At 73.4% G+C, this 57,671-nt stretch carries 45 protein-coding genes (1 of these 45 running past the window's edge); 32 read left to right on the top strand and 13 right to left on the bottom strand.

Annotated elements, in window-relative coordinates; all coding sequences use genetic code 11:
• Positions 1-1,153, bottom strand: the 5' portion of a protein-coding gene (gabT, locus tag AB0953_RS25730; RefSeq protein WP_361905532.1) for a 4-aminobutyrate--2-oxoglutarate transaminase. It extends 182 nt beyond the left edge of the window; only the first 1,153 of its 1,335 coding nucleotides appear in the window; the start codon lies at positions 1,151-1,153; its stop codon lies beyond the left edge, outside the window.
• Positions 1,154-1,409: 256 nt separating this feature from the next.
• Here gabT and AB0953_RS25725 point away from each other — a divergent pair, with 256 nt between their 5' ends.
• The 11 genes from AB0953_RS25725 (at position 1,410) to AB0953_RS25675 (ending at position 18,199) form a co-directional block, all read left to right on the top strand.
• The gene (locus AB0953_RS25725; RefSeq protein ID WP_366861937.1) at positions 1,410-3,887 is read left to right on the top strand and encodes an ATP/GTP-binding protein; all 2,478 of its coding nucleotides are present in this window, start codon (positions 1,410-1,412) and stop codon (positions 3,885-3,887) included.
• A gap of 129 nt (positions 3,888-4,016) precedes the next feature.
• The gene (locus tag AB0953_RS25720; RefSeq protein ID WP_366861936.1) at positions 4,017-5,597 is read left to right on the top strand and encodes a PucR family transcriptional regulator; all 1,581 of its coding nucleotides are present in this window, start codon (positions 4,017-4,019) and stop codon (positions 5,595-5,597) included.
• Positions 5,598-5,877: 280 nt separating this feature from the next.
• Positions 5,878-7,323 (top strand): aldehyde dehydrogenase family protein, encoded by a 1,446-nt coding sequence (locus AB0953_RS25715; protein WP_366861935.1) that lies wholly within the window; start codon positions 5,878-5,880, stop codon positions 7,321-7,323.
• 189 nt (positions 7,324-7,512) lie between these two features.
• A complete protein-coding gene (locus AB0953_RS25710) occupies positions 7,513-9,456 on the top strand; it encodes an acyl-CoA dehydrogenase family protein (protein ID WP_366861934.1) in 1,944 nt (647 codons plus the stop codon).
• Positions 9,457-9,519: 63 nt separating this feature from the next.
• The gene (locus AB0953_RS25705) at positions 9,520-10,851 is read left to right on the top strand and encodes a hypothetical protein (protein ID WP_366861933.1); all 1,332 of its coding nucleotides are present in this window, start codon (positions 9,520-9,522) and stop codon (positions 10,849-10,851) included.
• 17 nt (positions 10,852-10,868) lie between these two features.
• On the top strand, positions 10,869-12,122 hold the full coding sequence (dxr, locus tag AB0953_RS25700; RefSeq protein ID WP_366861932.1) for a 1-deoxy-D-xylulose-5-phosphate reductoisomerase: 1,254 nt from the start codon (positions 10,869-10,871) through the stop codon (positions 12,120-12,122).
• Positions 12,119-13,420 (top strand): site-2 protease family protein, encoded by a 1,302-nt coding sequence (locus AB0953_RS25695; RefSeq protein WP_366861931.1) that lies wholly within the window; start codon positions 12,119-12,121, stop codon positions 13,418-13,420. The genes dxr and AB0953_RS25695 overlap by 4 nt, the downstream gene beginning before the upstream one ends.
• 172 nt (positions 13,421-13,592) lie before the next feature.
• Positions 13,593-14,750: a flavodoxin-dependent (E)-4-hydroxy-3-methylbut-2-enyl-diphosphate synthase gene (gene ispG, locus AB0953_RS25690; RefSeq protein ID WP_366861930.1), complete on the top strand. Its 1,158-nt coding sequence runs from the start codon at positions 13,593-13,595 to the stop codon at positions 14,748-14,750.
• A 152-nt stretch (positions 14,751-14,902) separates the two neighbouring features.
• A complete protein-coding gene (locus tag AB0953_RS25685) occupies positions 14,903-15,745 on the top strand; it encodes a GNAT family N-acetyltransferase (protein WP_366862021.1) in 843 nt (280 codons plus the stop codon).
• Between the two features lie 132 nt (positions 15,746-15,877).
• Positions 15,878-16,450: a GNAT family N-acetyltransferase gene (locus tag AB0953_RS25680; protein ID WP_366861929.1), complete on the top strand. Its 573-nt coding sequence runs from the start codon at positions 15,878-15,880 to the stop codon at positions 16,448-16,450.
• A 42-nt stretch (positions 16,451-16,492) separates the two neighbouring features.
• Complete coding sequence (locus AB0953_RS25675; RefSeq protein ID WP_366861928.1) at positions 16,493-18,199, top strand: proline--tRNA ligase; 1,707 nt, start codon at positions 16,493-16,495, stop codon at positions 18,197-18,199.
• A gap of 55 nt (positions 18,200-18,254) precedes the next feature.
• On the opposite strand, the gene AB0953_RS25670 is transcribed toward AB0953_RS25675, so the two are convergent.
• The 4 genes from AB0953_RS25670 to AB0953_RS25655 all read right to left on the bottom strand — a co-directional run bounded on the left by AB0953_RS25670 (position 18,255) and on the right by AB0953_RS25655 (position 21,165).
• On the bottom strand, positions 18,255-19,115 hold the full coding sequence (locus AB0953_RS25670) for a slipin family protein (RefSeq protein ID WP_366861927.1): 861 nt from the start codon (positions 19,113-19,115) through the stop codon (positions 18,255-18,257).
• Between the two features lie 85 nt (positions 19,116-19,200).
• Entirely contained in the window at positions 19,201-20,103 is a 903-nt protein-coding gene (locus AB0953_RS25665; RefSeq protein WP_366861926.1) for an aminoglycoside phosphotransferase family protein, read from the bottom strand.
• 16 nt (positions 20,104-20,119) lie between these two features.
• Positions 20,120-20,578, bottom strand: a complete 459-nt coding sequence (locus tag AB0953_RS25660; RefSeq protein WP_366861925.1) for a ferritin-like domain-containing protein — start codon at positions 20,576-20,578, stop codon at positions 20,120-20,122.
• A complete protein-coding gene (locus AB0953_RS25655; protein WP_366861924.1) occupies positions 20,575-21,165 on the bottom strand; it encodes a hypothetical protein in 591 nt (196 codons plus the stop codon). The genes AB0953_RS25660 and AB0953_RS25655 overlap by 4 nt, the downstream gene beginning before the upstream one ends.
• A gap of 158 nt (positions 21,166-21,323) precedes the next feature.
• Here AB0953_RS25655 and rimP point away from each other — a divergent pair, with 158 nt between their 5' ends.
• The 8 genes from rimP to AB0953_RS25615 all read left to right on the top strand — a co-directional run bounded on the left by rimP (position 21,324) and on the right by AB0953_RS25615 (position 29,676).
• Positions 21,324-21,821 (top strand): ribosome maturation factor RimP, encoded by a 498-nt coding sequence (rimP, locus tag AB0953_RS25650; RefSeq protein WP_366861923.1) that lies wholly within the window; start codon positions 21,324-21,326, stop codon positions 21,819-21,821.
• 2 nt (positions 21,822-21,823) lie between these two features.
• Positions 21,824-22,834 carry a transcription termination factor NusA gene (gene nusA, locus AB0953_RS25645; RefSeq protein WP_362175810.1) on the top strand — a complete coding sequence of 337 codons (1,011 nt, stop codon included), beginning with the start codon at positions 21,824-21,826 and terminating at the stop codon, positions 22,832-22,834.
• A gap of 171 nt (positions 22,835-23,005) precedes the next feature.
• Positions 23,006-23,293 carry a YlxR family protein gene (locus AB0953_RS25640; RefSeq protein ID WP_366861922.1) on the top strand — a complete coding sequence of 96 codons (288 nt, stop codon included), beginning with the start codon at positions 23,006-23,008 and terminating at the stop codon, positions 23,291-23,293.
• Positions 23,294-23,441: 148 nt separating this feature from the next.
• Positions 23,442-26,513, top strand: coding sequence for a translation initiation factor IF-2 (infB, locus tag AB0953_RS25635; RefSeq protein WP_366861921.1), 3,072 nt, complete (start codon positions 23,442-23,444; stop codon positions 26,511-26,513).
• Between the two features lie 162 nt (positions 26,514-26,675).
• The gene (locus tag AB0953_RS25630; protein WP_030161467.1) at positions 26,676-26,969 is read left to right on the top strand and encodes a DUF503 domain-containing protein; all 294 of its coding nucleotides are present in this window, start codon (positions 26,676-26,678) and stop codon (positions 26,967-26,969) included.
• A 27-nt stretch (positions 26,970-26,996) separates the two neighbouring features.
• On the top strand, positions 26,997-27,449 hold the full coding sequence (gene rbfA, locus AB0953_RS25625) for a 30S ribosome-binding factor RbfA (RefSeq protein WP_366861920.1): 453 nt from the start codon (positions 26,997-26,999) through the stop codon (positions 27,447-27,449).
• On the top strand, positions 27,446-28,351 hold the full coding sequence (truB, locus tag AB0953_RS25620; RefSeq protein WP_366861919.1) for a tRNA pseudouridine(55) synthase TruB: 906 nt from the start codon (positions 27,446-27,448) through the stop codon (positions 28,349-28,351). Before rbfA ends, truB begins: the two co-directional genes overlap by 4 nt.
• 368 nt (positions 28,352-28,719) lie before the next feature.
• A complete protein-coding gene (locus AB0953_RS25615) occupies positions 28,720-29,676 on the top strand; it encodes a bifunctional riboflavin kinase/FAD synthetase (protein ID WP_366861918.1) in 957 nt (318 codons plus the stop codon).
• 93 nt (positions 29,677-29,769) lie between these two features.
• Here AB0953_RS25615 and AB0953_RS25610 read toward each other — a convergent pair whose 3' ends face one another.
• The 3 genes from AB0953_RS25610 to eccE all read right to left on the bottom strand — a co-directional run bounded on the left by AB0953_RS25610 (position 29,770) and on the right by eccE (position 35,314).
• Complete coding sequence (locus tag AB0953_RS25610; RefSeq protein WP_366861917.1) at positions 29,770-32,400, bottom strand: SCO5717 family growth-regulating ATPase; 2,631 nt, start codon at positions 32,398-32,400, stop codon at positions 29,770-29,772.
• Positions 32,401-33,329: 929 nt separating this feature from the next.
• The gene (locus tag AB0953_RS25605; protein ID WP_366861916.1) at positions 33,330-34,040 is read right to left on the bottom strand and encodes a hypothetical protein; all 711 of its coding nucleotides are present in this window, start codon (positions 34,038-34,040) and stop codon (positions 33,330-33,332) included.
• Entirely contained in the window at positions 34,037-35,314 is a 1,278-nt protein-coding gene (eccE, locus tag AB0953_RS25600) for a type VII secretion protein EccE (protein ID WP_366861915.1), read from the bottom strand. The genes AB0953_RS25605 and eccE overlap by 4 nt, the downstream gene beginning before the upstream one ends.
• 285 nt (positions 35,315-35,599) lie before the next feature.
• On the opposite strand from eccE, the gene eccB reads away from it, so the two are divergent.
• From eccB to AB0953_RS25580, 4 genes are all read left to right on the top strand, one after another.
• The gene (gene eccB, locus AB0953_RS25595; protein WP_366861913.1) at positions 35,600-37,195 is read left to right on the top strand and encodes a type VII secretion protein EccB; all 1,596 of its coding nucleotides are present in this window, start codon (positions 35,600-35,602) and stop codon (positions 37,193-37,195) included.
• A gap of 11 nt (positions 37,196-37,206) precedes the next feature.
• Positions 37,207-38,499 (top strand): type VII secretion-associated serine protease mycosin, encoded by a 1,293-nt coding sequence (gene mycP, locus AB0953_RS25590; protein ID WP_366861912.1) that lies wholly within the window; start codon positions 37,207-37,209, stop codon positions 38,497-38,499.
• Between the two features lie 214 nt (positions 38,500-38,713).
• Complete coding sequence (locus AB0953_RS25585; RefSeq protein WP_366861911.1) at positions 38,714-39,049, top strand: hypothetical protein; 336 nt, start codon at positions 38,714-38,716, stop codon at positions 39,047-39,049.
• Positions 39,050-39,095: 46 nt separating this feature from the next.
• A complete protein-coding gene (locus AB0953_RS25580; RefSeq protein WP_366861910.1) occupies positions 39,096-39,404 on the top strand; it encodes a WXG100 family type VII secretion target in 309 nt (102 codons plus the stop codon).
• 120 nt (positions 39,405-39,524) lie between these two features.
• On the opposite strand, the gene AB0953_RS25575 is transcribed toward AB0953_RS25580, so the two are convergent.
• The 3 genes from AB0953_RS25575 to eccCa form a co-directional block, all read right to left on the bottom strand.
• Positions 39,525-39,770, bottom strand: a complete 246-nt coding sequence (locus AB0953_RS25575; RefSeq protein ID WP_125544560.1) for a DUF397 domain-containing protein — start codon at positions 39,768-39,770, stop codon at positions 39,525-39,527.
• A 106-nt stretch (positions 39,771-39,876) separates the two neighbouring features.
• Positions 39,877-40,914: a hypothetical protein gene (locus AB0953_RS25570; protein ID WP_366861909.1), complete on the bottom strand. Its 1,038-nt coding sequence runs from the start codon at positions 40,912-40,914 to the stop codon at positions 39,877-39,879.
• Positions 40,915-41,019: 105 nt separating this feature from the next.
• Positions 41,020-44,985 (bottom strand): type VII secretion protein EccCa, encoded by a 3,966-nt coding sequence (eccCa, locus tag AB0953_RS25565; RefSeq protein WP_366861908.1) that lies wholly within the window; start codon positions 44,983-44,985, stop codon positions 41,020-41,022.
• 208 nt (positions 44,986-45,193) lie between these two features.
• Here eccCa and eccD point away from each other — a divergent pair, with 208 nt between their 5' ends.
• The 6 genes from eccD to AB0953_RS25535 all read left to right on the top strand — a co-directional run bounded on the left by eccD (position 45,194) and on the right by AB0953_RS25535 (position 52,403).
• Positions 45,194-46,702 (top strand): type VII secretion integral membrane protein EccD, encoded by a 1,509-nt coding sequence (gene eccD / locus AB0953_RS25560; RefSeq protein ID WP_366862020.1) that lies wholly within the window; start codon positions 45,194-45,196, stop codon positions 46,700-46,702.
• Between the two features lie 170 nt (positions 46,703-46,872).
• A complete protein-coding gene (gene rpsO / locus AB0953_RS25555; RefSeq protein WP_114054450.1) occupies positions 46,873-47,160 on the top strand; it encodes a 30S ribosomal protein S15 in 288 nt (95 codons plus the stop codon).
• Positions 47,161-47,469: 309 nt separating this feature from the next.
• Positions 47,470-49,689, top strand: a complete 2,220-nt coding sequence (locus AB0953_RS25550; protein WP_366861907.1) for a polyribonucleotide nucleotidyltransferase — start codon at positions 47,470-47,472, stop codon at positions 49,687-49,689.
• Positions 49,686-51,065 (top strand): pitrilysin family protein, encoded by a 1,380-nt coding sequence (locus AB0953_RS25545; protein WP_366861906.1) that lies wholly within the window; start codon positions 49,686-49,688, stop codon positions 51,063-51,065. Before AB0953_RS25550 ends, AB0953_RS25545 begins: the two co-directional genes overlap by 4 nt.
• A gap of 112 nt (positions 51,066-51,177) precedes the next feature.
• On the top strand, positions 51,178-51,933 hold the full coding sequence (dapB, locus tag AB0953_RS25540) for a 4-hydroxy-tetrahydrodipicolinate reductase (protein ID WP_366861905.1): 756 nt from the start codon (positions 51,178-51,180) through the stop codon (positions 51,931-51,933).
• Positions 51,934-51,950: 17 nt separating this feature from the next.
• Positions 51,951-52,403 carry a hypothetical protein gene (locus tag AB0953_RS25535; protein ID WP_366861904.1) on the top strand — a complete coding sequence of 151 codons (453 nt, stop codon included), beginning with the start codon at positions 51,951-51,953 and terminating at the stop codon, positions 52,401-52,403.
• Positions 52,404-52,449: 46 nt separating this feature from the next.
• Here the strand turns inward: AB0953_RS25535 and AB0953_RS25530 are convergent, their stop codons facing one another.
• Both AB0953_RS25530 and AB0953_RS25525 read right to left on the bottom strand, forming a co-directional pair.
• The gene (locus tag AB0953_RS25530) at positions 52,450-53,007 is read right to left on the bottom strand and encodes a PH domain-containing protein (protein ID WP_366861903.1); all 558 of its coding nucleotides are present in this window, start codon (positions 53,005-53,007) and stop codon (positions 52,450-52,452) included.
• A gap of 48 nt (positions 53,008-53,055) precedes the next feature.
• A complete protein-coding gene (locus tag AB0953_RS25525) occupies positions 53,056-53,295 on the bottom strand; it encodes a hypothetical protein (protein WP_366861902.1) in 240 nt (79 codons plus the stop codon).
• A gap of 251 nt (positions 53,296-53,546) precedes the next feature.
• Here AB0953_RS25525 and thyX point away from each other — a divergent pair, with 251 nt between their 5' ends.
• The 3 genes from thyX to AB0953_RS25510 all read left to right on the top strand — a co-directional run bounded on the left by thyX (position 53,547) and on the right by AB0953_RS25510 (position 57,245).
• Complete coding sequence (thyX, locus tag AB0953_RS25520) at positions 53,547-54,287, top strand: FAD-dependent thymidylate synthase (RefSeq protein ID WP_366861901.1); 741 nt, start codon at positions 53,547-53,549, stop codon at positions 54,285-54,287.
• Between the two features lie 245 nt (positions 54,288-54,532).
• Complete coding sequence (dapA, locus tag AB0953_RS25515; protein WP_361905415.1) at positions 54,533-55,432, top strand: 4-hydroxy-tetrahydrodipicolinate synthase; 900 nt, start codon at positions 54,533-54,535, stop codon at positions 55,430-55,432.
• 127 nt (positions 55,433-55,559) lie between these two features.
• The gene (locus AB0953_RS25510) at positions 55,560-57,245 is read left to right on the top strand and encodes a ribonuclease J (RefSeq protein ID WP_366861900.1); all 1,686 of its coding nucleotides are present in this window, start codon (positions 55,560-55,562) and stop codon (positions 57,243-57,245) included.
• Positions 57,246-57,671 lie beyond the last annotated feature (426 nt).

The following is a 57,671-nucleotide window of genomic DNA, read 5'->3' as shown; positions in this document are numbered from 1 at the left end:
ACTCGGGGTCCTTGACCAGCTCGATGGCGATCATGGCGCCGCGGCCGCGGATGTCGCCGATGATCTCGTACTTCTCCTGCATCGCGGACAGGCGCGACTTCATGATGGACTCGATCTTCTTCGCCTTGGCGTTGAGGTCGAGCTCCTTCATGGTCTCGATGGAGCCCAGCGCACCGGCGCAGGCCACCGGGTTGCCGCCGTAGGTGCCGCCCAGGCCGCCCGCGTGCGGGGCGTCCATGATCTCGGCGCGGCCGGTCACGGCGGCCAGCGGCAGACCGCCGGCGATGCCCTTGGCGGTGGTGATGAGGTCCGGGACGATGCCCTCGTCCTCGCAGGCGAACCACTGGCCGGTGCGGCAGAAGCCGGACTGGATCTCGTCCGCGACGAAGACGATGCCGTTGTCGTTGGCGAACTTCACGATCGCGGGCAGGAAGCCCTTGGCCGGCTCGATGAAGCCGCCCTCGCCGAGGACCGGCTCGATGATGATCGCGGCGACGTTCTCGGCGCCGATCTGCTTGGTGATCTGGTCGATGGCCTGGGCGGCGGCCTCGGGGCCGCAGTTCTCGGCACCGGTGGGCCAGCGGTAGCCGTAGGCGACCGGGACGCGGTAGACCTCGGGGGCGAACGGACCGAAGCCGTGCTTGTACGGCATGTTCTTGGCGGTCAGCGCCATCGTCAGGTTGGTGCGGCCGTGGTAGCCGTGGTCGAAGACGACGACGGCCTGGCGCTTGGTGTACGCACGCGCGATCTTGACGGCGTTCTCGACGGCCTCGGCGCCGGAGTTGAACAGGGCCGACTTCTTGGCGTGGTCGCCCGGGGTCAGCTCGGCCAGCGCCTCGCAGACCTCCACGTAGCCCTCGTAGGGGGTGACCATGAAACAGGTGTGGGTGAAGTCGGCGAGCTGCGCGGTGGCGCGGCGCACGACGGCCTCGGCGGAGCCGCCGACCGAGGTCACGGCGATGCCGGAGCCGAAGTCGATCAGGCGGTTGCCGTCGACGTCCTCGAGGATGCCGCCGTCCAGGCGCTGCGTGAAGACGGGCAGCACGGAGCCCACGCCGCCGGCGACCGCGTCGAGGCGGCGGGCCTGCAGCTCCTGCGACTTGGGGCCGGGGATCGCGGTGACGAGCTTGCGCTCCTGCGGGACAGCGGTCATGGAGGGCTCCTGGGGGGTTTTCGGACGCACTTGTGTCTTTGTCCGCAGGCTAGGCCCGGGGAAGGGGGTACGGCATGCTCCGTTCGGGAGTGGTCTGCGCGTGTCCTTGTCCGCGGCGGCCATAGGAAGGACGCCGTGTCCGTCGCGCCGACCCTGCGACGCCGCGCGCCGCTACGGCCCGGTACCCGCCCGCAGCCGCGTCCGGGCAACTACATTGAGCGACGCAGTGCAGGCACGGGCAGGGGGCAGGGGTTCCATGGAGCGCGAGGGCACGTACGGGCACGGTCGGGACGGGCAGGGGGCGCCGCCCGACGCGGCCGCCGCGGGGGCGCCGGTGCCCCGTCCGGCCGGGCCGCCCCCCGCGCTGCCGCCGCACCCGCCGCGCCCGGCCGCGGCCCCGCCGCCGCCCGACCGTGCACCCGCCGTGCCCGCCGCCGCTGCGGCCGCGGGCCGGGGCGCCGGCAAGGGCACGGCCGGCGGCGCCGCAGCGGCCGGCTCCGCGCTCACGGCATGGCTGCGCGTCCCGCGGCCGGAGGCCGGGCCCGGCATCTGGCGCCACGGCTACGTCCCGGCGGTGAAGAGGCCCGAGGGCAGCGGCCGCTCCGTGCTGCTCCGGGTCGTGATCGCCTTCCTCGTCGGCTTCGTCTGCTGGCGGCTGTTCCTGGAGGGCGGGCTGCCGTTCGTCGGCGCGCCCCTGCACTTCTTCACCCCCGCCGACTGGTGGACCCGGGAGTCCGTGCCCCAGCCGGTGGACCACCGCGGCCAGGCGGCCCTGGAGTTCTACGAGCTGCTGATCTCGGTCGGCATGTTCCTCTTCTTCGCCCGGCTCGGCGGCTGGCGGGCCGCCTTCGACGAGCACATCGGCGCCCGCGGCCCCTGGCCCCGGGCGCTGGCCGCCGCCGGCGGGGCCCTGCTGGTCGTGGCGCTGATCGAGAACGAGGTGCTGCCGGTCTACCCGCTCGCCTTCAGCCACCTGCCCTACCGGGAGCTCGGCGGCGTCGCCGGCCCCGTGGTCACCTACGCCCTCTACGCCCTCATCTACCTCCCCGTCCTCTTCGTCTTCGCCCGCCTCGGCGGCTGGGCGGGCCTCCTCGCCGCCGCCAGGACCGGGGCCGCAGCCCCCTCCGCCGCCGCGGCCGGCACCGTGGTCCCGGGCGGCCCCGACGACCCGGCCTCCTGGCCCGAGCTGCGCGCCGCCGGGCTCGAGGAGTCCGCCGACCGGCTCGCCGCCGAGGCGGACTCCGGGCGCATGAACGACGTCGACCACGCCCGGATCCGCCGGGCCTTCGCCTCGGTCCAGGCCGACCCCTCGCGCCGGACCGCCTTCGCGCAGTCCGTCCGGGACCACGGCGCGGCGGCCTGCGCGCACCCCTCGAAGGCCCGCGACCTGCCCGTGCGCACCGCCGCCCACGACCTGCTCGTCTCCCAGGTCCGGATCGGCCGCGTCACCGGCGCCGAGTCCAACCCGTACGGGCGCCGCGGGACCGGGCTCGCCCTCGAGCCCGCCGTCCTGGGCACCTCGGTGCTCGCCGTCGGACCCTCCGGCGCGGGCAAGACGCACCTGCTGGTCCGGCCGGTCGTCGAGTCCATGGCGCTCCAGGCCCTCGCCGGACAGGCGGCCGTGATCGCCGTCGGCGCCGCCGGAGCCGGGCTCGGCCCCGACGACGGCTACGACGTCGTGGTCCGCCCCGGAGACCCCGCCTCCGTCCACGACCTCGACCTCTACGGCGGCACCGCCGACCCCGACGAAGCCGCCTCCCTGCTCGCCGAGGCCTTCGTCGGCGACCTCCCCGGCACCGACGCCCGCCGGGCCGCGACCGCCCTCGCCCAGCTGCTCGGGCCGTTCCGGGCCGCGTACGGCCGCTTCCCCGCCGTGGCCGAGCTGCGCGAGCTCCTCGAACGGGTCCCCGGGCCGCTCGACGCGCTGCGCCGCACCCTGGAGGACGGCGGACAGCTGGCCATGCTGCGCGAGCTCGACGCGCGCGAGCGGCATTCAGGAGCCCCCGGCGACCCCGGCCCCCTCCTCGCCGACCGCGTCGGGCTCCTGGACCGGCCCGCCTTCCACGGCTTCTTCGACACCGCCGGCGGCAGCCGCCCCTTCTCCCTGCGCTCCCTCGAACACCCGGTCCGGGTCCGCATCGACCTGCCCGAGCGGGGCCACCCGGACGCCTCCCGGCTGCTGGCCCGGCTGCTGCTCGCCCAGTTCACCGCCTCCGCCGCGGCCCGCACCGACCGTTCCCTGTTCGCGTTCCTCGCCTTCGACGACGCCTCGCACACCCTGACCCCGCAGACCGTGCGCGCCCTGCAGCGGCTGCGCTCCGCCCACGCGGGCGTCCTGCTGACGCTGCGCACGCTGGACGACGTACCCGAGCAGCTGCGCACCCAGCTGCTCGGGGCGGTGGGCTGCCGGATCGCGTTCTCCGGGATCACCACCTGGGACGGCCGGCAGTTCGCCGAGGCCTGGGGCACCGAGCTGATCGAGACCCGGGACGTCACCAGCCGCCAGGTCTACGCCGAGCGCCCCATGACCCGGATGGTGCACGCCGTGCGCAAGCTCATCAGCGGCAAGGACGTGACCACGGACGCGGTGACCGTGCGCCAGGTGGAACGCGAGCGCTGGTCCGCCTCGGCCCTGGCCAACACCGTGCCGCCCGGGCACGCCGTGGTCTCGCTGACCACGGTCACCGGGGAGCGGGCGGCCCCGGTGCTCGTCGGCCTCGGCGGAGCGAGCTGAGCCGAACCGTACGGGGTGGCAGAATCGGGAGGAGCCGTTCATACGGCACGGCGAAATTCGCCCTCGCCGCTCCCGTTCCCTGTTCCTGCCGTTCCCGCAGCTCCTTCCCCCTTAAGGCCCCTGGTACCGATGCCGCTCACCCTCGCCTCACTCGTCCAGCACTCGGCGCTCAAGCTCAGCGTCCGGGCGGGGGAGGGCCGCCTCGACACCCCCGTGCGCTGGGCCCACGTCAGCGAGCTCGCCGACCCCGTCCCGTACATGGAGGGCGGGGAGCTGCTGCTGATCACCGCGATGAAGCTGGACGCCGAGGACCCGCAGGAGATGCGCGCCTACGTACGACGCCTCGCCGCGGCCGGCGTCGTCGGCATCGGCTTCGCCGTCGGCGTGAACTACGAGGAGGTCCCCGCCGCCCTGGTCGACGCCGCCCGCGCCGAGGACCTCCCGCTGCTGGAAGTGCCGCGCAGGACCCCCTTCCTCGCCATCAGCAAGGCCGTCTCCGCGGCGCTCGCCGCGGACCAGTACCGGGCCGTGACCGCCGGCTTCGAGGCGCAGCGCGAGCTCACCCGGGCGGCGCTCTCCGCCGACGGCCCCGCCGAGCTGCTGGCCCGGCTCGCCGCGCACGTCCAGGGCTGGGCCGCCCTGTACGACACCTCCGGCGCGGTGGTCGCCGCCGCCCCGGAATGGGCCGCGCGCCGCGCCGCCCGGCTCACCCCCGACGTGGAGCGGCTGCGCGAGCGGCCCGCCCCGGCCAGCGCCGTGGTCGGCGGCGCCGAGGACCGCGTCGAGCTGCAGTCCCTGGGCACCGGGCGGCGGGCGCGCGGGGCGCTGGCCGTGGGCACCGGCGCCCCCCTCGGCACCGCCGAGCGGTACGCCGTGCACTCCGCCGTGGCCCTGCTGACCCTCACCACCGAGCGGTCGCGGTCGCTGCACGACGCCGAGTCCCGGCTGGGCGCGGCGGTGCTGCGGATGCTGCTCGCCGGCGAGGCCGAGCACGCGCGCACCGTCGCCGGCGACCTCTACGGGGCCCTGCTGGACACGCCCTTCCGGCTGGTCGTGGCCGAGCCGGCGCTGCCGGGCACCGCCCAGCCCGAGGGGCTCGCGCTGCTCGCCGACACCGCGGAGTCGGCGGCCGGCCGCAGCGGTGAGGCGCTGCTCGTGGTGCCGGAGCCCGAGCGGCTGGTGATCCTCGCCGCCGACGGGGGCGCCGCCGTACAGGCCTGCGCCGACCACGCGGAGGCGCTGGAGTCGCGGCGTGGCCGGGATTCCTCCGGGCCCGAGCCGGACGAGCTGGTCATCGGCCTCTCCGCGCCCACCGGGGCGCCGGGCGTCGCCGCCGCGTACAAGCAGGCCGACCAGGCCCTGGCCGTGGCCCGGCGGCGGGGCCGCCCGATGGTCGAGCACGAGGACCTGGCCGCCGGATCGGTGCTCCCGCTGCTCGCCGACGAGGCGGTGCGCGCCTTCGCGGAGGGCACCCTGCGCGCGCTGCGCGAGCACGACGAGAAGGGCCGCGGCGACCTCGTGGCCTCGCTGCAGGCCTGGCTCTCGCGCCACGGCCAGTGGGACGCCGCCGCGGCCGACCTCGGGGTGCACCGGCACACCCTGCGCTACCGGATGCGGCGGGTGGAGGAGATCCTCGGCCGCTCCCTGGACGACCCGGACGTCCGCATGGAGCTCTGGCTCGCCCTGAAGGCCGCCGCCACCCCGAACTGACCGCCCGCCCCGCCGCCGTACGCGCTCGCGCCCTGCACGCCGTACGACCGGACCGCCTCCCGGGGCGCCGCCCGCACCCCGGGCCCCGCCCGCCGGCGAGCCGGAAGGCCCCGCCGCTCCCCGCCCGGGACCGAGGACGCGGATCGCGGCCCCGGAAAACCGACAAAGCGGCGTGGGGCGGCCGACGGGTACTCCACGGCGGACAAGCCGCGAACGCGGCCCGGAGACCTACCGTGGTGGAGACAAGGACCCGCACACATCCTGAAGGGCCGGGATTCGCATGACTTCCACCCACGCCTTCTGGCTCGCCGGCCGTCAGGCCACCGGCGAGGACAGCTTCGACGTCCACAACCCGTGGGACGGCCGTCTCGTCGGCACCGTCAGCGTGCCCACCGACGCCCAGGTCGAAGAGGCCGTGGCCGCGGCGCACGCCGTGACGGCGGAGTTCTCCGCGACCCCCGCCCACGTCCGCGCCGCCGCCCTGGACCACGTGTCCAAGCGCCTCGCCGAGCGCACCGAGGAGATCGCCCGGCTGATCTCCGCCGAGAACGGCAAGCCGATCAAGTGGGCGCGCGGTGAGGTCGGCCGTGCGGTGTCCGTGTTCCGCTTCGCCGCGGAGGAGGCCCGCCGCTTCAACGGCGGAGAGGCCCAGCGCCTGGACACCGACGCCGGCGGCGTCGGCCGCCTGGCCCTGACCCGCCGCTTCGTCAAGGGCCCGGTCCTCGGCATCGCGCCGTTCAACTTCCCGCTGAACCTGTGCGCCCACAAGGTGGCCCCCGCCATCGCCGTCGGCGCGCCGATCATCCTCAAGCCGGCCCCGGCCACCCCGCTGTCCGGCCTGATCCTCGGCGAGCTGCTCGCCGAGACCGACCTGCCGGCCGGCTCCTGGTCCGTCCTGCCGGTCGCCAACGACAAGATGCCGGCCCTGGTCAAGGACGACCGCCTCCCGGTCATCTCCTTCACCGGCTCCGACACCGTCGGCTACGCCATCCAGCAGTCGGTGCCGCACAAGCACTGCACCCTGGAGCTCGGCGGCAACGCCGCCGCCGTCGTCCTGGACGACTGGTCCTCCGAGGCCGACCTCGACTGGGCCGCGACCCGCATCGCGACCTTCTCGAACTACCAGGCCGGCCAGTCCTGCATCTCCGTGCAGCGCGTGATCGCCGACGCCTCCGTCTACGACCGCCTCGTCGAGAAGGTCGTCGCGAAGGTCCAGGCGCAGGTCACCGGCGACCCGTCCGACGACGCCACCGACGTCGGCCCGCTCGTCTCCGAGGCCGCCGCCCGGCGCGTGGAGTCCTGGGTCGACGAGGCCGTCTCCGCGGGCGCCAAGCTCCTCACGGGCGGCAAGCGCGACGGCGCCTCCTACGAGCCGACCGTCCTGGCCGAGCTGCCCGACGGCGTCACCCTCGCCTGCGAGGAGGTCTTCGGCCCGGTCCTGACCCTGCACCGCGTCGAGAACACCGACGAGGCCTTCGCGAAGGTCAACGACTCCAAGTTCGGCCTGCAGACCGGCGTCTTCACCCACAACGTCCAGACCGCGTTCCGCGCGCACCGCGAGCTCGAGGTCGGCGGCGTGATCATCGGCGACGCGCCGTCCTACCGCGCCGACCAGATGCCGTACGGCGGCGTCAAGCAGTCCGGCGTGGGCCGCGAGGGCGTCCGCTACGCGATGGACGACTACACGTACGAGCGGGTCCTGGTCCTCACCGGCCTCGACATCTGATCCGTACGGTCCCAGAACCGACGGCCGGAGCCTACTGTGCGGGGGCTCCGGCCGTCCCCCTTTTGCCCCGCGGATTCGCCCGCCCTGCCCAACCCGGCTTTTCCCGGGACGGCGCAGCGGGTACGACTCACAGGTAGCACCGGCCGGTAGGCCGGTCCCACCGACTCCGGCGGCGAGGTGAGCCCCCTCATGTCCGCAACACAGCCCGCACAGCCCAAGGTCACCGAGCGCGAGGCACGGCAGGTCGCGGAAGCGGCCCGGGAACAGGACTGGCGCAAGCCCAGCTTCGCCAAGGAACTCTTCCTCGGGCGGTTCCGACTCGACCTGATCCACCCGCACCCGCTGCCCGCCGACGAGGACGTCCGGCGCGGCGAGGCCTTCCTGGCCCGGCTGCGCGCGTTCTGCGAGACCGAGATCGACGGCGCCCGCATCGAGCGCGAGGCGCGGATCCCCGACGAGACCATCCGCGGCCTCAAGGAGCTCGGCGCCCTCGGCATGAAGATCGACCCCAAGTACGGGGGCCTGGGCCTGACCCAGGTGTACTACAACAAGGCGCTGGCCCTCGTCGGCACCGCCAGCCCCGCCATCGGCGCCCTGCTCTCCGCGCACCAGTCGATCGGCGTGCCGCAGCCGCTGAAGATGTTCGGCACGCAGGAGCAGAAGGAAGCCTTCCTGCCGCGCTGCGCGACCACCGCCATCAGCGCCTTCCTCCTCACCGAGCCAGACGTCGGCTCCGACCCCGCCCGCCTGGCCACCACCGCCGTCCCCGACGGCGACGACGCCTACCTCCTCGACGGGGTCAAGCTGTGGACCACCAACGGGGTCGTCGCGGACCTCCTCGTCGTCATGGCCCGGGTGCCCGCGTCGGAGAACCACCGCGGCGGCATCACGGCCTTCGTCGTCGAGGCCGACTCGCCCGGCATCACCGTGGAGCACCGCAACGCCTTCATGGGCCTGCGCGGCCTGGAGAACGGCGTCACCCGCTTCCACCGGGTGCGCGTCCCGGCGTCCCAGCGCATCGGCGCCGAGGGCGCCGGCCTCAAGATCGCGCTGACCACCCTCAACACCGGCCGGCTGTCCCTGCCCGCCATGTGCGTCGGCGCCGGCAAATGGTGCCTGAAGATCGCCCGCGAGTGGTCCGGCGTCCGCGAGCAGTGGGGCCGCCCCGTCGCCCGGCACGAGGCGGTCGGCTCCAAGATCTCCTTCATCGCCGCGACCACCTTCGCCCTGGAGGCCGTCGTCGACCTCGCCTCCCAGATGGCCGACGAGGACCGCAACGACATCCGCATCGAAGCCGCCCTCGCCAAGCTCTACGGCTCCGAGATGGCCTGCCTGATGGCCGACGAACTCGTCCAGATCCGCGGCGGCCGCGGCTTCGAGACCGCCGATTCTCTGGCCGCCCGCGGCGAGCGCGCCGTCCCCGCCGAGCAGATGCTGCGCGACCTGCGCATCAACCGGATCTTCGAGGGCTCCACCGAGATCATGCACCTGCTGATCGCCCGCGAGGCCGTCGATGCCCACCTGTCGGTCGCCGGCGACCTCATCGACCCCGAGAAGGACCTCGGCGACAAGGCCAGGGCGGGCGCACGCGCCGCCGGCTTCTACGCCCGCTGGCTGCCCAAGCTGGCCGCCGGCGCCGGCCAGGTCCCCGGCACCTACCGCGAGTTCCACCCCGCCGGCCACCCCGACCTCGCCCCCCACCTGCGCTACGTCGAGCGCAGCGCCCGCAAGCTCGCCCGCTCCACCTTCTACGCCATGTCCCGCTGGCAGGGCCGCATGGAGACCAAGCAGGGCTTCCTCGGCCGGATCGTCGACATCGGCGCCGAGCTCTTCGCGATGAGCGCGGCCTGCGTCCGGGCCGAACACCTGCGCGCCACCGGCGACCACGGCCGCGAGGCCTACCAGCTCGCCGACGCCTTCTGCCGGCAGTCCCGCATCCGCGTCGAGGAGCTCTTCGGCCGGCTGTGGAGCAACACCGACGACCTGGACCGCAAGGTCGTCGCCGGCGTGCTCTCCGGCACCTACACCTGGCTCGAGGAAGGAGTCCTCGACCCCTCCGGCGACGGCCCCTGGATCGCCGACGCCGCCCCCGGCCCGTCCACCCGGAAGAACGTTCACCGCCCCTTCCGCTGACCTGCGATGATCGCCGGGCGCCGGAGGAGGCGTACGGGACCGGCGACGGGGAATCGGATGCATGTGAACGCGGACAGGGAGAGCCGGCGGCTCGCCTGGTGCGTGGCGCTCCTGCTGCGCCACGCACCGGACGCCGTCGCCGCCGCCCTCCTCGGGCGGCTCGACGCCCCGGCCCGCCGCTTCCTGTGCCGCGACGAGCACCTGCCGGCCCACGCCGTCACCCTGCTGCTGCGCGAGGGCACCGACGAGGACCGCCGCACCGTCGCCCGCAACCCGCACGTCCTCGGCCGGCCGCTGCCCGGACTGCCCGGCCCCGCCCGCTACGCCCGCCGCCCCGGCCCCTCGCCGGAACTGCTCGCCACCCTCGGCGCCGAACTCGGCCGCACCCCCGCGCCGCCGCTGAGCGGGGCCGAGACCCTCGCCCTGCTGCGCCGCCACGGCCGGCGCCGCCCGCGGATACCGCTCGACGTGCTGGCCCTGGAGCACGCGCTCGATGCGGGCCTGCTGCTGCGCGAGCACGCCCGCGCCCCGCTGCCGCCCGGCTCGGTCGAAGCCCTGGTGCTGGTCGGCGGCCTGGACCGGAGCACCTGCCTCGCCCTGCTCGACACCCGCGCCCAGGCCGCGTACGGCCCCGACTGGCACCGGCCGGCCGTGCGCGCCGTCCGCGCCGGCCTCCTCACCTTCGACGAGCTCGCCGCGGCCGTCGCCCCCGCCCACCGGGCCCTGCTGCTGGGGCAGGTCCACGGCGCCGGCCGGCTCGGCTGGAACCTCGCCGAGCGGGCCGCGATGCGCTCCGCCCTGATGCGCGTCCTGCGTCCGGCCCTCGGCGACGACCCCCGGCTGTGGGCGGAGCTCGCCCGGCACGCCCCCGCCTCCACCGGCACCCTGCCCGAGCTCGCGGCCGCCGTGGCCGCCGGGCAGGCGCCGCCGCCGCGCCCGGGCGGCGGCGTACCGGGCCTGGAGCAGGCGGTCCGGGCCCTCGAGCCCGGCTCCCCGTGGCAGCCGAACGACAGCGTCGACCGCGAGCTCGCCCTCGCCAGCCTCTCCGTCCCCAACGCCATGGGCAGCCTGTACGAGGACATCCGCTGGGTCCGCGCCTGCCTGGACCGCGGCGTCCTCACCGGCGCCGACGTGATCGGGCACAAGGCCCCGGCCGCCTGGGCGCTGGACGAGGACCACTGGCTCGGCGACGTCGACCACCCCGACCGGCACGACCGCCCCCAGGCCGTCCTCGCCGCCCGCGCCGAGGCCGACCGGCTCCTCGACGCGGCCCTCGGCACCGACCCCGACGCCTGGTGGGCCGCCGCCCGCGCCCTGCCCGACTTCGCCGGGACCCTGCCCGAGCTGCTCGCCGGGGCCGTCCACGGGGACTGGGTGTTCGACCGCTCCCGGTGAGCGGCAACAATGGGGGGATGAGCGACAGTCCAGCCCCCCTCGCCGATCCGCACCTCCTCTTCGACGCCGCGGCCGGCCGCCGGGACATCGTCATCCTCGGCTCCACCGGGTCCATCGGGACCCAGGCCATCGACCTGGCCCTGCGCAACCCGGACCGGTTCCGGGTCACCGCGCTGTCCGCCGCCGGCGGGCGCGTGGAGCTGCTGGCCGAGCAGGCCCGCCTCCTGCGGGTCGGGGCGGTGGCCGTGGCCCGCGAGGACGCCGTACCGGCCCTGAAGGAGGCGCTGAGCGCCCGGTACGGGGCGTCCGAGCCGCTGCCCGAGATCCTGGCCGGGCCCGACGCGGCGGCCGAGCTGGCCGCCTCCGAGTGCCACACCGTCCTCAACGGCATCACCGGCTCCATCGGCCTCGCGCCCACCCTCGCCGCGCTGCGGGCGGGCCGGACCCTGGCCCTGGCCAACAAGGAGTCGCTGATCGTCGGCGGCCCGCTGGTCAAGGCCCTCGCGCAGCCCGGCCAGATCATCCCGGTCGACTCCGAGCACGCCGCGCTCTTCCAGGCGCTGGCCGCCGGGACCCGGGCCGACGTGCGCAAGCTGGTGGTCACCGCCTCCGGCGGGCCCTTCCGCGGCCGGACCCGCGCCGAGCTCGCGCACGTCACCGTCGAGGACGCCCTCGCGCACCCCACCTGGGCCATGGGCCCGGTCATCACCGTCAACTCGGCCACGCTGGTGAACAAGGGGCTGGAGGTCATCGAGGCGCACCTGCTGTACGACATCCCCTTCGACCGCATCGAGGTCGTCGTCCACCCGCAGTCCTACGTCCACTCGATGGTGGAGTTCTCCGACGGCTCCACCCTCGCCCAGGCCACCCCGCCGGACATGCGCGGCCCCATCGCCATCGGCCTCGGCTGGCCGCAGCGCGTCCCGGACGCGGCCCCCGCCTTCGACTGGACCAAGGCCTCCACCTGGGAGTTCTTCCCGCTCGACACCGAGGCCTTCCCCTCGGTGGGCCTGGCCCGGCACGTGGGCACCCTCGGCTCCACCGCCCCGGCCGTCTTCAATGCGGCGAACGAGGAGTGCGTGGACGCCTTCCTGGCCGGTCGGCTGCCGTTCACAGCAATCATGGATACGGTCTCTGCCGTGGTCGATGAACACGGGACGCCGGACGCGGGAACCTCCCTGACGGTCGCGGACGTCCTCGAGGCGGAGACCTGGGCCAGGGCCCGGGCACGGGAGATGGCGGCCAGGGCCGCCGTGGAGGCGCACGCATGACAGCACTCATGACGGTGCTCGGCATACTCATCTTCGTATTCGGGCTGCTCGTCTCCATCGCCTGGCACGAGCTCGGCCACCTCTCCACGGCCAAGCTCTTCGGCATCCGCGTGCCCCAGTACATGGTCGGCTTCGGCCCGACGATCTGGTCGCGGCACAAGGGCGAGACCGAGTACGGCATCAAGGCCATCCCGATGGGCGGCTACATCCGCATGATCGGGATGTTCCCGCCCGGCGAGGACGGCAAGGTCACCGCCCGGTCGACCTCGCCGTTCCGGTCGATGATCGAGGACGCCCGCTCGGCGGCGTACGAGGAGCTCCAGCCCGGCGACGAAACCCGGCTGTTCTACACGCGCAAGCCGTGGAAGCGCGTGATCGTGATGTTCGCCGGCCCGTTCATGAACCTGGTGCTCGCCCTCGCGGTCTTCTTCGGCGTCTGGATGACCTTCGGCGTCAACCGGACGACCACCGAGATCGCCGGCGTCTCGCCCTGCGTCATCCAGCAGAGCGAGAAGCGCGAGGTCTGCAAGGCCGGCGACCCCGTCGCCCCCGCCAAGGCCGCCGGGCTGCGCGAGGGCGACCGGATCGTCGCCTTCAACGGCCGCGCCGTCACCGACTGGTCCGCCCTGCAAAAGCGCATCCGCGACACCATCGGCCCCGCCACCGTGACCATCGAGCGCGACGGGCACAGGCAGACCCTGCCGGTCACCCTCGTCGAGAACCGGGTCGCCAAGACCGACGGCCACGGCGGGTACGTCAAGGGGCAGTACGTGAGCGCGGGCTGGCTCGGCTTCAGCCCGAAGAACGAGACCGCCGCCCTGACGTTCGGCCAGTCCGTCACCCGCATGGGTGAGGAGGTGGACCGGAGCGTCGACGGGCTGCTCCAGCTCCCCGCCAAGATCCCGGCGCTGTGGAACGCGGCCTTCAACGGCGCCGAGCGCCAACCCGACTCCCCGATGGGCATCGTCGGCGCCGCCCGGATCGGCGGCGAGATCGCCGCCCTGGACATCCCCGCCACCGAGCGCCTGGTCTTCTTCCTCCAGCTCCTCGGCTACTTCAACCTCGCCCTGTTCCTGTTCAACGTGCTGCCGCTGCTGCCGCTGGACGGCGGGCACATCGCCGGCGCCCTGTGGGAGTCGGTCCGGCGGCACGTGGCGCGCGTCTTCCGCCGCCCCGACCCCGGCCCGTTCGACGTGGCCAAGCTGATGCCCGCCGCGTACGTGGTGGCCGGCGTGTTCGTCTGCTTCACGCTGCTCGTGCTCGTCGCCGACGTGGTGAACCCCATCACGATCACCTGACAGCGGGCGCAGCGCGCCACACGGGGAGCCGGGCACGGATCGTGCCCGGCTCCCTACGTTCGGGTGTCGTGCACCCCTCGGATGCAGGGCCCGCGCCGGGCTTGCCGTAACCTCGAAGGCCGGAGCCCGCCGATCTCGGGACCTTGATCCACACCTTGGGGTTGCACAGCAGATGACTGCCATCTCTCTCGGAATGCCGTCCGTGCCGACGAAGCTCGCCGACCGCAGGGTCAGCCGCAAGATCCAGGTCGGCTCGGTGGCCGTCGGTGGCGACGCACCCGTCTCGGTGCAGTCGATGACCACCACCCGTACCTCGGACATCGGCGCCACGCTCCAGCAGATCGCCGAGCTGACCGCCGCCGGCTGCGAGATCGTCCGCGTGGCCTGCCCGACCCAGGACGACGCCGACGCCCTCGCCGTCATCGCGAAGAAGTCGCAGATCCCGGTCATCGCCGACATCCACTTCCAGCCCAAGTACGTCTTCGCCGCCATCGACGCGGGCTGCGCCGCCGTCCGCGTCAACCCGGGCAACATCAAGCAGTTCGACGACAAGGTCAAGGAGATCGCCAAGGCCGCGGGCGACGCGGGCACCCCGATCCGCATCGGCGTCAACGCCGGCTCCCTCGACCGCCGCCTGCTCCAGAAGTACGGCAAGGCCACCCCCGAGGCCCTCGTCGAGTCCGCGCTGTGGGAGGCCTCCCTCTTCGAGGAGCACGGCTTCCGCGACATCAAGATCTCGGTCAAGCACAACGACCCGGTGGTCATGGTCAACGCCTACCGCCAGCTCGCCGCGGCCTGCGACTACCCGCTGCACCTCGGCGTCACCGAGGCCGGCCCCGCCTTCCAGGGCACCATCAAGTCCGCCGTCGCCTTCGGCGCGCTGCTCGCCGAGGGCATCGGCGACACCATCCGCGTCTCCCTCTCGGCCCCGCCGGTCGAGGAGGTCAAGGTCGGCCGGCAGATCCTGGAGTCGCTGAACCTCAAGCCGCGCCGCCTGGAGATCGTCTCCTGCCCGTCCTGCGGCCGCGCCCAGGTCGACGTGTACAAGCTGGCCGAGGAGGTCACCGCGGGCCTGACCGGCATGGAGGTCCCGCTGCGCGTCGCCGTCATGGGCTGCGTCGTCAACGGCCCCGGCGAGGCCCGCGAGGCCGACCTCGGCGTCGCCTCCGGCAACGGCAAGGGCCAGATCTTCGTCAAGGGCGAGGTCATCAAGACCGTCCCCGAGTCGAAGATCGTGGAGACCCTCATCGAGGAGGCGCTGAAGATCGCCGAGCAGATGGAGAAGGACGGCGTCGCCTCCGGCGAGCCGACCGTCGCCATCGGCGTCTGAGCTCCCGGGCGCCCCGCAGCCCCGGCCCCGGCCCCGTTCCCGCAGTTCGCGGGCGGGGCCGGGGCTCTTTCGTGACCCGGGCAACCGGGCATCCTCCGCGCCCTGCGGGTACAGTTCGACAGATCAGCAGCCCTGCATGTGAGGCCCCCGTGTTGACGCAGACCACCACCCGGGTCCTTGAGCCCGGCGATCTCGACGCCGCCCTCGCCGTCCTCGGACGCGAGCCGGTCGAGAACGCCTTCGTCACCTCCCGGGTCCAGGTCGCCGGCCTCGACCCCTGGCGCCTGGGCGGCGAGATGTGGGGCTACTACGCCGACGGCGAGCTGCGCTCCCTGTGCTACGCGGGCGCCAACCTCGTCCCCGTCTGCGCCGGCCCCGACGCCGTGCGCGCCTTCGCCGACCGGGCCCGCCGCACCGGACGCCGCTGCTCCTCCATCGTCGGCCCCGCCGAGGCCACCCGGCTGCTGTGGCGGCTCCTGGAGCCCAGCTGGGGCCCGGCCCGCGAGGTCCGCTCCCACCAGCCCCTCATGGTCACCGAGCAACCCTCCGCCGAGGTGCGGCCCGACCCGCTGGTGCGCCGGATCCGCAAGGACGAGATGGAGCTGATCATGCCCGCCTGCGTGGCCATGTTCACGGAGGAGGTCGGCGTCTCGCCGCTGGCCGGCGACGGCGGCCTGCTCTACCAGGCCCGCGTCGCCGAGCTGGTCGGATCCGGCCGCTCCTTCGCCCGCGTCGAGGACGGCAAGGTCGTCTTCAAGGCCGAGATCGGCGCCGCCACCGCCAGCGCCTGCCAGATCCAGGGCGTCTGGGTGGCCCCCGAGTTCCGCGGCCGCGGACACTCCGAGACCGGAATGGCCGCCGTCGTCGAGTTCGCCCTGCGCGACGTCGCGCCCGTGGTCAGCCTCTACGTCAACGACTACAACACCGCGGCGCGGGCCGCCTACCGCCGGGTGGGCTTCCGCGAGGTCGGCGCGTTCACGAGCGTACTGTTCTGACCCTCCGCCTGGCGGGTCCCGCCTCCGGCCGTCCCTTCCGGCCACCCCCCGGCGTCCTGTTCCCGCGCCCGCCGGCCCCCCTGCCGCCCCCGCGGCATACCGGCGGCACCGGCCGACCAGTAAGGTCGCGGCATGCTGTCTACCCCCGCGGGCGACGACCCCGCCCGGCCCGCCGGACTGAGCATCGGCCCCCTCGACCTCGCCGCCCGCGTGGACGAGGCCCTGCGCGTGCAGGCCGTGGCCTTCGGGCTCAGCGAGGAGGAGGTCGGCATCCGGCGCTACATCGTCCAGCGCCACATGACCTGCCGCGGGGCCCGGGCGCTCGGCGCCTTCACCGACGACGGGGCGCTCGCCGGATTCGTGTACGGGATGCCGAACGACCGCGCGTACTGGTGGTCCTCGGTCGTCGAACCGTACCTGCGGGCCGAGGGGCAGGACGGCTGGCTCGACGACTCCTTCGTGATCACCGAGCTGCACGTCCACCCCGGCTTCCAGGGCTGCGGCGTCGGCCGCGCCCTGATCACCCGCATCACCGACAGCGCCGAGGAGAAGCGCTCGATCCTCTCCGCCATCGACGCCGAGAGCCCCGCCCGCCGGCTCTACCGCGCCCTCGGCTACACCGACCTCGCCCGCCAGGTGCACTTCCCGAGCGCCAGCCTGCCGTACGCCGTCATGGGCGCCCCGCTGCCGCTGCCGCGGCCCTGAATTCGTTTCGGGGCCGCCCGCCCGGGCCGGTAGCCTCCGGACATGTCAACGCAACACGTGCAGCGCATGTCCCGCCTCATGGCCCGGACCCTCCGCGAGGACCCGGCCGACGCGGAGACCCTCAGCCACCGCCTCCTGGTCCGTGCCGGATACGTCCGCCGCAGCTCGGCCGGTGTGTGGACCTGGCTGCCGCTCGGCAAGCGGGTCCTGGACAACGTCTCGCGCATCGTCCGCGAGGAGATGGACGCGATCGGCGCCCAAGAGGTGCTGCTGCCGGCGCTGCTGCCGCGCGAGCCGTACGAGACCAGCGGGCGCTGGTCGGAGTACGGGGACCTGCTCTTCCGCCTCAAGGACCGCAAGGGCGCCGACTACCTGCTCGGCCCCACCCACGAGGAGATCTTCACCCTCCTGGTGAAGGACCAGTGCACGTCCTACAAGGACCTGCCGGTCATGCTCTACCAGATCCAGACCAAGTACCGCGACGAGGCCAGGCCCCGGTCAGGGGTGCTGCGCGGCCGCGAGTTCCAGATGAAGGACTCGTACTCCTTCGACGTCAGCGAGGAGGGGCTCGCGCAGTCCTACGCGCTGCACCGCGCCGCGTACCGGCGGATCTTCACCCGCCTCGGGCTGGACCACCGGATTGTCTCCGCGGTGTCCGGGGCGATGGGCGGCTCCGCCTCGGAGGAGTTCCTGGCGCCCGCGGCCGCCGGCGAGGACACCTTCGCCGACTGCCCCTCGTGCGGGTACGCGGCGAACACGGAGGCCGTGACCTTCCCCCTGGCGGAGGCGGCCGGCGGCGGGCACCCGGCGGCGGAGGAGATCCCCACCCCCGACACCCCGACCATCGAGACGCTGGCGGCGCGCCTCGGGATCGCCGCCTCGGCGACGCTGAAGAACCTCCTGGTCAAGGTGGACGGCGAGATCACCGCCGTCGGCGTGCCCGGGGACCGGGAGGTCGACCTCGGCAAGCTCGCCGAGCACCTCGCCCCGGCGGTGGTGGAGTTGGTGACCGCGGAGGACTTCGTCGACCGGCCCGACCTGGTGCGCGGCTACGTCGGACCGCAGGGCCTGGCGAAGGTGCCCTACCTCGCCGACCCCCGTGTCGCGCCCGGCACTTCGTGGGTGACCGGGGCCAACAAGCCCGACACGCACGCGAGGAACGTGGTCTGCGGCCGCGACTTCGAGGTGGACCGCTACCTCGACGTGGTCGTGGTCGAGCCCGGCGACCCCTGCCCGCGCTGCGGGGCCGGGCTCCGGCTCGACCGGGCCATCGAGGTCGGCCACATCTTCCAGCTCGGCCGCAAGTACGCCGATGCGTTCGGGCTGGACGTGCTCGGACGGGAGGGCAAGCCGGTCCGGGTCACCATGGGTTCGTACGGGATCGGCGTCTCGCGCGCCGTGGCGGCGCTGGCCGAGCAGACCGCCGACGAGCGGGGGCTGGCCTGGCCGGCGGAGGTCGCCCCGGCCGACGTGCACGTGGTGGCGGCGGGCAAGGCCGTGCAGCTGGCCCTCGCGGAGTCGGCGGCGTCGGCACTGGCCGAGTCGGGCCTGCGGGTGCTGCTGGACGACCGTCCCGGCCTCTCTCCCGGGGTCAAGCTCACCGATGCCGAGCTGATCGGCGTGCCGTGGATCCTGGTGGCCGGGCGGAGGGCCGCGGACGAGGTGGTGGAGCTCCAGCACCGCGCCACGGGCACCCGCGAGGAACTCCCGCTCCAGGAGGCCCTGGCCCGCCTCCGCCGCACCCCCTGACCGCGCGCGGCCCGGTCCCCGGCTCCCCGGGGGCCGGGCCCGGGCCGCCGGCCGGCTACGGCTTCGGGGAGCCGTCCACCGCCGTCGCGGAGTCGGAGGGCAGCTCCGGGGCGGGGGCCGCGGGCTCCGCGGCCGGGCGGGTCGAGTCGGGTTCCGGCGGGGTGGCGCGTTCCAGGAAGCGGAGCAGTTCCACCGGGAACGGGAGGACCAGGGTGGAGTTCTTCTCCGCGGCCACCGCGACCACCGTCTGCAGCAGGCGCAGCTGGAGCGCAGCAGGCTGGTCCTGCATCACCGCGGCCGCCTCCGCCAGCTTCTTCGACGCCTGGAGCTCCGCGTCCGCGTTGATCACCCGCGCCCGCCGCTCCCGGTCCGCCTCCGCCTGCCGGGCCATCGACCGCTTCATCGTCTCCGGCAGCGACACGTCCTTGATCTCGACCCGGTCGATCTGCACGCCCCACCCCACCGCAGGGCTGTCGATCATCAGCTCCAGCCCCTGGTTCAGCATCTCCCGGTTCGACAGCAGGTCGTCCAGGTCCGACTTGCCGATGATCGACCGCAGCGAGGTCTGCGCCATCTGCGAGACCGCGAAGCGGTAGTCCTCCACCTCGATGATCGCGCTCGCCGGGTCCACGACCTTGAAGTACACGACCGCGTCCACCCGCACCGTGACGTTGTCCCGGGTGATGCCCTCCTGGGCCGGCACCGGCATCGTCACGATCTGCATGTTGACCTTGTACAGCCGGTCCACCACCGGCACGATCATGGTGAATCCCGGCTTGCGCACGCCCTCGCGCACCCGGCCGAAACGGAAGACGATGCCCCGCTCGTACTGGCGCACCACCCGTGCGGCGGTGGCCCCCACCACTGCGAGGCCCGCCCCCGCCGCGATCACCGCTGTCAGCAGTTCCTGAAGCATGACGGCCTCCTGACGGGCCGGACCTACCTTCTACTCCACGGTATGCCCTCGATACACGCGTATGCCCTCATACGTCCTCCTGCCCTCAGAGCCAGGACGCGAACTCCAACAGCAGCTCCGCGTCCCCGCGCCGCCCGGCCGCCAGCGCCCGGTGGCCCGACTCCACCGCCCGGAACAGGGTCCAGCCCCGCAGCCGCTCCCGGTCCACCTCCAGGCTGTCGGCCAGCCTGTTCACGCGCCGCCGCGCGCCCGCCGCCCCCGCCGAGGACGCCATCTGGTCCTCCAGCCGGTCGCGCACCAGCCGGGCCAGGTCGTACGCCCGCTCACCGACCAGCGGCTCCGGCCCCACCGTCAGCCAGGGCGCCCGGTCGCCCGCCAGCACCTTGCCCTGCCGGAAGTTCCCGTGCAGCAGCAGCTCCTCGCCGGGCTGCGCCGCCAGCTCCTCCCGGGCCGCCAGCGCCGCCGCGGCCAGCGCCCGGGTCTCCGGCGGCGCCTCGCGCAGCGCCCCGGCCTCCCGGGCGGTCCGCTCGGCCACCGTCTCGAACGGGTGGCCCTGCGGCGGCTTCACCCACAGCCGCCGCAGCGTCCCACAGGCCTCCAGCAGCGCCTTCGCCTCCGGCAGCGACCGCAGCGACACCTCCGGGTGCAGCCGCTCCAGCAGCAGCGCCCCGTCCTCGGCATGGTGGCGGGTGTCCAGGACCCGTACGGCGCCGAAGCCGCCCCAGTGCGCCAGCGCGGCCAGCTCCCGCTCGGGCCGGGCCTGCGGGGGAGCGAGCTTCAGCGCGGCCGGGGTGCCGTCGGCGTACTGGACCAGCACGACCAGGCTGCTGCGCCCGCCGGGCGCCTGGACCCGCAGCGCCCGGACCCCGCGCCGGGCCAGCGCCGCCTCGACGATCCCGGGCAACTGTCCCAGCCACTGCGCGCCCTGCGCCGAATCCGGCGTCTCGCCGAGCGCCCGTACGAGCCGCTGCGGCGGTTCGAAAGCCATGCGTGCGTGATCCCTTTCAGCTGGTCCGGGCCGGTGCTGCGCGCTCCGTGAGCCCAGGGAAGGCTACGCCGGTACCGCGCCAGCGCGCCGCGCGGACGGCCGCGGCGCTCAGCGCGTCGGCGGCCTCCCGGCGCAGTCGGCCGTCGGCGGCCCGCACCAGGTCGGAGTAGGCGCCCGCCACCCGGTCCTCGATCTCGGCGGCCAGCCGCTCGGCGTCCGCCGGGGTGCGCACCTCGTACGGCAGGGCGTACGCCGGCTCCGCCGGCCGGGGCGAGCCCCCCATCTCGCGCACCGAGCGGGCCAGGGCGTCGCGGCGCGCCAGGTGCCCGCCGTACGCCTCGCGCGCCTCCTCGGCCCGGGCGGCCGAGGCGCGGGCGCCGATCACCCCGTAGCCGTACGCGGCCGCGTGCTCGGCGGCGAGGGCGGCCTGCGCGGCCTCCAGGGCCCGGTGGGCGGGGGAGGGTTCGGGCTTCACGACGCGGCTCCGGGGTTCGAGGTGAGCAGGTAGGCGTGGACGGCTCCGCACGCCGCCACCGAGGCCAGCAGCCGGGCCAGCTCCCCGGGCGCCCCGGCGAGGGCGACGGTCCGGGACTCGGCGAGGCTCCGCTCGGCGTCCGCGAGGGCGGCGAGCGCCTCCTCCGGCTTCGGCGGCACCGGCTCGCCGCTCCCCGCGGGGCTGCCGCCGGGCCCGGGGGCGGGAGCGGCGCCCGGCGCGGACGGCGCGGCGGATCCCCCGGCCGCGCCGGGACCGGAGGCGGCGGAGCCGTCCGCGGCGCCCGAGGAGGCGAGGGCGGAGGTGTGGGCGGCCACCGCGGCGCGCAGCGGCGCCAGGCGCGCGGCGAGCGCCGGGTGGGCCGCGGCGGTGGCGTCGTAACGTTCCAGCAGCCGCCGGCTCTCCCGAACGGCCGACGCGCGCATCCGCCGTTCGAGTGGAAGGGCGGGGTCCGTCTGCGCCGCGTCCGGCCCGCCGGAGCACCCGGTGAGCAGCGCGGCACCCGCCGCGCCGGCGGCACCGGCGAGCAGGCTCCTTCGCGAAGGCCTCGAAGGCAGGGTCCAGGGCACGGCGACGTCCTCGGGGGTGGGGGTGGCGGGCAGGGTGTGATCACCGTACCCGGGGGCTTGTCCACAGGGCGGACGGCAACACCCTCCGCGACCGGATACCCTTTGTGCTGACACGCGACGTACACCACAACAGCACACGCGGCCGAGGAGTCACCCGGATGAGCACCACCCAGAGCGACAGGCTGCGCGGATTGCTGGAGCCGCTCGTCGCCGCCAGGGGCCTGGATCTCGAGGACATCGAGCTGTCGAAGGCCGGCAAGCGCCGGATGCTTCGCATCATCGTGGATTCCGACGAGGGCGTGGAACTGGACGCGTGTGCCGAGCTGAGCCGCGAGGTCTCCGACAAGCTCGACGAGACCGACGCGATGGGCGAGGGCGAGTACGTCCTCGAGGTGAGCTCGCCGGGCGCCGACCGCCCGCTGACCGAGCACCGCCACTACGTACGGGCGATCGGCCGCCTCGTGAAGTTCCAGCTCGCCGAGGGCGGGGAACTGATCGCGCGCATCCTCGACGCCGACGACGAGGGCATGGACCTCGAGGTTCCGGGCGTGAAGGGCCGCAAGGCCACCGCCCGCCGCATCGCGTTCGCGGACATCGCCAAGGCGCGTGTCGAGATCGAGTTCAACCGCAAGGACAAGAAGGAAGAGGAGGCGTAGCCGTGGACATCGACATGAGTGCCCTGCGGGGTCTGGTCCGGGAGAAGGAGATCTCCTTCGACCTGCTCGTCGAGGCGATCGAGTCGGCCCTCCTCATCGCGTACCACCGCACCGAGGGCAGCTTCCGCCGGGCGCGCGTGGAGCTGGACCGCACCAACGGCCACGTCGTGGTGTGGGCGAAGGAGGACCCGCGGGACCTCGAGGAGGGGCAGGAGGCCAAGGAGTTCGACGACACCCCGTCGGACTTCGGCCGGATCGCCGCGACGACCGCCAAGCAGGTGATCCTCCAGCGTCTGCGCGACGCGGAGGACGACCTGACCTTCGGCGAGTTCGCGGGCCGCGAGGGCGACGTCATGACGGGCGTCGTGCAGCAGGGCAAGGACCCCAAGAACGTCCTGGTCGACATCGGCAAGCTGGAGGCCATCCTGCCGGTGCAGGAGCAGGTCCCCGGTGAGGAGTACCCGCACGGCCTGCGCCTGAAGGCGTACGTCGTCCGGGTGGCCAAGGGCGTGCGGGGGCCGTCGGTGACCCTTTCGCGCACCCACCCCAACCTGGTGAAGAAGCTGTTCGCGCTGGAGGTCCCGGAGATCGCGGACGGCAGCGTGGAGATCGCGGCCATCGCCCGCGAGGCCGGCCACCGCACCAAGATCGCCGTCCGCTCCACCCGCTCGGGCCTCAACCCCAAGGGCGCGTGCATCGGCCCGATGGGCGCCCGCGTGCGCAACGTAATGGCCGAGCTGCACGGCGAGAAGATCGACATCGTCGACTGGTCGGACGACCCGGCGGAGATGGTCGCGAACGCGCTGTCACCCGCCCGGGTGAGCAAGGTCGAGGTCGTCGACTGGGACTCGCGCTCCGCCCGGGTGACCGTGCCCGACTACCAGTTGTCGCTGGCCATCGGCAAGGAGGGGCAGAACGCCCGCCTCGCCGCCCGCCTGACCGGCTGGCGCATCGACATCCGCCCCGACACCGAGGCGTCCCCGGACGCCGACCGGGCCCGGGGCGGGGAATAAAACCGCTACCGGCCGGCGCTGTCCGGCCGGTAGAACAGGTCGGCGACACGTTCGGGCGACCGGGCTCGAGCGACGAGTTCGAGCAACAAGTTCAAGACAGCGGATCGCGACAACGTCCGTTCGATTTTTCGCCCGAAGGGGTGAGGTCGGTACGGGGAGGTAGACTTAGGCGTGTCTGGCCGGACGCAAGCCCGCGCATGCCCCGAACGCACCTGTGTGGGGTGCCGGGAGCGAGCGGCCAAGAGCGAACTGCTGCGGATCGTGGCGGTCGGGGACGAATGCGTACCCGATCCACGCGGTACGCTGCCCGGCCGGGGTGCCTATGTGCACCCTGCTGCGGTCTGTCTCGACAAGGCGGTCCGCCGCAGAGCGTTCCCCCGGGCCCTCCGGTCCCCGGGAGCGCTCGACACGGCCGGACTGGCACGCGCCGTGGCCCACCGGGCCGAGGCGACACCGTAAGAAGAAGTACGGCACGGACATCCCGTGCGGTCAGGTACCTCGCGAGTTGGAAGTAGGTCGAGATTGCGATGAGCACTCGATGAGTACGCGATGAGTACGCCCATGAAGTAGCGACGGTCCGGCGCAACCCGGACCTAAAAGGAGCGAAGTGGCTAAGGTCCGGGTATACGAACTCGCCAAGGAGTTCGGTGTGGAGAGCAAGGTCGTCATGGCCAAGCTCCAGGAACTCGGTGAGTTCGTCCGTTCGGCGTCCTCGACGATCGAGGCGCCGGTTGTGCGCAAGTTGACCGACGCACTGCAGGGGCCCGGCGGCAGCGCCGGCAAGTCCGCTGCGAAGCCGGGAGCGCCCCGCAAGGCCGCCCCCGCCAAGCCCGGGGTGCCCACCCCGGGTGCCATTGCACGTCCCGCCGCCCCCAAGCCCGGCGCCCCGGCCCCCAAGCCGGCTGCTGCCGAGGCCCCCGCGGCGGCCGCCCCGGTGACCCCGGCCGCTCCCGGCCCGCGTCCCGGCCCGAAGGCTCCGGCCGCCCCGAAGCCCGCTCCGGCGGCGCCCGTGGCGACCGAGTTCACCGCGCCCCCGTCCGCCCCGGCGGCTCCGGCGCGTCCGGGTGCGACCCCCGGCCCGCGTCCGACGCAGCAGCGTCCCGCGGCCCCCGGCCAGGGCGGCGCCCGTCCCGGCGCCCCGCGTCCGGGTGCTCCGGCCTCCGGTGCCCAGGCCCCGCGTCCCGGTGGCGCCGGCGCCCCGCGTCCGGGTGCCCGTCCGGCCGGCCCGCGTCCGGGCAACAACCCCTTCACCTCCGGCGGCTCCACCGGCATGGCGCGCCCGCAGGCGCCCCGTCCGGGCGGCGCGCCGCGCCCCGGTGCCCCCGGCGCCGGCGCCCCGGGCGCCCCGCGTCCGCAGGCCGGTCCCGGCGGCGCTCCGCGTCCGCAGGGTCCCGGCGGCCCCCGTCCCACCCCGGGCGGCATGCCCCGTCCGCAGGGCGCCCCGCGTCCGGCCCCCGGCGGCAACCGTCCGAACCCGGGCATGATGCCGCAGCGTCCCGCTGCCGGCGGTCCCGGCCCGCGTCCCGGCGGCGGCCCCGGCCGTCCCGGTGCCGGCGGTCCGCGTCCCGGCGGTGCCGGTCGTCCCGGCGGCGGCTTCGCCGGCCGTCCGGCCGGTCCGGGCTCGCGTCCGGCCGGCGGCGGCTTCGGCGGCCCGCGTCCGGGTGGCGGCGGCTTCGGCGGCGGCCCGGCCGGTGGCGGCGGCGGTCGTCCCGGCTTCGGCGGCCGTCCCGGCGGCCCGGGTGCCCGTGGCGGCACGCAGGGTGCGTTCGGCCGTCCCGGCGGTCCGGCCCGCCGCGGCCGCAAGTCGAAGCGTCAGAGGCGCCAGGAGTACGAGGCCATGCAGGCCCCGTCCGTGGGCGGCGTGATGCTGCCCCGCGGCAACGGCGAGACCGTTCGCCTGTCGCGCGGTGCGTCCCTCACCGACTTCGCGGAGAAGATCAACGCCAACCCGGCGTCGCTGGTCGCGGTCATGATGAACCTCGGCGAGATGGTCACTGCCACGCAGTCCGTCTCCGACGAGACCCTCCAGCTCCTCGCCGACGAGATGAACTACACCGTTCAGATCGTCAGCCCGGAGGAGGAGGACCGCGAGCTGCTCGAGTCCTTCGACATCGAGTTCGGCGAGGACGAGGGCGGCGAGGAGTACCTGCTGCCGCGTCCCCCGGTCGTCACCGTCATGGGTCACGTCGACCACGGCAAGACCCGCCTCCTCGACGCGATCCGCAAGACCAACGTGGTCGCGGGCGAGGCCGGCGGCATCACCCAGCACATCGGTGCCTACCAGGTCGCGGCCAACGTCAACGACGAGGACCGCCGCATCACCTTCATCGACACCCCGGGTCACGAGGCGTTCACCGCCATGCGTGCCCGCGGTGCGAAGTCGACCGACATCGCGATCCTCGTGGTGGCGGCCAACGACGGTGTCATGCCGCAGACGATCGAGGCCCTGAACCACGCCAAGGCGGCCGACGTGCCGATCGTGGTCGCGGTCAACAAGATCGACGTCGAGGGTGCGGACCCGACCAAGGTGCGCGGTCAGCTGACCGAGTACGGCCTGGTGGCCGAGGAGTACGGCGGCGACACGATGTTCGTCGACATCTCCGCCAAGCAGGGTCTGAACATCGACAAGCTGCTGGAGGCCGTGGTCCTGACCGCGGACGCCGCCCTCGACCTGCGCGCCAACCCCGAGCAGGACGCCCAGGGTATTGCGATCGAGTCCCACCTCGACCGCGGCCGCGGTGCCGTCGCGACCGTCCTCGTCCAGCGCGGTACCCTCCGCGTCGGCGACACGATGGTCGTGGGCGACGCGTACGGCCGTGTCCGCGCGATGCTCGACGACAAGGGCAACAACGTCGAGGAAGCGGGTCCGTCGACCCCCGTCCTGGTCCTGGGTCTCACCAACGTCCCCGGCGCCGGCGACAACTTCCTCGTCGTCGACGAGGACCGCACCGCCCGCCAGATCGCCGAGAAGCGCGCTGCGCGCGAGCGCAACGCCAACTTCGCCAAGCGCGTCCGTCGCGTGTCCCTCGAGGACCTCGACTCCGTGCTCAAGGCCGGTCTGGTCCAGGAACTCAACCTCATCATCAAGGGCGACGCGTCCGGTGCGGTCGAGGCCCTGGAGTCCTCGCTGCTCCAGCTCGACGTCGGCGAAGAGGTCGACATCCGCGTCCTGCACCGCGGTGTGGGTGCGGTCACCGAGTCCGACATCGACCTGGCGATGGGCTCCGACGCCATCGTCATCGGCTACAACGTCCGTGCGGCCGGCCGTGCCGCGCAGATGGCGGAGCGCGAGGGCGTCGACGTCCGGTACTACTCGGTGATCTACCAGGCCATCGAGGAGATCGAGGCGGCCCTGAAGGGTCTGCTCAAGCCGGAGTACGAAGAGGTCGAGCTCGGTACGGCGGAGGTCCGCGAGGTCTTCCGCTCGTCCAAGCTGGGCAACATCGCGGGTGTCCTCATCCGCTCCGGCGAGGTCAAGCGCAACACCAAGGCGCGCCTGCTCCGCGACGGCAAGGTCGTCGCCGAGAACCTCACGATCACCGGTCTGCGCCGCTTCAAGGACGACGTCACCGAGATCCGCGAAGGCTTCGAGGGCGGTATCAACCTCGGAAACTTCAACGACATCAAGATCGACGACGTCATCGCGACGTACGAGATGCGCGAGAAGCCCCGCGCGTAAGCGCGAGCCACATCGCACACATCGCACCGTGTCGTAACACCGGGGCCGGTCGGCGGAATATCCGTCGATCGGCCCCGGCCGTTGCGTGTACGGTTCTGGTGACCCTGCCGCGCGTCGGCCGGCAGGCCACCGAACCCGGACCGGCGGGACATCCGGAACTGCATGTACGTGGGGACTCTGTCCTTCGACCTGCTCCTCGGCGACGTTCACTCGCTGAAGGAGAAACGCTCCGTAGTCCGACCCATCGTCGCCGAGCTCCAACGGAAGTTCTCGGTGAGCGCGGCAGAAGTGGGCGACCAGGACCTCCACCGCAGGGCCCGCATCGGGGTCGCCCTGGTGAGTGGGGACACGGGGTTCCTCTCGGACGTACTCGACCGCTGCGAGCGGCTGGTCGCGGCCCGTCCGGAAGTGGAGCTGCTGTCGGTACGCCGGCGGCTCCACGGTGATGAAGACTGATTGCAAGACGAAGAAGGAGACGGACCAGTGGCCGACAATGCGCGGGCGAAGAAACTGGCGGACCTCATCCGGGAGGTGGTCGCCCAGAAGCTGCAGCGAGGCATCAAGGACCCGCGCCTCGGTACGCACGTGACGATCACCGACACCCGGGTCACCGGTGACCTGCGGGAGGCCACGGTCTTCTACACGGTGTACGGCGACGACGAGGACCGGGCCAGCGCGGCCGCCGGCCTCGAGAGCGCCAAGGGCATGCTGCGCTCCGCGGTCGGCCGGGCGGCGGGCACCAAGTTCACCCCCACCCTGACCTTCGTGGCGGACGCCCTCCCGGACACCGCCCGGACCATCGAGGACCTCCTCGACAAGGCGCGGCTCTCCGACGCCGCGGTGCGCGAGGCCTCCTCGGGCGCCGAGTACGCCGGCGGGGCCGACCCGTACAAGAAGCCGGGCGAGGACGAGGACGAGGACGCAGCGGCGGAATGAGCAGCAACGCAGGGACTCCGGACGGCCTTGTCATCGTCGACAAGCCGTCCGGCTTCACTTCGCACGACGTGGTCGCCAAGATGCGCGGGATCGCCAAGACCCGCCGCGTCGGCCACGCGGGCACGCTCGACCCGATGGCGACGGGCGTCCTCGTCCTGGGCGTCGAGAAGGCCACCAAGCTCCTCGGCCACCTCGCGCTCACCGAGAAGGAATACCTCGGGACGATCCGCCTCGGCCAGAACACCCTGACCGACGACGCGGAGGGCGAGACCACCTCCAGCGCGGACGCCTCCGGCGTCACGCGCGAGGCCGTCGACGCGGGCATCGCCAAGCTGACCGGCGAGATCATGCAGGTCCCGTCCAAGGTCAGCGCCATCAAGATCAAGGGCGTGCGCTCCTACAAGCGCGCGCGGGACGGCGAGGACTTCGACATCCCGGCCCGGCCGGTGACGATCTCCTCGTTCCAGCTCTACGACATGCGGGAGGCGGAGGCCGAGGACGGCACCAAGGTCGTCGACCTCGTCGTCTCCGTCGTCTGCTCCAGCGGAACCTACATCCGCGCCCTCGCCCGCGACCTGGGTGCCGACCTCGGCGTCGGCGGCCACCTCACCGCGCTGCGGCGCACGCGGGTGGGCCCGTACAAGCTCGACCGGGCGCGCACCCTGGACCAGCTCCAGGAGGAGCTGACGGTCATGCCCATCGGCGACGCGGCGGCCGCGGCGTTCCCGCGCTGGGACCTGGACGCCCGGCGGGCCTCGCTGCTCGCCAACGGCGTGCGGATCGAGATGCCGGAGGTCTACGAGCCCGGCCGACCGGTGGCGGTCTTCGGGCCGCAGGGCCAGCTGCTGGGTCTCGTGGAGAGCAAGGGCGGCAAGGCGAAGTCGCTCGCCGTCTTCGCCTGAACCCGGTCCGGCCGGTCCGCGCCCACGCGGCCCGGCCCGGTCCCGCGCGCGCCGGCGTTGACGTGGAGCGGTGAGCGCCCATCCGGTCGCTGCTCACCGCTCCACGACCCCCCTCGGGTAGGTCTCTATCCAGCCGGAGCCCGGTATTCACCCGACCGAGCAGGCGCGCGGAGTGACTGGAGGGGGCACAAGGGGGCGCTTTCGAGCCGCGGGCCCGCGGCCCCGGACGGCGGCCACCCCCAGGCCCGCCGGGCCGAGATGACACTGCCCGATACCGATGCGGGCCACCGGGCGCGGACATGGCAGTCTTAGACCTGCAATCGGCAATCAGTACACGGCCTACACGGTTCGGGCGAGGAGCGGTCACAGTGCAGCGCTGGCGTGGCTTGGAGGACATCCCCCAGGACTGGGGGCGCAGCGTCGTCACCATCGGCTCGTACGACGGGGTGCACCGGGGCCACCAGCTGATCATCGGGCGGGCCGTGGCCAAGGCGCGCGCGCTCGGCGTCCCGTCCGTCGTCGTCACCTTCGACCCGCACCCGAGCGAGGTCGTCCGCCCCGGCAGCCATCCTCCGATCCTCGCCACGTACGACCGCCGTGCCGAACTGATGGCCGAGCTCGGGGTGGACGCGCTGCTGGTCCTGCCGTTCACGGCGGAGTTCTCGCAGCTCTCCCCGGCCGACTTCATCGTCAAGGTCCTCGTCGACAAGCTGCACGCGCGCGCCGTCATCGAGGGCCCGAACTTCCGCTTCGGCCACCGGGCCGCCGGCAACGTCGACTTCCTGCGGGAGCTGGGTGCCACGTACGACTACGAGGTCGAGGTCGTGGACCTGGTGGAGCGGGGCGCGGCGGGCGGCGGCGTGCCGTTCTCCTCGACCCTCGCCCGCAAGCTGGTCGCCGAGGGCGACATGGAGGGCGCGGCCGAGATCCTGGGCCGGCCGCACCGCGTCGAGGGCATCGTCGTGCGCGGCGCGCAGCGGGGCCGCGAGCTCGGCTTCCCCACGGCCAACGTCGAGACGCCGCCGCACACCGCCATCCCCGCCGACGGGGTCTACGCGGGCTGGCTGACGGCGAACGGCGAGCGGATGCCGGCGGCGATCTCGGTCGGGACGAACCTCCAGTTCGACGCCACCGAGCGGACCGTGGAGGCGTACGCGATCGACCGGGTCGGCCTCGACCTGTACGGGCTGCACGTCACCGTGGACTTCCTCGCGTACGTCCGCGGCATGGCGAAGTTCGATTCGCTGGAGGGGCTGCTGGAGGCGATCGCCGACGACGTGAAGCGGGCGCGGACGCTGACCGAGGCGTACGACGCCGAGCACTGAGCCGAGCGGTGCGTCGCGGCCGCTGCCGCGCGGGAAGGGCCCGTACCGTCCGAGGACGGTACGGGCCCTTCTGCGTGCTGCGGGGGATCCGCCTCAGCCGAGGCGCGGGTCGCGCGGGGGCTGGGACTGGCCCGGCTGGGGCTGCTGGGGCTGCTGCGGCGGGGCCGGCCAGGGCTGGCCCGGCTGCTGCGGGTACGGCTGGGGCTGGGGGTGGGGCTGGCCGCCCGCGTACGGCTGCGGGGGCTGCTGGTACGGCGGCTGGCCGGGCTGCGGCTGCTGGGGCTGCTGAGGATACGGCTGGCCGGGGTGGAACTGCTGCTGGGGGTGGGGCTGGGGCTGCTGCTGCGGGGCGCCGCCCCACTGGCCGTTCTGCGGGGCCTGCTGGGCGGCCCGCAGGAAGTCCTCGGCCACGAGGGCGGAGAGGTTGAAGTACGCCTCGCGGGTCTTGGGCCGCATCAGGTCGAGGTCGACCTCGGCGCCGGCCGCGAGGTGCTCGTCGAACGGGACCACGACCACGCCCCGGCAGCGGGTCTCGAAGTGCTGCACGATGTCCTCGATCTTGATCATCTTGCTGGTCTCGCGGACCCCGGAGATGACGGTGAGCGAGCGGGAGACGAGGTCCCCGTAGCCGTGCGCGGAGAGCCAGTCGAGGGTGGTGCTGGCGCTGCTCGCGCCGTCCACCGACGGGGTCGAGATGATGATCAGCTGATCGGCCAGGTCCAGGACGCCGCGCATGGCGGAGTACAGCAGGCCGGTGCCGGAGTCGGTGAGGATGATCGGGTACTGGCGGCCGAGGGTCTCGATGACGCGGCGGTAGTCCTCGTCGTTGAAGGTGGTGGAGACGGCCGGGTCCACGTCGTTGGCGATGATCTCCAGGCCGGAGGGGGCCTGGGAGGTGAACCGCCGGATGTCCATGTACGAGTTCAGGTACGGGATCGCCTGGACCAGGTCCCGGATGGTGGCGCCCGTCTCGCGGCGCACGCGGCGGCCGAGGGTGCCGGCGTCGGGGTTCGCGTCGATGGCCAGGATCTTGTCCTGGCGCTCGGTCGCGAGGGTCGCCCCGAGGGCGGTGGTGGTCGTCGTCTTGCCGACGCCGCCCTTGAGGCTGATCACCGCGATCCGGTAGCAGGACATCACCGGCGTGCGGATCAGTTCGAGCTTGCGCAGGCGGTCGGCCTCCGCGGCCTTGCCGCCGAAGCGGAAGCCGGAGCGCTGCGGGCGGGGCTTCTGCTTGCCGCGCAGCAGCCGGTCGGAGGACAGCTCCACCGCGGCCGTGTAGCCGAGGGGCGCTCCGCCGCCGGAGACCGGCCCCGCCTGGTAGCGCGGGTCGTGCGGCTGCGGCCCCGGCTGCGGCCCGCCCCAGGGCGCACCGGCGGCCCGGGGGTCGGCCTGCGGCTGGGGGGCCTGCGGCTGCGGCTGCACGGGCGCGGGAGCGGCGGGAGGGAACCCGTACCCGTCCTGCGGCCCGGGCACGGGCGGCCCCTGCTGCGCGTGGGGGAACGCGTACCCGCCGGCGTCGGCGGGCGCCTGGGCCTGCGGCTGCGGCTGCGGCTGTGCCGGGGCCGGCTGGGCGGGCGGGAACCCGTACCCGTCCTGCGGCGCCGGCGGGAAGGCGGGGGCGTTCGGGTCGCCGTGGGGCTGCGCGGGGCCCGGCGGGACGGGCGGGAACCCGTAACCACCGTGGGGCGCGGCCGGGTAGGGGTGGCCGTCCTGCGGCGCAGGGGAGCCGGCTTCGGGCTGCGGCTGCGGCTGCGGCTGTGCCGGGGCCGGCTGGGCGGGCGGGAACCCGTACCCGTCCTGCGGGGCGGCGGGCGGGTAGGCGTGGCCGTCCTGCGGCGCAGGCGCGGGTGCCTGCTGGGCGTTCGGCTCATCCCGGTGCGGCTGCGCGGGGGCGGGCGGGAAGCCGTGGCCGTCCTGCGGGGCGGGGACGCCGGCTTCGGCCTGCGCCGGGGCCGGCTGGGCGGGCGGGAACGTGTAGTCGTTCCCATCGGCCTGCGGGGCCGTCGAGGCGGCGAACGCGGGCGGCAGCGGCGGCAGTTCGCCGGCGGGTCCTGCGAAGGGGGTGCCCACCGGCGGGTGAGGTGCAGGCGCGGGGCTGACGGACCCGTCGGCCTCGGCACCGCCCGCGGAGGGGAGCGCCGTTCCGTCGGGCGGGGTGCCGTGCCGCTCGGCAGGGGCCTTGCCCAGCACGATGCCCTTGCCGGACGACGGCGCGCCTTCGGCGGCGGGCGGCAGTACGGGCGTGCCGTCGACGGGAGTGCTGAAGGGGCCGCCGGCCGGGGCCGCAGCCTCCGCGGGTGCCGGTGCCGGTGCCGGTGCGGGTGCGGGAGCCGGCAGAACGGGCGCGGCCGGGGCCTCCGGCGCGGGCGCCGGAGCAGGAGCGGGCAGGGCGGCGGGTGCCGAGTCCGCCGGGGCCGGGGCCGGGGCGGGAGCAGGCGCCGGGGCGTCGGCCGCCACGGGCGCGGCGTCGGACGGGGTCCGAGGGGCCGGCGGAGCGATCCGCATGGTCGGGGGCGAGGCCACGTCCGACGGGCGGTGCGGTTCGAAACCGCTGCCCTCGGGGAGGTCCGGTACCGGTGTGGTGGGCGCCGCGCTCTGCGTGTACCAGGCCGGCGGGGTGTAGTCGATGGTGAACTCGCCCGTCATCTCGGGCTCCGCGTCGGACTGATCGTCCGTCGGGACGTCCCACGTCCCGCCGCGCCTCTCGTTCCGATCGCCGCTCACTGGTCCTCCTGGTCTGTCGAACGCTGGTCCGGCGCCCCTCACGCCGCGCCCACGCTCAGCCTAATCGCGTGCCGACACCGGTGTCCGCCCCCGGCTCGCGGTGCGCGGTGGTTCCGCCGTGCCCTTTGGGGGCAACTCCGGTGCGGGGTCGGGGCGGTGGGGCCGCGGATCCTGCCGGCCGCCCGCTCCAAACCGGCCCGCACGGGGCAGCCGGCCCCGACCGTGTCCGGTGCCGCTCGCCGGCGCTGCCGCCCTCGACTCACCCGTCGTCAGGCGTGCACGCCGTTGACCGCCTGGCGCCGGGGCGCTGCGAGGCCCCTTCCGGGGACGCGCCTTGACCCCGGGAGGTTCCCGGCCGGGGCCGGCGGCTTCGCCGACGTTTGCTCCCCCACCCCGCCCCTTCCCGAAACGCCTCAGTCGCCGGCGCGGCTCAAAGATCGGGGGCTCCGCCCCCGGACCCTCCCCCAGCTACCGCTGGGGGTACCCCCAGCGCCTCAAACGCCGGCGAGGCTGGATTTTCCTCCGGGCGCGGATGGAATGCCCGCGCAGCGGCACAATCCGCCCGCGCGGCGTGTGAGCGCACCGGGCGCGGTGCGCCCGGAACAGCTGCCTGGCGGGGCCGGGCACCCTGGCGGGGGCCGGGGCCGCAGGCCCCGGTTTCGGGAAGGGGCGGGGAGGGGAGACGCCGAAAAGGCCGACGCCCCGCCTCGGCCCCGCCTCCCAGGAGGGGGCGTACGCACTCGTGCCTGCCGCACCGGCCACCGCGTCCCGGGCCGGCGGTGTGGAGCCGGCGCCCGCATACGCGCCGTGCGGCTCCCGCGGGGCAGGCGGGGCAGCTGCGGCAGCCGGAGCCCCGGACCGCTCGGCGCCGGGGTGCTCCGGGGGCGCGGCGCCGAGCCGGCAGGGGCCGCCGGCGGCGGCCGGGGAGGTCAGTCGATGCGGCGGCTCTGGCCCAAGAGGTTCGTCTCCGCCTCCGTGCCCTGCGTCATGACGAACTGCCGGTCCCGCGGCGTGCACCACAGGGTGACCCCGTCCCCCAGCGTCGGCAGCGAATCCACCGTCTGCTGCGGGAGGTTCATCAGGCGGCCGATCTGCTCCGCCTCGTCGGGGGACACCCGCTGCACGCCCACCAGCGAGGAGTTCTGCAGCAGCCGCGGCGCCGTCGGGCTCAGGTACGGCAGCAGCGTCACCACCGACTGCCAGGGCCCGGCCACCACGCGCCCGCGCGGCGGCCGCATCCCGCAGTCCCGGATCACCAGCACCGGGCTGCCCGCCGACGCGCCCTGCGGCGGCACCCGGCCGACCTCGTGCAGCGTCACGCACTGCTGCCCGCCGCCGGCGGCCTGGGCGAGGGCGGCCCACACCTGCCCGCGCCCGGTCTCCACCGCGACCCGGGCCCCGGTGGCCGCGGCGCGCAGCGCCAGCACCTGGGCGGTCCACAGGCCGCCGATGAGCGTGACCTCGTACGGGGTGGGCCGGTTGATGCCGATCACCGCGGGCCGCCCGTGCGCGTCCACGCCGATGACGACCCCGTCGTCGGCGACGGGCAGTGCCAGCAGGTCCAGGTCCACCGCGGGGACCGTGTGCCGTTCCCGGCGCGGGCCGACCAGCCCGAAGCCGCCCCTGACCGCGTTCTTCATCGCGCCCCTCCCAGCGGCAGCGAGGCCAGCAGGCCCGGTACCTGTTCGCGGTCGAGCCGGACCAGCCCGGTCCGTACTCCGCGGGCCGCCCGCTCCAGCTCCCGGCGGGCCGCCACCAGTTCCTCGTCGCTGCGCCCGGTGACCCGGACGTGGCCGGCGAGGGTGACGCCCTGCCGTTCGTCGGGCGCCATGGTCAGGCTGAAGTTCGTCGCCAGCGCCGGCAGCGAGGTCAGCAGCGCCACGAACTGCGGCAGGGACGCGGCCCCGGAGCCGCCGAGCTGCGGCCAGCGGCCGATCCAGTACGTGGTGTGGCGGCGGTCGTCGCAGCGCCAGGTCCGCGCCGTCTCCTCGGTGCGCCGGCCGGTGCTGGCGGAGCGGCCCGCCTGGGTGATGGCCATCGGGTTCGCGCACGACGAGGTGGCCAGGGCGGCGGTCAGCTCCTGCTCGGTCAGCACGGTGGCCCGGAAGCCGGCACCGGCCAGCCGGCTCGCCAACTGGTCGGCCGCCCGCACCACGCACCGCTGCGCACCCGCGAGCCCGCCGCCGCGCGCGGTGACCGCCTCGGGGCAGAGTTCGGGGTCCAGCTTGAGCGCGATCCAGGTCAGCCGCACCGCCGGGGTGCCCGTCTGGGCCTGCAGCGGGGCGTAGTTGCGGGTGGCCATCGACTGGGCCGGCAGGTGCGGGGCGGGGGCGGGCTGGGTGTGCAGCACCACCTGCGCGGACTCCAGCCGGATCCCGTCCACTTCGAGCACGTCCCGCACCAGCGCCAGCGGCAGCGGCCGGGCGCCGCGCTCGGGCCGCAGCGCGGTGGCGTCGCTGTCGACCTGCACGACGGCGGTCAGGAAGGTGCCGTCGCCGACCATGCCGACCGGCCGCCGGTCGCGGTCGCTGAACGTCAGGGTCCGCAGGGCCGGCTCCGCCTCGACGAGCGGGGCCAGCCCCGGCTCCGTACCCGCGGGCACCGCGAACGACGCGGCCCGCCGCCGCCGGGCGCGCAGCGCGAGCGCGCCGCCGAGCCACTCGGGCAGGGAGCGCTGGTGGCGGCGCACCACGGCGAGGACCACGAGGACGAGGGCGAGCGCACCCGCGGGAACCAGCAGCAGCGGCTCCACGACCCAGGCCACCAGCAGGGCCGCCAGGGCCAGCTGGAGCAGGACGAGCTGTTGCAGTCGGAACGGGCCGAAGCGGCCGGGGCTCGACTTCGGAGTCGGTGTCACCGCGCCGCGCGCGGGTGCGGGAGCGCCCGTCTGCGGCTGTGTCGTCGCGGTGGCCATCAGTCGCCCACCTCCCCTTTCTCCCCCAGCAACCGCTGGGAGGTGCCCCGAGGGCCAGACCCGTGAGCGCCGGAGCAGGGCGATGCCCGCCGTATCTCCCCGGGATCTCCCCATCCACCCCAACAGGCCCTGATTTCCCCGGTGGGGAGGGCGCCGAGCGCCGGCCTCACCCTACCCGGCCCGTGGGCACCCGCCGTCAAGAGGCATAGTAGGTCCCCGGTGCGATCAATCGAGGCCCGGGGACCGCTGTCTCCGACCGGGCCGTGCGGGGAGAAGCAGACGGTCATGGCATCACGGCGTGATGAACTCAACGCGTACACCTTTGCGAAGCGGCGGACGGTCGCCGCGTTCCTCCAGCCGTCCGCGACGGGCTCCGAGGAAGGCGCGCCCCGGCCCCTGCGCGCGATCGTGCCCGGACTGGTCGCGGGAGCCGTCGTCCTCGCCGGCTTCGGCGCCTGGGGCATGTTCAAGCCGCAGGCCCCCAAGGGCTGGGACGAGCCCGGCACCAAGGTCCTGGTCGGCAAGCAGTCGACGACCCGGTACGTGGTGCTGCGGACCAAGGTGAACGGCAAGGACCAGACCCGCCTGCACCCGGTCCTCAACCTCGCCTCCGCCCGACTCCTGCTGGACCCGCAGAAGTTCAAGGTCCTCCAGATCGACGACAAGATCCTGGACGGCGGCAAGGCGCCCCGCGGCCCCATCATCGGCATCCCGTACGCGCCCGACCGGCTGCCGGCCCCGCAGGACGCCGGCAAGGCCAAGCGGTGGGCCGTCTGCCAGGCACCGGGCGGCAACGGGAAGACGGTGCAGACCGCCACCTTCGTCCTGGCCGATCGCGAGGCGGGCCTGCTCGACGACCAGCGCAGGCTCACCGACGGCCAGATGATGTACGTGCAGAGCACCGGCAGCGGCAAGGAGCGCTACCTCGTCGACGCCACGGGCACCAAGTACAAGTTCCCCGAGGGCGGGGCGGACGCGGGCAAGATGACCAACGCGCTGGTCGGCTCCACCGGCGCCACCCCGCAGCAGGTCACCGAGCAGTGGCTGGCCACCCTCAACTCCGGCGACGACCTGGCCTTCCCGCAGCTGCCCGCCGCGGCCGGCACCAAGGCCGAGGTGCCGGGCCTGAGCACCGCGGACAACAAGGTCGGCATGGTGCTGCGGGCGCAGACCGGATCCGGCGCGCAGCACTACGTGGTCCTGCCCGGGAAGGTGGCCCCGGTCTCGGACTTCGTGGCCTGGCTGCTGATCTCGGCGCCCGCCACCGACGGCCTCAACATGCACGGCAAGCCGCGCGAGGTGGACCTGCAGTCCCTCAACCCGGAGGCCACCGCCTTCAAGGCCGAGACCCGCTGGCCGCGCAGGAAGTCCGAGCGCATCAACCAGACCGGCCCCGCCGACGCGGCCGGCGGCGCCGCCGCGCAGGGCGGCGGGGCCCGCGACACCGTCTGCAACGTGCTGCGCTCGGTCGACGGCCAGGGCAACCAGGTCCTGAGCACCTGGGCCGGCACCGGCTTCCCCATCGACATCACCGCCAGCGGCACCAGCGCGTACGTCACGCCCGGCTCGGGCCTGCTCTACACCCAGGTCCAGGGCAGGCAGACCGCCGCGGTCGGCACCCTCTTCCTCGTCACCGACACCGGTCTGCGGTATGCGGTCCAGGCCAACGGCGACAGCGACTCCGAGAAGTCCAAGATCGGCGCCGCGGAGCAGCAGCCCGGCCAGGGCACCACCGACGGCCGGCCCGAGGCCAGCCAGGCGCAGATCCGCCTCGGCTACGGGGGCGTGGTGCCGGCCATGGTGCCGATCGCCTGGTCGGAGTTCCTGTCCAAGGGGCCGCGCCTGGACACCAACGCCGCCCGCCAGCCCCAGGGTTCGTGAGGACGCCGCCGATGACCTTCTCCCCGTACCGGCGCGGCGGTCTGCTGACCGCGTCCGCGTCCCTCGCCCTGGCCGCGGCGGTCTGCGGCACGACGCCGGCGGTGGCGGCCCCCGCTTCGACCGCGGTCCCGGCACCCGTCCCGGCCTCGTCCGCGGCTCCCGCACCGGCGCTGGGCCTCGCCGGCGGCGGCGAGTGCACCTTCCCGATGAAGAAGCAGATAGCCGACCGCCCCTGGGCCCTCCAGCGCGTCCTGCTCGACGCCCTGTGGGCGCAGACCAGGGGCAAGGACAAGGACAACAAGCCGGTGCGCGTCGCCGTCATCGACACCGGCGTGGACCGGGTGAACCCGCAGCTCAGCGGCGCCGTCGACGTGGGCGCGGGCAAGGACTTCGTCGACTCCAAGGGCGGTGACGGCACCGTCGACACCGTCGGGCACGGCACCAAGGTCGCCGGCCTGATCGCCGCCCGCGAGCAGCCCGGCACCGGCTTCGTCGGCCTCGCCCCGGAATCCGTGATCATCCCGATCCGGCAGAACGACGGGCAGGGCAAGGGCAACGCCCTCTCCCTGGCCCAGGCGATCGACCACGCGGTCTCCAAGGGCGCCCAGGTCATCAACATCTCCCAGGACACCGACGCCGCCCTGTCCAACGACTCCGAACTCGCCAAGGCGGTCCAGCGGGCCGTCGACGCCAAGGCCGTGGTCGTCGCCTCGGCCGGCAACGACGGCCTGACCGGCGAGAAGCGCAAGACCTACCCCGCGGCCTTCCCCGGCGTCCTCGCCGTGGCCGCCTCCGACCGCAACAACGAGCGCGCCGCCTTCTCCCAGCCGGGCGACTTCATCGGCGTGGCCGCACCCGGCGTCGACATGGTCTCCACCGTCCCCGGCTTCGGCCAGTGCATCGACAACGGCACCAGCTTCTCCGCCCCGTACGTCGCCGGGGTCGCCGCCCTGCTGCGGGCCAAGCACCCCGACTGGACGCCGCAGGAAGTGGTCTGGCAGATCGAGGGCACCGCGGAGCGCTCGGTCAAGGGCCGCGACGACTACGTCGGCTGGGGCGTCGTCGACCCGGTCCGCGCGCTCACCCAGGACCACGAGCGGCCGAAGGCCCCCGTACCGGATCCCGGCCCGCCCCCCGCGGCGGCCCCCGAGGCGGCGGCCCTGCACCTCGCCGAGACGGCGCAGGAGCGCGAGGAGCGCCTCGGCACGTACGCTCTGGGCATCGGCGCGGTGCTGATCTGCGTCATCGCCGGGACGGCGGTGGTCGTCAGGGACGCCCGCCGGCGTCGACGCCGTTTGCAGTGAACGGTCACAGTTCATCGACAGAAGCAGGCCGTCGGTGTTGGGGCAGTGCTATGAACTGGCTAGAGTGACACCAGGCTTCACGAGTGTGATCGGGGGATCGCGTGAAGCGGAGGGGGAATTCCCGGCTGCGCGACGCCGATTCGCGCCCGGAACCTCCGCTCCGCTGCGCAATCCGCCGGTTCTGCCGGCGAATTGAGAAGTGAGGGAGCTTCGGATGAGCAACAATTTCGGACTTGCAGACGATCCGATCGTCAAGGCCAAGAACAACATCGAGACCACGGCCAACGCCGTCACCACCCAGTCCCGAGAGCTGGCCGACATCCTCGCCACCGTGAGCGCCGGCTGGACCGGTGTGGGTGCCCAGGGCTTCATCGACGCCCAGACCATGGTCAACGAGGACCACGACGAGATCCGCCGCCTGCTCGGCGTCCTGCACAACGCGGTCGCCCAGACCAAGAACCTGAGCAACGCCCAGGACGACGACGTGCGGGCCGCCTTCAAGGCCGTGCAGCCCGCCGGCGGCGGCGCCTCCGGCCTCAACGGCATCTGACCGCGAGTCGTCCACCTCAGCCCAGCTCAGCGCGAAGGAGAACAACATGGCTGCCACCGACGGGCACACCCGGGTACGGTACGAGAGCGTCCAGGAGATGGCGAACCGCATCCGCGCCGTCTCCCGGAAGATCGTCAAGGACCTGGAGGACATGGACCAGGCCCTGAAGGTCGTCACCGACACCTGGGACGGTGAGGCCCACCAGGCGTACGTCACCCTCCAGGGCAAGTACAAGGGCAAGGCCGAGCACATGAAGAACCAGCTCGAGACCGTCGCCCAGCTCATCGAGCGCGGCAAGGGCGACTACCGCGCCACCGACGTGAAGGCCTCGCGCCTGTTCACCGAGGCCTACTGAGCCCGCGGGCCGTCCGGCCCGGATCACACGGAAGGGGCGCGCCCGCAGCGGGCGCGCCCCTTCCGTGCGCACGCACGCCGTGCACCCGGCCCGCGTACGGTGCGGCCACGGGTACCGGCCTCAGTGCGGGCCGCGGTCCAGGTCGAACTCGCCGTCCCGGGCGCCGAGCACGAACGCCTCCCACTCGGCCGCGGTGTAGCGCAGCACGGTGTCCCGGTCGAGCGAGGACCGCATGGCCACCGCACCCTCGGGCAGCCGGGCGATCTCGACGCGCTCCTCGTCCGGGCTGGTCCCGGGCGGGCCCTCCCACTCCACGCCGCTGATGTCGAGCGCGTACAGCTCGTCCTTCTCCTGCTGGGTGCCCATGTGCGGCCTTTCCCTCGGCGGTGCGGTGGTGCTCCGCGGTCTCCGCTGCCGATTATCGGTCCTGCGCGCCGGGCCCGGGGAGCCTTTCCCCGGATCACCCTCCTGATCAGCGGCCGGGCCCGCAGCCGCGGTCCTCGACGACGGCCCGGCGGAAGGAGTCGAAGACCGCCGCGAGCGCCTTCCCGTACGCGTCGCCCCCCTGGGCCCGGAGCAGGTTCCCGTACGCCTCGTCGTGGCTCATGCCGAGGTACAGGTCCCCGGAGGAGCAGGCGACCACCGTCCGCCCGCTTGCGGCCGTGGCCTCCGCGTCGCCGCGGACCCCCCGGGTCAGGGCGGGGTCGTCGCTGACCGTCAGGGTGATCCGGGGCTCGCCGGGGCCGCGCAGCCGCACCTCGCACGCCCGGGTCCGCGAGCCGCGGCCGGTGACCCGCGAGGTGCCCCGCTCCGCCTTCCCCGGGACGAGAGCGGCCTCCGGCAGCCTGAAGCCGGGCACCTCGCAGGTGCTCGCCGGGTCGTCGGCCCCGACCGGCCCCTGCAGCCGCGCCGGGGTCCTCAGCATGCCGGCGTCCCGGCAGCCGAGAACCTCCGCGGCGTGCCGCGCGGCGCTCATCGCGGCCTTCGCCAGCGCGGTGGGCTCCCCCCGGCCGCCGCTGAGGCCGAGCGTGAGCACGGGTACCCGGCCCGGGCGGGAGTCCGGCGGGCCGCCGGCGCAACCGCCGGGCAGCAGTACCCAGGCCTGCGTCTCGGAGGCCGCCCCGGTGGCTCCTCCCACGAAGTAGAGGCCGGCCGCGGGACCCGCTCCGCGCAGCGGTGCCGAGAACGCGAAGTCGGCCCTCTCGAAGGCGAGTTCCGCCCGCATCCGCGGCCGGCCGCCGCCGAGCAGGCCGTCGGCGCGCCGGACGTCGCACGCGAAGGAGGAGGCCGGCCCGGCGCCGTCCGGGCCGCCGCCCTCCTCCAGCCGCCCGGGCCCGCCCAGCACCGCCCTCACCTCGGCGGAGCCGAGGGCGCCGCGGCAGAAGCGCTCCCGCCCCAGCACGTCGGTGTCCGACCACAGGAGCAGCCCGGCGCCGGCCGTCAGCGCCAGCGCCCCGGCCACCGCGGCGAACAGCGCACGCCGTCGTCTTCGCGGGTTCGGATCGGGCACGGGCGTCCCCTTCCTCCTCGCCGGGCGGGGCCGGGGCCCCGCTCTCGGCGGGAGCCCCGGCGCCCGTCGCCGGGCGGTCCGGTGGCGGTCTGCGGCAGGCGCGGGTCAGGCACTCGGCATGCGGCCGAGCTGGACCAGGGAGTTGCCCCGCTTGCGCGAGGAGAAGTAGCCGCGGCCCGGCGGCATCGGACGCGGGCGGACGCTGCCGACCAGGTCGCCCTCGGACGGGTCGCCCGACAGCACCACGCCCTGCGCGCCCAGCTCCCTGATCCGCTGCATGAACGGCTCGTACAGCGACCGCGAGGCCCCCGCCGAGTTGCGGGCGATGATGAAGCGCACACCGGTGTCCCGGGCGAACGGCAGGTACTCCACCAGCGGGGCCAGCGGATTGCCCTGGCTCGTGGCCACCAGATCGTAGTCGTCGATGATGATGAACACGTCCGGGCCCGTCCACCAGCTGCGGTCGCGCAGCTGCTGCGGGGTGACGTCGGTCGGGGGCTGGCGCCGGGAGAACACCCCGCCCAGCGCCTCCATGTGCGTCTGCAGTGAGCTCGCCATCGGCGCGTACTCCAGCAGGTGCTCCTCCGGCAGCGCCCCGAGCAGGGTGCGCCGGTAGTCGCCGACCACCAGCCGGGCCTGGTCCGGGGTGTAGCGCTGGGCGATCTGCTGGGCGATGAGCCGCAGCAGGTTCGTCTTGCCCGACTCGCTCTCGCCGAAGACCAGGAAGAACGGGTCGGTCTCGAAGTCGACGAACACCGGCTCCAGGTCGGTCTCGTCGATGCCGATGGCGATCCCGCGGCCGGGGAACTCCCCGCCGCCCGGCAGCTGGTCCGCGTGCAGCAGCCGCGGCAGCAGCCGCACGCCCGGGGCCGCGGGCCCCGACCAGTTCTGCTTCACCGCCGACACGAACGCGGCCGTGCCCTCCGACAGGTCCTCCGCCTCGTGCGAGCCGTCGATCCGCGGCAGCGCCCCCAGGAAGTGCAGCTTCTCCGGCACCTGCCCGCGCCCCGGCATCCCGGTCGGCACGTTCGCCGCGACCTTGCGGTCGAACTCGGAGTCCATGACGTCGCCGAGCCGCAGCTCCAGCCGGTTCAGCATCTGGTCCTTCAGCGCGGCCCGCACCTCCATGTAGCGCGCCGCCGTGATCACCACGTGGATGCCGTAGCCCAGACCGCGCGAGGCGATCTCCGTGACCACCGACTCCAGGCCCTCGTACTCGCCCTTGAAGCCGCCCCAGCCGTCGATGACCAGGAACACGTCGCCCCACGGCTCGCCCGGCAGCTCGCCGGCCGCGCGCTTGCGCCGGTAGGTGGCGATGGAGTCGATGCCGTGCGCCCGGAAGAACTCCTCGCGGCGGTTGAGGATGCCCCCCACCTCCGCGACGGTGCGCCGCACCCGCTCGGGGTCCAGGCGCGAGGCGATCCCGCCCACGTGCGGCAGCTCCGCCACCGCCGACATGCCGCCGCCGCCGAAGTCCAGCCCGTAGAACTGCACCTCGCGCGGGGTGTGCGTCAGCGCGAACGCCGAGATCAGCGTCCGCATCAGCGTGGACTTGCCCGACTGCGGGCCGCCCACCACCATCATGTGGCCCGCCGCACCGGAGAAGTCCCGGTACAGCACCTCGCGCCGCTGCTCGAACGGCTTGTCGATCAGGCCCAGCGGCACGACCAGCCCGCCCGGCCGCGTGTAGCCCTCCGCGTGCAGCCCGCGCTCCGCCGACGCCGCCAGCGCCGGCAGCAGCTGGTCCAGCGGCGGGGCCTGGTCCAGCGGCGGCAGCCACACCTGGTGCGCCGGCACGCCCTGCCCCTCCAGCCGGCCCACGATCACGTCCAGCACCGTGTCCGCCAGCGCGTCGTCCTCGCGCTGCGGCTTCGCCGCCAGGTACGCCGGGTCCGGCGCCGCGTAGACCACCGGCACCGGCGCCGCCGTGAACAGCGCGGGACGCCGCTCCACCGGGAACTGGCCCACCGACAGGTCCGGCCCGCCCGAGCGGTACACCCCGGACACGTACGCCGCCTTGAACCGCGTCATCTCGTCCGTACCGAACTTCAGGTAGCCCGAACCCGGCACCGACGGCAGGTGGTACGCGTCCGGCACGCCGATCGCGGTGCGCGACTCCGCCGCCGAGAAGGTCCGCAGGCCGATGCGGTACGACAGGTACGTGTCGAGGCCGCGCAGCTTGCCCTCCTCCAGGCGCTGCGAGGCCAGCAGCAGGTGCACGCCCAGCGAACGGCCGATGCGGCCGATCTGGATGAACATGTCGATGAAGTCGGGCTTGGCGGTCAGCAGCTCGCTGAACTCGTCGATGACCAGCACCAGCGAGGCCAGCGGCTCCAGCGGGGCACCCGCCGCGCGCGCCTTCTCGTAGTCGTGGATGTTGGCGTAGTTGCCCGCCGCGCGCAGCAGCTCCTGGCGGCGCTGCAGCTCGCCGCGGATCGAGTCGCCCATGCGGTCCACGAGCGTCAGGTCGTCCGCCAGGTTGGTGATGACGGCCGCCACGTGCGGCATCTGCCCCATGCCGGTGAACGTCGCACCGCCCTTGAAGTCCGCGAGGACGAAGTTCAGCGTCTCCGAGGTGTGCGTGACCGCCAGGCCCAGCACCAGCGTGCGCAGCAGCTCCGACTTGCCCGAACCGGTCGCACCCACGCACAGGCCGTGCGGGCCCATGCCCTCCTGCGCGGCCTCCTTCAGGTCCAGCATGACCGGCGCGCCGTTCTCGCCGACACCGATCGGCACGCGCAGCCGCTCACCGGCCGACCGCGGCCGCCAGGTCCGCGACACGTCGATCGAGGCCGCGTCGCCCAGGTTCAGCAGGTCGGTGAAGTCCAGGTTGGCCAGCAGCGGTTCGTCGTCGTCCCCGCCGCCCGTGCGCAGCGGCGCCAGCTGCCGCGCGAGGGCCTCGGCCGCCGGCAGCGACAGGCTGTCCGGCACGCCCTCGTACGCGACCCCGCCGCCCGACTCCAGGCGCAGCCGGCCCGGCCGGGCCACGACCGACAGCCCGCCGCGCGGCTCGTCCAGCTCGCCCGCGACCACCTCGACGATGGTCACGCCCTGCAGCCCCTCGGCCGCCGCGAACACCGACTCCGGCGGCACCAGCCCGCCGCGCGAGTTGGCGTCCAGCACGACGACCAGGTGCGGCTGGTCCAGCACCGGCGAAACGTCCCGGCTGAAGCGCGGCCGCCCCTCCAGACGCGGCGCGAGCAGCGCCTCCACCTCGGTCAGGTCGTCGCCGAACAGCCGCTTGCTGCCCGCCCCGTCGACCTGCCCGGGCACCTGGGTGTGCGGCAGCCACTTCACCCAGTCCCACGAGGCCACCGCGCCCGGCGCCGCCACCACGGCGATCACCATGTCGTCGGGGGAGTGCAGCGTCGCCAGCTGGGCCACCATCGCCCGCGCCACCCCGCGCGCCGCCTCCGGCTCCCCGGACACCGCCACGTGGTAGAACGCCCGCAGCGACACCGCCACCGGCAGCCCGTCCAGCGAGGAGTGCACCTTCAGGAAGCGCTGCATCGCGCCCGCCGTCAGCGGCTCCAGCTCGTCCACCGGAGCCGTGTCCGGCGCCACCAGGGGAGTGGCCAGGCGCTGCGCGCCCAGACCCAGCCGGGCCTGCCCGAAGTCCTCGTCGCCCACGCGCCGCTCCCACAGCCGCGAGCCCTCGGCCACCACCGACCACAACTGCTCGGGCGCCGGGTGCAGATACAACTGCGCGTCGCGCTGTGCCCGCGCGGTCCGCCGTACCTGACGACGGGTCTGCGCGAGGTATTTCAGGTAGTCCCGGCGCACATCGGCCATTTGCCCCTGCGTACCGCGCCGGTGGCGCACCAGCTGGGCGATGACCATGGACACCGTCGACACCAGCATCAGCACGCCCATGATGCGCATGAACGGCGCCGCGCCCGGCATGAAGAAGAAGACGACCGAGGAGCCCATGCCGAGCATCGGCAGGAGCTGCATCATGGTGCTCTCCTGCTGCCCGCGCGGAAGCTCCGGCGGAGCCTCCAGCCTCAGCTCGTCCGAGGGGACTTCGGGCGGCAGGGACCGCGGCGGGCGTTTGACGACGATCTGACTCACCGGAGCACCAATCCCTCGAAAACGGACGGGGACGCACCTGCCGGCGCCCTCAAGTCCCGGGCGCGAAAGGGCTCTCCCCCGCGCGACGGTGATCCTACTTGCCGACAGTCACTCATACTCCCGGTAGGGTGGCCCGCGCAGTATGCGCATCCGCGAATCCGAGACGGCGGCGGGGCGCTCCCGCTTCGCCAACCAGGGGGTCACACAGGTGAGTACGGCCGCAACGACGGGCTTCTGCAGGGTCACCGTCGTGGCTCCCGACAGCCGCATCGACGTCGCCCTCCCCGAGGACATCGCCGTCGCCGACGTCTACCCGGAACTCCTGCGCCTCACCGGCCAGACCCAGCCCGTCGGCGCCCCGACCGGCTTCCACCTCGTACGCCGCGACGGCACCGTCCTCGACGGCGCCCGCACCCTCGCCGCCCAGCAGGTCCTCGACGGCGAGGTGCTCAGCCTGCGCCCGTTCGCCGAGTCCCTGCCGCCCGCCGTCTTCGACGACGTCTCCGACGCCGTCGCCTCCGCCGTCGTGCGCGACCGCCGCCTGTGGAGCGACGACATGCTGCGCGGCGCGGGCCTGGCCGGCGCCGCCCTGCTCTTCGTCCTGCTCGGCTTCGTCATCTGGTACGCCGACCCGGTCCGCCACGACATGCACAGCCTGCCCGGCATCATCGCCGGCGCGATCGGCGTGCTGCTGACCGCCGCCGCCGGCGTGCGCGCCCGGGTCTACGACGACCGCGGCTCCGCCGTCGCCCTCGGCCTGGGCGCCCTCCCGCAGCTGCTCATCGCGGGCTCCGGCATCCTCGCCCCCGCCGCCGGCCAGGGACCGGGGCGGCTGCAGTTCCTCCTCGGCTGCGTCTGCGTCCTGGTCGCCTCCGTCGCCCTGGTCGCCCTCACCCCCCACGGGGACGCCCCCTTCGTCGCGGCCACCTTCGTCGGCGCCACCGGGACCCTGGCCACCTTCCTCGCCATCGTCACCGAGGCCTCCGCGACGGCCACCGCCGCCGTCTGCGCCCCCGTCGCCATCGGCCTCGTCGCCTTCCTGCCCGGCCTGTCCGCCCGCTTCGCCCGGCTGCCCATCGGCTACTCGGCCCCGCAGAGCGCCGTCGAGGTCTACGAGACCCCGGACCGCTACGAGGCCGAGCCGTACGGCGACCCCGCCGCCGGCCCCGACCCCGTCGAGGCGGGCACCCCGCTCGACGCCGACGCCATCGCCGCCCAGGCCCGCCGCGGCCACGAGATGCTGCTCGGCCTCGTCGGCGGCTGCGCGGCGGTCGTCGTCGCCTCCGCCGCCGTCCTCGGCTTCTCCGACAACACCTGGGGGCGCCTGCTCGCCCTGGCCACCGGCCTGGCCATGCTGCTGCGCGCCCGCCTCTTCCGCTACACCTCCCAGGTCGTGTGCACCCTGGCCGCCGGCCTCGCCGCCGTCGCCCTGCTCGTCCTGGGCCTGGCCCTGCACCCGCCGGCCGACCTGGTCCTGGAGCTCACCCGCTACCACGACCGCGGCGGCCTGGACCTGCGGACCATCTGGCTCTCCGCCGCCGTCGCCGCCGGCGCGGCCCTCCTCGCCGGAATTGCACTGGTCATACCCCGCAAGGGTCTGTCACCCTTCTGGGGGCGGCTGCTCGACCTCACCGAGGCGGCGGTGCTGCTCGCCCTGGTCCCGCTGGCCCTGGCCGTGCTCGACGTCTACGCCCGGGCCCGCTCGCTCACCGGCTGAGACCAGCCGGCACGGCGCCTGGTACGCTGTGTGACGGCCGTTTGTGTACGCACCCCCGGAGGCGAGACCTCTGGAGACTGCGCCCAGCGGACCCGCCTCCCGAGTTACGGAAGATCCCCAGCGAATACGACCTGGGGCACTCGGTGGCCATGACACCAAGAGGAGTACGCGTGCCGCTCGACGCCGCTACGAAGAAGCAGATCATCGCTGAGTTTGGTACCAAGGAGGGCGACACCGGCTCCCCCGAGGTCCAGGTCGCGATGCTCTCGAAGCGCATCTCGGACCTCACCGAGCACCTGAAGTCCCACAAGCACGACCACCACTCCCGTCGTGGTCTGCTGATCCTGGTCGGCCAGCGTCGCCGCCTGCTGCAGTACCTGGCCAAGAAGGACATCCAGCGCTTCCGTACGCTGGTCGACCGCCTCGGCATCCGCCGCGGTGCGGCCGGCGCCAAGTAAGACGCCGTGAAGGGAGCGGTTCCCACCTACAGGGGGACCGCTCCCTTTGCTGTACGCGCCGCTGTACGCGTGCGGGACGTACCGGACGCTTTGTAGTCTGGACACAACCGCGCGACGCACCGGCGCACAACTGAAGAGGAGGAGCGCACTCCTACGCCGCCGGTCCTCGGTAGTGGTACCCGGAAAGCCCCACGGGCCAGGAACCGGGTACTTCGATCGAAGACCGGCCCACACGCAAGGAGCGCTTCTCCGCCACCGTCCGCCGCCACACGGGCCGCGGACGGAGACGACGAAAATGGAGAAACGCTAGTGGAGAACGAGACCCACTACGCCGAGGCCGTCATCGACAACGGCTCCTTCGGCACCCGCACCATCCGCTTCGAGACGGGCCGCCTGGCCCGCCAGGCCGCCGGCTCCGCCGTTGCCTACCTGGACGACGACACGATGGTGCTGTCCGCCACCACCGCGTCGAAGAAGCCCAAGGACCAGCTCGACTTCTTCCCCCTGACGGTGGACGTCGAGGAGCGCCAGTACGCCGCGGGCAAGATCCCCGGCTCCTTCTTCCGCCGTGAGGGCCGCCCCTCCGAGGACGCGGTCCTCACCTGCCGCCTGATCGACCGCCCGCTGCGCCCGTCCTTCAAGAAGGGCCTGCGCAACGAGATCCAGGTCGTCGCCACGGTCATGGCGCTGAACCCCGACCACCTGTACGACGTCATCGCGATCAACGCCGCGTCCGCGTCCACGCAGCTGGCCGGCCTGCCCTTCTCCGGCCCGATCGGCGGCGTCCGCGTCGCCCTGATCAAGGGCCAGTGGGTCGCCTTCCCGACGCACTCCGAGCTCGAGGACGCCGTCTTCGACATGGTCGTCGCGGGCCGCACCCTGGAGGACGGCGACGTCGCGATCATGATGGTCGAGGCCGAGGCCACCGAGCAGACCATCGCCCTGGTCAAGGGCGGTGCCGAGGCGCCGACCGAGGAGGTCGTCGCCGCCGGTCTCGAGGCCGCGAAGCCGTTCATCAAGGTCCTGTGCAAGGCCCAGGCGGACCTCGCCGCCAAGGCCGCCAAGCCCGAGGGCGAGTTCCCGATCTTCCTCGACTACGAGGACGACGTCTTCGCCGCTCTGGAGCAGGCCGTCCGCGGCGAGCTGGCCCAGGCGCTGACCATCGCCGGCAAGCAGGAGCGCGAGGTCGAGCTCGACCGCGTCAAGGAGCTCGCCGCCGAGAAGCTCCTGCCGGCCTTCGAGGGCCGCGAGAAGGAGATCTCCGCCGCCTACCGCAGCCTGACCAAGGCCCTGGTGCGCGAGCGCGTCATCAAGGACAAGGTCCGCATCGACGGCCGCGGCGTCACCGACATCCGCACCCTGGCCGCCGAGGTCGAGGCCATCCCGCGGGTCCACGGCTCCGCCCTGTTCGAGCGCGGCGAGACCCAGATCCTGGGCGTCACCACCCTCAACATGCTCCGCATGGAGCAGCAGCTGGACACCCTCTCCCCGGTGACCCGCAAGCGCTACATGCACAACTACAACTTCCCGCCGTACTCCACCGGCGAGACCGGCCGCGTCGGCTCCCCGAAGCGCCGCGAGATCGGCCACGGCGCCCTCGCCGAGCGCGCCCTCATCCCGGTCCTGCCGAGCCGCGAGGAGTTCCCCTACGCGATCCGCCAGGTGTCCGAGGCCCTCGGCTCCAACGGCTCGACCTCGATGGGCTCCGTCTGCGCCTCCACCATGTCGCTGCTGAACGCCGGTGTGCCGCTCAAGGCCCCCGTCGCCGGCATCGCCATGGGCCTGATCTCCCAGGAGATCGACGGCAAGACCCACTACGTCGCCCTCACCGACATCCTCGGTGCGGAGGACGCCTTCGGCGACATGGACTTCAAGGTCGCCGGCACCAAGGAGTTCGTCACCGCCCTCCAGCTCGACACCAAGCTGGACGGCATCCCGGCCTCCGTCCTGGCCGCGGCCCTCAAGCAGGCCCGTGACGCCCGCCTCCACATCCTCGACGTGATGATGGAAGCGATCGACACCCCGGACGAGATGTCCCCCAACGCCCCGCGGATCATCACCGTCAAGATCCCCGTGGACAAGATCGGCGAGGTCATCGGCCCCAAGGGCAAGATGATCAACCAGATCCAGGAGGACACCGGCGCCGAGATCACGATCGAGGACGACGGCACCATCTACATCGGTGCCGCCGACGGCCCGGCCGCCGAGGCCGCCCGCGCCACGATCAACGGCATCGCCAACCCGACCATGCCGGAGGTCGGCGAGCGCTACCTGGGCACGGTCGTCAAGACCACCACCTTCGGTGCCTTCGTCTCCCTGCTCCCGGGCAAGGACGGCCTGCTGCACATCTCGCAGATCCGCAAGCTCGCCGGCGGCAAGCGCGTGGAGAACGTCGAGGACGTGCTCGCGGTCGGCACCAAGGTCCAGGTCGAGATCGCCGAGATCGACCAGCGCGGCAAGCTCTCCCTCATCCCCGTGATCGAGGGCGAGGACGCCGCCGAGGCTGACAAGGACGACTCCGACAAGTGACGTCGCGTAGTTCCCGTGTGACGGCCCGCCCCTCTTCGAAGGGGCGGGCCGTCGCCCGTACCCAAACCCTCCTCAAGGGCGAGAACGGCATCGGCACCGTCCGGCGCACCGTCCTGCCCGGCGGACTGCGCATCGTCACCGAGACGCTGCCCTCGGTCCGCTCCGCCACCTTCGGCATCTGGGCGCACGTGGGCTCCCGCGACGAGACGCCCGCGCTCAACGGTGCCACGCACTACCTCGAACACCTCCTCTTCAAGGGCACCGGCAGGCGCAGCGCCCTCGACATCTCCTCGGCGATCGACGCGGTCGGCGGCGAGATGAACGCCTTCACGGCGAAGGAGTACACCTGCTACTACGCGCGGGTCCTCGACACCGACCTGCCGCTGGCGATCGACGTCGTCTGCGACATGCTCACCGGATCGCTGATCCGCGAGGAGGACGTCGACGCCGAGCGCGGCGTCATCCTCGAAGAGATCGCGATGACCGAGGACGACCCGGGCGACTGCGTGCACGACCTCTTCGCGCACACCATGTACGGCGACACCCCCCTGGGCCGCCCGGTGCTCGGCACCGTCGACACGATCAACGCCCTCGGCGCCGACCGGATCCGCCGCTTCTACAAGAAGCACTACGACCCCCGCCACCTGGTGGTCGCCGCCGCCGGCAACGTCGACCACAACAAGGTCGTCCGCCAGGTCCGCGCCGCCTTCGACAAGGCCGGCGCCCTCGGCGGCACCGATGCCGAGCCCATCGGCCCGCGCAGCGGCACCAAGCGGATCCGCACCTCTGGCCGGGTCGACCTGATCAACCGCAAGACCGAGCAGGCCCACGTCGTCCTCGGCATGCCGGGCCTGGCCCGCACCGACGACCGCCGCTGGGCGCTCGGCGTGCTGAACACCGCCCTCGGCGGCGGCATGTCCTCCCGGCTCTTCCAGGAGGTCCGCGAGAAGCGCGGCCTGGCCTACAGCGTGTACTCGTACACCTCGGGCTTCGCCGACACCGGACTGTTCGGCGTGTACGCGGGCTGCCGCCCCAACCAGGTCCACGACGTCCTGCGGATCTGCCGCGACGAGCTCGACAAGGTCGTCGCCGAGGGGCTCACGGACGAGGAGATCAAGCGGGCCATCGGCCAGCTGTCCGGCTCCACCGTCCTCGGCCTGGAGGACACCGGCGCGATCATGAACCGCATCGGCAAGAGCGAGCTGTGCTGGGGCGACCAGATGTCGGTCGACGAGATGCTGGCCCGGATCGGCGCCGTGACCCCGGACGACGTCCGCTCGGTCGCGCACGATGTACTGGCCCAGCGGCCGTCGCTCGCGGTGATCGGCCCGCTGAAGGAGAAGCAGGCCGCCCGCCTCGACGAAGCGGTGGCCTGAGGCACGCGCGCCGGGACGCCGGCCGCCGCCCCGCCCGGGACGGCCGGCCGGTGCCCCCGGCGCAGGAACGGCGGCCTGGCCGCCACGACCAGTGGAAGCGAAGGAAGCACGCATGAGCAGCAAGCTGCGGGTCGCGGTACTCGGCGCCCAGGGGCGCATCGGGTCCGAGGCGGTCCGGGCCGTCGAGGCCGCCGAGGACATGGAACTCGTCGCCGCACTCAGCCGCGGGGACAAGCTGGAGACCCTCGCCGAGACCGGCGCCCAGGTCGCCGTCGAGCTGACCACCCCCGCCTCGGTCATGGGCAACCTCGACTTCTGCATCCGCCACGGCATCCACGCCGTCGTCGGCACCACCGGCTGGACCCCCGAGCGCCTCGCCCAGCTCAACGGCTGGCTGGCCGGCTCGCCCGAGACGGGCGTCCTCATCGCCCCGAACTTCTCCATCGGCGCCGTCCTCACCATGAAGTTCGCCGCCCAGGCCGCCCGCTACTTCGAGTCCGTCGAAGTCGTCGAGCTGCACCACCCCAACAAGGTGGACGCCCCCTCCGGCACGGCGACCCGCACGGCCCAGCTCATCGCCGCCGCCCGCGCGGAGGCCGGCTGCGCCCCGCAGCCCGACGCCACCGCCACCGCCCTGGACGGCGCCCGCGGCGCGGACGTCGACGGCGTCCCGGTGCACGCCATCCGCCTGCGCGGCCTGCTGGCCCACCAGGAGGTCCTGCTCGGCGGCGAGGGAGAAACCCTGACCATCCGCCACGACTCCCTGCACCACAGCAGCTTCATGCCGGGCATCCTGCTCGGCGCGCGGCGCGTGGTGACCACCCCGGGCCTCACCTTCGGCCTGGAACACTTCCTCGACCTCGGCTGACATCGGGCAGTAACACCATGCGCGCGAAGATCACCTATTTCCTCACGGCCGCCGTCCTGGTCGTGTACTTCGTCCTCGTCGGCAGCCGCGGCGTCATGCTGATCCAGCAGGGCACCTGGCTGACCGTCTCCTTCGGCACGGCCGTGCTCATCCTGCCGGTCATCGGCATCTGGTTCCTGTGGAAGAACACCCGGTTCGTCACGCGGGCCAACGAGCTCGCCGCCGAACTGGAGGCCGAGGGCGGACTGCCCGTCGACGAGCTGGAGCGGGACGAGTACGGGCGGATCCTGCGGGACTCCGCCGACGAGGTCTTCGCGCGCCGCAAGGCCGAGACGGAGGACGCGCCGGGGGACTGGCGCAGCTGGTTCCGCCTAGCCGTCGCCTACCACGACGCCCGCGACACCCCGCGGGCGCGCAAGGCCATGCAGAGGGCCATCGCCCTGCACGACAGCAAGCCCGCACGGGCCTGATCCCCGTACGGGCTTCCCTCCGGGCCCGCCGTGCGGCCCGTACGCCTCAGACGGGCACGGCCCGGTGCTCGTCAGCCCAGGCCGCGATCATGTCGACCGCCCGGTCGAACGCCTCGGCCCGGGAGAGGAAGTCGGCGTTGTGGTCGGTCAGCAGCACCGGCAGCGCGGCGCCGTCCCGCCCGGCTGCCGTGAGGGCCTGGCCCTGCACCGTGCGCGGCAGGCCCAGCCAGCGCACCGGCTGCTGCACGGTGCGCACCTCGCCGATCTCGCTCCACGCGATCGAGCGCGTCCGCAGCAGCCCGACGCGGCGCAGCCCCGTACGGCTCACCCAGACGCCCGCCATCAGGATCCGCAGCGAGGTCCCGATCACGCCGAGGGCCGCCACCAGGCAGATGGCCGCACCCGCCCATGCGCCCGCGAACGCGATGATCATCGTGGCGAGCAGCATGAACGCGGACAGCAGGAGCAGCAGGGCCGAGCCGGCCACCCGCCAGGGACCGGGCCGGTACGGCCGGCGCCAGCGGTCCCGGTCGTCGTGGTCGAGAGGGGCGTCGTCGTCGTGCGCGTCGAACGCGCCGTCGGCCGTCAGGAAGGGCAGGGGCACGGCTGGACCTCACTCATATGCACGTTCGGTAGGGCTGTGCCCGTGAGGCTACCGCCCCTGGACCGCCTCCGACTGCTGCGACGTGGCGGGCGCGCGGTGCGGCTGGAGTGCGGGAACGCCGAAGAGCAGGGAGCCTGCGAGCCCCGCCACCACGGTCAGCCCCACCAGACTCCGGGCGGCCAGCTGGGTCCTGCTCAGACTCTGGCGCGGCGGCGGGGCGACGTTGCTGCGGAAACGGTCGGCCTCGGCGACGAAGGCGAACGGGACGGGTTCGCGCCGGCGGAGCATGGGGCGGCTCTCCTCACGGTCGGGCCCGGGGGCGGGCGGCGGTCTGTACGGGACGCACAGGATGCGGGTTCCCCCTGTAGGACGTGCGAATCGCCCGATCCGTGCCCGGAATTCGGGACATCCGGCAGATTCCCTGGCGGGGCATCAGCCGTCCGGTCGATCCCCGTACCGCCGGGTGCGTGCACGGGCGGCCCCGCCGGGCGCCGTAGAGTGGGCGCGCCCCCCCTGTGAGTCGTCCGGAAGGATCCCCGGTGAGCGAGACCGCCGCCTCAGCCCTGAAACCCAGCTTCCGCAGCGATGTGACGGTGGAGCTGGTCAAGCACTCCGCCGCCGACTCGGACGTGCTGTGGGCCGCCCGCGTCTCGACGGCCGGCGAGCAGTCGCTCGACGAGCTCCGCAAGGACCCGGAGCGCTCCAAGGGCCTCATCAACTACCTGATGCGGGACCGTCACGGCAGCCCCTTCGAGCACAACTCGATGACCTTCTTCATCAGCGCCCCCATCTTCGTGTTCCGCGAGTTCATGCGGCACCGCGTCGGCTGGTCCTACAACGAGGAGTCGGGCCGCTACCGGGAGCTGGAGCCGGTCTTCTACGTCCCGGACGCCGAGCGCAAGCTCGTCCAGGAGGGCCGTCCGGGCAAGTACGTCTTCGTCGAGGGCACCGAGGCCCAGCTGGAGCTGACCGGCCGGGTGATGGAGGACTCGTACCGTCAGTCCTACGAGGCCTACCGGGAGATGCTGGAGGCGGGCGTGGCCCGCGAGGTGGCCCGTTCGGTCCTGCCCGTCGGGCTCTTCTCCTCGATGTACGCCACCTGCAACGCCCGCTCGCTCATGCACTTCCTGGGCCTGCGCACGCAGCACGAGCTGGCCACCGTGCCGTCCTTCCCGCAGCGGGAGATCGAGATGGTCGGCGAGCAGATGGAGCAGCACTGGGCCCGGCTGATGCCGCTCACGTACGCGGCCTTCAACGCGAACGGACGCGTCGCCCCATAGGTCCGGAAGGCCCTGAAGGAGCAGATCAGCCCCTCCCGCACGGATGTACTGAACCTGGTCCGAAGTGTCCGTATTGCGGCGTTTCGTAAAGTTCATCTAGGCTGATCAAACGGACCCGGCACTGCTTGAACCCCCGAGCAGGCAGTGCCGGGCTCCACGCACCTCCCGGCCGCCGCCGGGAGGCGCGACCCATTGACGTCCCCCGAGGGGACACCGCGAGCATGGCAGCGAGTAGCGTGTTACCCATGGCTCCGATCTCGACTCCGCAGACCCCCTTCGGGCGGGTCCTCACCGCCATGATCACGCCGTTCACGGCGGATGGCGCTCTCGACCTCGACGGCGCGCAGCAGCTCGCCGTCCACCTGGTGGACGCAGGCAACGACGGCCTGATCGTCAACGGGACCACCGGCGAGTCCCCCACCACCACCGACGCGGAGAAAAACGACCTCGTACGAGCCGTCCTGGAAGCAGTCGGCGACCGCGCCCACGTCGTCGCCGGCATCGGCACGAACGACACCCGCCACACCCTCGAGCTCGCCCGCCAGGCCGAGCGCACCGGCGCCCACGGCCTGCTCGCCGTGACCCCGTACTACAACAAGCCGCCGCAGGAGGGCCTCTACCGGCACTTCACGGCCATCGCCGACGCCACCGAGCTCCCGGTGATGCTCTACGACATCCCCGGCCGCAGCGGCGTCCCGATCAACACCGAGACCCTGGTCCGCCTGGCCGAGCACCCCCGCATCGTCGCCAACAAGGACGCCAAGGGCGACCTCGGCCGCGCCAGCTGGGCCATCGCCCAGAGCGGCCTGGCCTGGTACTCCGGCGACGACATGCTGAACCTGCCGCTGCTGTCCGTCGGCGCCGTCGGCTTCGTCTCCGTCGTCGGCCACGTGGTCGCCCCCGAGCTGCGCGCCATGCTCGACGCCCACCTGAACGGCGACGTCCAGAAGGCCACCGAGATCCACCAGAAGCTGCTGCCGGTCTTCACCGGCATGTTCCGCACCCAGGGCGTGATCACCACCAAGGGCGCCCTGAACCTCCAGGGCCTGCCCGCGGGCCCGCTGCGGCTGCCGCTCGTCGAGCTGACCGCCGAGGAGACGGCCCAGCTCAAGATCGATCTTGCCGCCGGCGGGGTACAGCTCTGACAACGGACTTCACAACTGAACAGCACAACTGAACAAGCAAGACCAGATACACCCATGCAAGTGCACGAATGACATGCGCGCCACGTGCCGAACGAGGTACGTGGCGCGCATGGTGAAGGAGAGACTTTTGAGCCATCCGCACCCTGAGCTCGGCCCGCCGCCGAAGCTTCCCCAGGGCGGCCTGCGCGTTACCCCGCTGGGCGGCCTGGGCGAGATCGGCCGCAACATGACCGTCTTCGAGTTCGACGGCCGCCTGCTGATCGTCGACTGCGGCGTCCTCTTCCCCGAGGAGGAGCAGCCGGGCATCGACCTGATCCTGCCGGACTTCTCGTCGATCCGGGACCGGCTCGACGACGTCGAGGGCATCGTCCTCACGCACGGCCACGAGGACCACATCGGCGCCGTCCCGTACCTCCTCCGGGAGAAGCCGGACATCCCGCTGATCGGCTCGAAGCTGACGCTGGCCCTGATCGAGGCGAAGCTCCAGGAGCACCGCATCCGCCCCTACACCCTCGAGGTGAAGGAAGGCGACCGCGAGGCCCTCGGCGTCTTCGACTGCGAGTTCATCGCGGTCAACCACTCCATCCCGGACGCGCTGGCCGTCGCCATCCGCACCCCCGCGGGCCTGGTCGTCGCCACCGGCGACTTCAAGATGGACCAGCTCCCGATGGACAACCGCCTCACCGACCTGCACGCCTTCGCGCGTCTGAGCGAGGAGGGCATCGACCTCCTCCTCTCGGACTCGACGAACGCCGAGGTCCCCGGCTTCGTCCCGCCGGAGCGCGACATCTCGGGCGTCATCCGGGGCGTCTTCGCGGGCGCCCAGAAGCGGATCATCGTCGCCTCGTTCGCGAGCCACGTCCACCGCATCCAGCAGGTCCTGGACGCCGCGCACGAGTACGGCCGCCGGGTCGCCTTCGTGGGCCGCTCGATGGTCCGCAACATGGGCATCGCCCGGGACCTGGGCTACCTGCGGGTCCCCGCCGGCCTCGTCGTGGACGTGAAGACCCTCGACGACCTGCCGGACGACGAGGTCGTGCTGGTCTGCACGGGCTCCCAGGGCGAGCCGATGGCGGCCCTGTCCCGCATGGCCAACCGCGACCACCAGATCCGGATCGTCCCCGGCGACACGGTGATCCTGGCGTCGTCCCTGATCCCGGGCAACGAGAACGCGGTCTACCGCGTGATCAACGGCCTGACCCGCTGGGGCGCCAACGTGGTCCACAAGGGCAACGCCAAGGTCCACGTCTCCGGCCACGCCTCCGCCGGCGAGCTGCTGTACTTCTACAACATCTGCAAGCCGCGGAACCTGATGCCGGTCCACGGCGAGTGGCGCCACCTGCGGGCCAACGCCGAGCTGGGCGCGATGACGGGTGTCCCGAAGGACCGCATCGTCATCGCCGAGGACGGCGTCGTCGTCGACCTCGTCGACGGCAAGGCCCGCATCTCCGGCAAGGTCCAGGCCGGCTACGTGTACGTGGACGGCCTGTCGGTCGGCGACGTCACCGACGCCTCCCTCAAGGACCGCCGCATCCTCGGCGAAGAGGGCATCATCTCGGTGTACGTGGTCGTGGACAGCACCACGGGCAAGGTCGTCAGCGGCCCGAACATCCAGGCCCGCGGCTCCGGCATCGAGGACGGGGCCTTCACCCAGGTCGCCACCAAGATCGAAGAGGCCATCGCCCGCGCGGCGGCCGACGGCGTCGCCGAGCCGCACCAGATCCAGCAGCTCATCCGCCGCACCATGGGCAAGTGGGTCTCGGACGGCTACCGCCGCCGCCCCATGATCCTGCCGGTCGTGGTCGAGGTCTGACGCCTCGCGTAGCGACGTCACTGGAGCGGGGCAACCGGATTTGCATCACGGGCCCCGCTCCAGTACGTTTACGGCTCCACCTCGTACGAATCGCGGGCACACACGTGTGCCCGGACGGCTCTGCGAGCGGGTGGGAATCAGACGCCGGGAAACCTGATAACGTCTGCTCCGCCCGAAAGGGAAAGGCCCTCCAGCGGCCACCGAATTCGAATCCGACCGGAAACGGTGCGGAAAAGAGTCTGGTAAGGTTGGAACCGCCGAAAAGGAAAACGCGAAAGCGAAAGCCCGGAAGGCGGAGCGAGAAAGACTCTGATAGAGTCGGAAACGCAAGAACGAAGAACGAAAGCCCGGAGGAAAGCCCGCGAGGGTGAGTACGAAGGAAGCGTCCGTTCCTTGAGAACTCAACAGCGTGCCAAAAATCAACGC

Source organism: Streptomyces sp. NPDC046866 (assembly GCF_040704625.1).
Taxonomy (GTDB): Bacteria; Actinomycetota; Actinomycetes; order Streptomycetales; family Streptomycetaceae; genus Streptomyces.
The sequence above is the reverse complement of the archived record's forward strand: the minus strand, read 5'-3'. Positions and strand labels throughout refer to the sequence as shown.

What these genes read in the sequence shown, in the direction of transcription:
- AB0953_RS25725 (WP_366861937.1), top strand. Translation starts at nt 1,410, where the DNA reads ATGGAGCGCGAGGGCACGTACGGGCACGGTCGGGACGGGCAGGGGGCG.
- AB0953_RS25720 (WP_366861936.1), top strand. Translation starts at nt 4,017, where the DNA reads ATGCCGCTCACCCTCGCCTCACTCGTCCAGCACTCGGCGCTCAAGCTC.
- AB0953_RS25715 (WP_366861935.1), top strand. Translation starts at nt 5,878, where the DNA reads ATGACTTCCACCCACGCCTTCTGGCTCGCCGGCCGTCAGGCCACCGGC.
- AB0953_RS25710 (WP_366861934.1), top strand. Translation starts at nt 7,513, where the DNA reads ATGTCCGCAACACAGCCCGCACAGCCCAAGGTCACCGAGCGCGAGGCA.
- dxr (WP_366861932.1), top strand. Translation starts at nt 10,869, where the DNA reads ATGAGCGACAGTCCAGCCCCCCTCGCCGATCCGCACCTCCTCTTCGAC.
- AB0953_RS25695 (WP_366861931.1), top strand. Translation starts at nt 12,119, where the DNA reads ATGACAGCACTCATGACGGTGCTCGGCATACTCATCTTCGTATTCGGG.
- ispG (WP_366861930.1), top strand. Translation starts at nt 13,593, where the DNA reads ATGACTGCCATCTCTCTCGGAATGCCGTCCGTGCCGACGAAGCTCGCC.
- AB0953_RS25680 (WP_366861929.1), top strand. Translation starts at nt 15,878, where the DNA reads ATGCTGTCTACCCCCGCGGGCGACGACCCCGCCCGGCCCGCCGGACTG.
- AB0953_RS25675 (WP_366861928.1), top strand. Translation starts at nt 16,493, where the DNA reads ATGTCAACGCAACACGTGCAGCGCATGTCCCGCCTCATGGCCCGGACC.
- AB0953_RS25670 (WP_366861927.1), bottom strand. Translation starts at nt 19,115, where the DNA reads ATGCTTCAGGAACTGCTGACAGCGGTGATCGCGGCGGGGGCGGGCCTC.
- AB0953_RS25665 (WP_366861926.1), bottom strand. Translation starts at nt 20,103, where the DNA reads ATGGCTTTCGAACCGCCGCAGCGGCTCGTACGGGCGCTCGGCGAGACG.
- rimP (WP_366861923.1), top strand. Translation starts at nt 21,324, where the DNA reads ATGAGCACCACCCAGAGCGACAGGCTGCGCGGATTGCTGGAGCCGCTC.
- AB0953_RS25630 (WP_030161467.1), top strand. Translation starts at nt 26,676, where the DNA reads ATGTACGTGGGGACTCTGTCCTTCGACCTGCTCCTCGGCGACGTTCAC.
- truB (WP_366861919.1), top strand. Translation starts at nt 27,446, where the DNA reads ATGAGCAGCAACGCAGGGACTCCGGACGGCCTTGTCATCGTCGACAAG.
- AB0953_RS25605 (WP_366861916.1), bottom strand. Translation starts at nt 34,040, where the DNA reads ATGAAGAACGCGGTCAGGGGCGGCTTCGGGCTGGTCGGCCCGCGCCGG.
- eccE (WP_366861915.1), bottom strand. Translation starts at nt 35,314, where the DNA reads ATGGCCACCGCGACGACACAGCCGCAGACGGGCGCTCCCGCACCCGCG.
- eccB (WP_366861913.1), top strand. Translation starts at nt 35,600, where the DNA reads ATGGCATCACGGCGTGATGAACTCAACGCGTACACCTTTGCGAAGCGG.
- mycP (WP_366861912.1), top strand. Translation starts at nt 37,207, where the DNA reads ATGACCTTCTCCCCGTACCGGCGCGGCGGTCTGCTGACCGCGTCCGCG.
- AB0953_RS25585 (WP_366861911.1), top strand. Translation starts at nt 38,714, where the DNA reads ATGAGCAACAATTTCGGACTTGCAGACGATCCGATCGTCAAGGCCAAG.
- AB0953_RS25580 (WP_366861910.1), top strand. Translation starts at nt 39,096, where the DNA reads ATGGCTGCCACCGACGGGCACACCCGGGTACGGTACGAGAGCGTCCAG.
- AB0953_RS25575 (WP_125544560.1), bottom strand. Translation starts at nt 39,770, where the DNA reads ATGGGCACCCAGCAGGAGAAGGACGAGCTGTACGCGCTCGACATCAGC.
- dapB (WP_366861905.1), top strand. Translation starts at nt 51,178, where the DNA reads ATGAGCAGCAAGCTGCGGGTCGCGGTACTCGGCGCCCAGGGGCGCATC.
- AB0953_RS25535 (WP_366861904.1), top strand. Translation starts at nt 51,951, where the DNA reads ATGCGCGCGAAGATCACCTATTTCCTCACGGCCGCCGTCCTGGTCGTG.
- AB0953_RS25525 (WP_366861902.1), bottom strand. Translation starts at nt 53,295, where the DNA reads ATGCTCCGCCGGCGCGAACCCGTCCCGTTCGCCTTCGTCGCCGAGGCC.
- dapA (WP_361905415.1), top strand. Translation starts at nt 54,533, where the DNA reads ATGGCTCCGATCTCGACTCCGCAGACCCCCTTCGGGCGGGTCCTCACC.